This window comes from Alteromonas sp. ABE4_545, from assembly GCF_056161325.1.
Window position 1 is genome coordinate 1 of the sequence record NZ_JBSWYY010000019.1, and the last position, 57,671, is coordinate 57,671.

A 57,671-nucleotide genomic window follows, 5' to 3' on the forward strand; every position below is an offset into this window, starting at 1 on the left:
ATCTGCGTTTCTGTGTATCGAGACTTTTTCATCAGGAGTTCTCCTTTCTTGGCTCAGTTTACGCCGAAGAACTCTAAAAAGGTATGTCGCTATTTTAGGGGAGGTTTACAAATTCAACTAAGCGGTCAAAATATTTTTGTTCAGTATTAGCCATTTATTTTCTTTCGCTGGACAATTGACATTGTTAACAGAGAATAATCTTGTTAGTCAATTAAAATGTGTAACATTCTGTTTTTAAAAGGAATGTTTTCTTCCCTAATAATTCCTAAATAACCCTAATTCCAATTGTTCACCCCCTTAATTAGCATCGAAATTGCTGAAGGAGCAGCAAAGGAAAACGGCCAAAATTTTAACGGCTAGGTGCACATAGCCTCTTCACCAACTGTTCGTAGTTGGGTTGGAGTGGCAGATGTTTTTAAACAGAAATAAAGCGTTTCACGCCATTGCAGTAATTACGTCTTTGGCGTTGTTGTTGGCAGATTTTTACTTTCCATCCTTTATAGCCCTATGTATCGCAATGTGGGCTGTCATCGTCAGTGCAATGCTGGCGCATGAGGAAAGAATTGGAGGGCAAAAATGACCTCCAACATAAGCAATAGCGGCGCGAATAAGCGCCGCAACTTAAAAATTGTGTTACCGAAAAGAGAGCAAGTCTCAAGCGAAAGCTTTCAAATGTCTTTGCAGGGATCAATTGCTGATTACTACAAGACGACTGCACGTTCGAGTAGTCGCAAATTTCAAAACCACATCGCAGATGTGCTGTATGACTTTTCGGGGGAGCTTTACATGCAACGTGATAATGGAATTGCTCGTTTGGCAAATTTACCTGATGTTCATGATGTCCTTGGGGAAGATGCAAGGTGGCTGCGGTGTTTCCTTACGCGCCATCGACCACGAAGGGAGCTCTTCAAGCTTGTTCTGCTCAGCGCATTTCTCGCAATAGAAAAGCCTGAAACCTACGCACAACTCGTTACTTTCTAGCGTCGTTGCTGTTTCCCAACATTGCTGCCCGTATGGGGCAATGTTGGGACAGCTCAACAAAGCACACCCACATGTCTATTTCCCAATTTATCTGAATTGGGAATGCAAAATAGAAAAAATTGGAACAGGAGTATTTGAGATGAAAGCAAAAGCGAATGACATGGCGCTGAAATCATCAGCGCCCCCGACAAGTACCTTGAGGGAGCGGCTCATCGCATTAAAAGACAGCGCTAAATCCTTCATTAAAACGGCCGTTTTTCGGGGTGAAAAAGTCGGTCGTGAAATAGTAGAGGCGCATGCAGAAAACCTCTATCACTTAGAGTGTGGGGATGGTAGCCGCGAGGAAATAGCGCTGAAAGAAGCTGAGCGCGCGACTGCGGTGAGTGAGCAGAATCTATTGGACGCACAGCGCGCCTTGGACGAAACACCAGAATATGTTCCGAGCGTGTCATCAGGTGAGCCTGATGGACAAGAAGGCTTGCGTAAAAACTTTAGCCAATGGCGTGTGCAAGACAAAATTCTAGCGCCGATTTTGAGTGTTGGATTGGTTTTCTTGACTGCCATTAGCGTCATTAGTGTGCAAGTCAACATTGTGGCCAGTGGCTCCGCTGCTTTGGTGGGAGAGAACGAATGGAAGAGTTGGTTGATGGCGGGTATGGCCTCAACAATTCCGCTCATTTTCAAAATGCTGCCATCACTATTCTCGCGTCCATCTTATGTTGAATACGCTCAAAAAAGCTTAATTGGTATAAGCATAGTCTCATCGCTTTGGTGGATTTACCAGTTTGCTGAGCGCTTTCAAGGTGTCGGCGCGCAAATCACGTATGGATCTCTGTTAGATGGCGGTGGGAGTAACACCTTTGTTTTAGCGCAACTGATTACTGAAATGTTCATCGCAGCCAGTTTATTCGTCGCCTTGAATAATATCTGGGATCGATATTCACCCTTTCATTTACTCCCAAATCCGTCAATTCGCGTCGTCAAAGAGCGGCTGGAGCGCGCGAAACGACAACATATGCAAAGCATTGAGAAGCAAAAGGACGCGCATGATGCGCAAGCTCGTTATCTGTCGCTTAAGCAGTGGTTCATTGATTTGATGAACAGCGAGTTCGATAAGCAGTTACTTCAACATCATTCTATTCACGATTAAGGAAACTTACCGATGAGAATTATTGACTTAGTTTTATTGGCTTGCAGCCTGAGTAGCGCGTTAGCGCTGGCAGACACCGTTGTTGTCGTGTCCCCCCATGTCGATGAGAGTGCAGCAAAAGCGCAATTTGCTGTTGCTATGGAGATATTTCAAGAGGCGCCTCTCAATGACACGCTGACAATTATCGATGGGCAATCAGGCGATACGGTCGCGTCTTTGCATGTTCCCGATGCTCCCGTTCTTGCGAGCGGTCAAGGACGTATCAACAATAACCGCGCAGAAATAGGCAATTTCATTCGGTTCACTAAAGCAGCGAGCCAAGGAGCGCATGCCAATGGGGCGTTGAATTTACCACTGGTGATGACGAAGTTGTCTCGGTATTTCCGAAAGGCCGATGATGTTGTGATTTTAGGCTCCGTCTCTTTTGATGTTCCTGAACTCTCTGCGGATATCGTCAGTGGTCAATCTGTTTTACTCGATGAGAATTTACTCCGAAGTTCACGGGAATCTGTGTTTGGCACAGCTGATATCTCTGAACGCTTGAAAGGGTTTCGTATTCATTGGCTGTACACGCAAGCATTGATGCCACTGCACTATCAAGAAAGCGCTGAGCGTTTCTGGCATTTGTGGCTATACCGTCAAAGCGCCGATGTTATCTCACTTTCAACTGATGCTAAGCAAGTTAAAAAGCGCCTCAATAAGCATGCTGCGCCATTAGAAATGCCTTATTCGCTTAATGAGTCTCAATCCAGCGCGGTAACACTTGGAGGGGATTTATTTCAGCGCGGATTGAGTAAAACGCCATTTAAGCAGCAATTACTTGCGCACAAACATCAATTACGCGTTGGTATTCGCTGGTTGGGTGATGCCGTAGATATGGATATTTATGCTTCTTTGGCGGGGAATAAAGATCATGTGTATTTCGGCAATACGACGACGGCATTTGCTCAGCATCAAAAAGACGTTCTGCACGGGGCATCACTGGAGCAAGATGCCTATTTCGAGACAATTGTTTTTACCCAGCCTGTCAAGCTGTGTGATGTTCGCCTCGGCGTTAATCATTATAGCGGTAAAGCGTCTGGTGCAATTCAGGGGGCGATACGAATTCAGGTCGGCGAAGCCGTCTATGAACGCCGTTTTTCATTTCCCAATAACGATGGCAATAACGGCGATGATATGAACAGGTATCTTCGCTCAGGCGGGGAGTCGGTGTACTCCCGCTCCTATGACTTGTCAGATTTCACAAACGAAAAGGTGTGCCAAGTATGAATCAACCCAATAATCAACAAAACAACCCGTTACATAGTCTTGCTGTAACAACGGGATTTTTAGTCGCCGTGTTATCTGTCATGCGGGTAAAAATACTCCTAACGCCATATTTCGATGAATGGGTGCTACGTTATAGCGCCTATGGTTATGAGGATCTGTTAACTGGCGTGTGGGTCATTGCCTTGTTCTTTTTCATTATGTTTCTCACTCTCAATACGTTTAACGCCGTTGTGAAGCTCGTGAATATCATCTTCACCTTTATCATGATCAAGTTGACCTTGCGTAAATTTAAATAAGGGGGGGGAATACGTGTCAGCTAGCGAGCGGTTTGGCACCGCTGATTTCGCCAATATTGATGATCTCATCAACGCTAATCTTATCGACAACAACCACTTATTTTTAGGCTACACAAAAGAAAACAGTCCGCGCCGTATCGGCTTTGATAGCGATACAGGCATTCTGGTGATTGGCTCAGCAGGTTCTGGCAAGCTCACAACCTTGCTGGCCTACCAGCTTCTTGCGGATGAGACACAAATCATACTCGATCCTAAAGGGGAACTGGCGTGCAGCGTTGCCATGTTGCTGACCAATTGTGACTGCTACTTTTTTAATCCATATCAAATAGGCGCAGATGAGCCGTGGTTTTTACCTCAGCACCATCGATTCAATCTTTTGGCTTTTGCTGATAAAGACAGCCCCACATTCTTTGAAGACATGATGCTTATTGCCCAAAGCCTGATCAATAAACCAAAAGGTGGCAATGGTAATAGTGAGCATTTCTATGGCAAAGCGGTGCAAGTGACGGCCAATTTGCTGATGTACATTAAGGAGTTTAACCCTGACGCGACATTGCCTGATTTATACCACCTCGTGAATGATGTCAGGAGCGGCGGTGCACAAGATTATTTTGCGCAGTTTCACTATCCGCGCATGCAAAGTTCGATGTTTGCTGCGGTTCAATATGTGGCAGAAGAACTGATAGCCAAGCGTGAAATGGCGCCTTCCGAATTCGAAAGCATCATGTCGACTATAAGCAACAGCCTTCAGGTCTTAGGCTCACCGCAAGTCCAACTGGCATTGTCAAATCCTGCTACCGTGTCCACGCGGGCGTTGTGTGAAGTCGGTTTTAGGCATAAGAAGCTCTTTATCATGATCCCTTCACAATATTTGGCGACCTGTTCGCCAGTATTGCGTTGCTTTTTTACGGTCATGGAAATCGAGCAGCAACGCTGTTTGCAACAACGAATCCATTTCATCATTGATGAAGCAGGGCAACTCGGCAGCTTTGGGCTCGTGACGCGAATATACAGTTACGGCAGAGGCAGTAAAAACAAGATCTCAACTTACTACCAAAATTACGGACAGATCGTCCATTTCTTTGGTCAAGACGATGCTGACACCATGATTGGCAATGCGCAGGTGAAGCTTTTCATTGGTTTGTCCTCTGAGCATTCTGCCAATTTCATTAGTAAACATCTTGGCAAAGCAACATATCAGTATTTGTCTAAACGCACGCAACAAGAAGCCGCCTTTAAGCAAGGGCAAGCCTTTATCAATGCCATCAAATCAGGGGATTTCTCAACGAATATGATGGAAATCATTGCGCAGGAAGTGGCGATGCACAGACCTGAGAATGTCTCTCGGAATTTGATGAACCCTGATGAACTGATGCATTTACCCAATGATACGGGAATATTAGATATTCATGGCATCGGCATTAAGCCGTATCAATATCTTAAAGTGCCGTATTTTGAAAATCCAGCACTGGCACACAGATTTTTGCCCAATCCGCATCACCCGCCTTATGACCGCATAAGCGTGCCTTTTATGGGGCGCTGGTCAAGGCAAATAAAAATCCGTAGTGAAGCGGTGCCAGATGCATTGTCATCCATTCCGCAATACAGCCAAGGAAAGTGGTCATACCCCAAAGGCTTTCGACCACCCATGCCCAAACTTACGGGCGAACCTATAAGGCATTAGTTTATGCAACAGCACTTTAATGATACCGCAAAGGGGATATCCGCGGCGCAATCGCGCGCGGCCTATCAAGATATTAAACAGGAAAAGAAAACCATGATTGAAGAAGAAAAGCTGATGCCCATTCTGACGCCTTCTACTTTGGAAGCGTATCTCGTTCATCGCGCGCATTTTGCTGAACGGCTTCAAGCGGAGCAAAAAGCTCACGCGATTGCAGAGCCTATCAAGCCGAGCAGGCAAGTTCATTTTAATGAGCGTGCACATGGGCAAGAAAAACGCCATCAACACACCCAATCATATTAAATAAGGAGACATCATGACTGGCAGAGAGAACGCATTCAGCGAAGAAAAACAGCGCTACATCGCGTTGCGCGCCCACAACAAACAGCTCTATAAAACACACAATATCGTCAATGAAACGCAAGATAAGCTGCTCAGTATGAAAGATACACCAGCGCTTTATCCCATTGTTCAACAGTTAAACGAGGCTTCACGTCTTTTGATGGACACGGCCAGTAAAAGTTACTTCCAGCAAAAACAAATTGAAAAAGCGCATCCTGAATTCGCACAAGAGGCTTTGGAATATGCGAAGCGCCACCAGCAAGCACATCGTCAAGAGCAGCAACACTAAGCGAAATTTTGCCAAGGAAGGCGATTTTCTTTGTTTTGTTTCCCAATATTGCAGGTGAGATGACGTAATTTATAGCCTGACAAAGACATGCCAATGCATGCATTCATGAAAAATTAATCTACAGCACAGCCATAAGGCTGTGAGAAGTCAAGGGTTTGATAATTAATGATTTATTCACAATTTAAGGTTTTAACTGAATACAGAAAAACACAACCAATACGAGAGGAAAACATACCAATGCAATCTCATCACCACGCTAACCCTTATCGGTTTACCCCGCAAGGGAAAGCAACCTATCAAGTCTTTGAAATCATCGAACATGAAGGCAAGTCCAGTGAACTGCCCGTCGGCTATGGCTGGCCTGTTGGCTCAACCAATGACCATGAGCGCAGCGTTGCTGAATTTTTCTTTGTGACAGCCGATGCGCAATATCGTGCGATTAAGCTCAATCAGGGCGATGCAATGCATCAGGCTATCGTCCCGCGTTATCCCAGAACGCCGAGCCTTACCGATGACGAAATCGACTTTGATGAAGACTATATCCGTGAGGAATTTCATTAACCTCACTTGAAATACCCGCCTATCGAGCCAGTGTATTGTTATCACGCTGGCTCGCCAATTCTCAGATGAAAGGTCAGCAGTCCGACATGAAAACTCTAAGTCCCAAAAACATTCGTAAACAACGTACCATTCGCTTTTCTGATAATGAATGGGCAAAAATATCCGCTGGTGCAGTTTCTGTAAATCTTCCCCCAGCGACTTTCATTAGAACGATAGCGTTAGCTACAAACTCCAAAGATTTAGAAAAAATTTATACAACAACAGAAAGTCGGAAAAAAGAAGTCGCTCATGTCTTATCAAGACTTGCGGCTACGAATATTCCTCTTTATCTCACTCAAATTCTGGAACATATGAGGTTAGGTTGTTTCACATTTTCGAATGAAACTGAACAAAACTTAAATGAAACTTGTGAAGAGATTAAAGCATTTACGGAAGACCTTATTTATTTATTAGGTTTGCGCAAATGATCATAAAAGCCTCGCTAAGAAGTGGCGCTAAATCACTCGCTACACATCTATTAAATCGGCAGGATAATGATCACGTTGAGGTGCACTCGCTGCGAGGCTTTATCACTCAAGAGTTAACGGGAGCGTTGCGTGAAATAGAAGCCGTTTCCAAGGCAACAAGAGCCAGTAAATATTTGTTTTCCATCAGTGTGAATGCGCCAAAAGATAAAGATGTGAGCGATGAAGATTACCTCGCTGTAGCAGGTAAAATTGAAGCTGCTCTGCATTTGAAAAACCAGCCAAGAGCCGTTGTCTTTCATGACAAGGCGGCTAGACGCCATATGCATTTAGTGTATTCACGCATTGACCAAATTGAAATAAAAGCGATTAAACTCGACTTTTTTAAACGAAAACTAAACCAGATCAGCCGTGAGATTTTTATCGAGCAAGGCTGGGATTTGCCGAAAGGGTTTGTGAACCAATATTCAGCAGATCCGCGCAGTTACAATCTCGGAGAATACCAGCAAGGCCTTCGCCATAATGTAGATCCAAAGCAAATCAAAGCCAAACTTGCGCATTGTTGGCACCGTTCAGATAACAAAGCATCTTTTATCAATGCGATTAAACACGAGGGATTTTTTGCACTGGCGAAGGGTAATCGCAGAAATTTTGTGGTCGTGGATTGGTTTGGTGAAGTGCATTCTCTCTCTCGTGCCACAGGCGCAAAAGCAAAAGATTTAAAATCCCGCTTAGGGGATAGCAGTGACCTTCAAAGTGTCGATGAGGTAAAGGCATCAATCACACAAGAGCAACATGCAATACACAAGCGCCTACGTCTTCAGCAAGCGCGTAAACATGCGGCTGAGCGCGCGCCACTCAATACGAAAAAAGATGCTCTGGTAAAGGCGCAGCGACAAGAGCGCGAAGCGCAAAGAATATTTCATGAAAAGCGCCAACGTGATGAGTTGATTCAACGTCAATCACATTATCAACGCGGTATTCGGGCGATTTGGAGTTTTATCAGCGGTGCGACTCATAAGCTCAAGAAGAAGCATGAAGCCGAATATCAAGCCAACCTCGCACGCGACAACATTGAGCGCCACCAGCTTTATGTTGAACAACGAAAAGTGCGTACAGAGTTGCAGGCCTCGCTTGATGTGATGAAACAACGTCAGCAACAAGACATCATGGCGTTAAATACTCAAATTTCACGGCAATTTTTCGGTATGAATCCTGTTCATCAGCCGCCTCAACAAAGCAGAGTGCACCAGCAATCTAAAAACCAAGATATAGAAATTGGATTGTCATGATGGGAATAACTAACTCGATATAGCAAATGGCAATGAACCAATGAATTCACAAAGAAAATGGAGGATTAATTCATGTTGATGACATCAGAGCAAAGAGAAGAATTAATTGACCTGACCCAAGGTTGGGACATGTCAGAGTGCGAGCGCACTGAATATGTAGAGCAACTTTGGACAATTATGCTTATCGGAATGGATCGGTATTTCGATGAATTGCTTGAACGGCGTACAGCGCGAAATTTAAACCTTGCGAGTGAGCACAATAAGATCGTAAGGGTTAATAAAGGCAATTTACTTGAAGAATTTGAAAGCACGACCAAGCATTAATAAAAATTTCTTGTGGTGCCTGTGACTCGGAGTCACTCTTACAGCGCGTCAACTAATTCTAAAGGAGTGTTTAATGATTAAAAATGTACCTGATAGAGCGGTAATTTATGCAAGGGTAAGTTCAATTAAACAGGTGAAGGAAGGCTCAGGCGTTTCTTCACAGGCTTCGCGTTGTGAAATGTACGCTAAAACCCTCGGATTAGAGGTTATAAAAACGTTTACTGATAACGGTATTTCTGGCTCACTCGTTGAACGCCCCGGAATGAGAGCAATGCTCGATTTTGTTACCAATGAGCAAGATGGTTGCGTGATTTTAATTGATGACATTAGCCGTTTAGCGCGGGGTATTTCTGCGCATGTTGAGCTGCGCGCCATGATCGAGGCTGCTGGCGGTACACTTATGTCGCCTTCCGTTGAATTTGGCTCTACGTCTGATGAAATACTTGTTGAGAATATGTTGGCAACGGTGGCGCAGCATTTTCGTGATAAGAACAGGGAAACGGTGATAAACCGCACGATGGCACGACTCAAACGCGGCTATAGTACAGCTTCCATACCTGCCATTGGCTATAAATACGAGCAAACAGTGGAGCACGGAAAATTACTGGTTAGGGATGAACCTTTGGCTTCAGTTGTTAAAAACGCACTGGAATCTTTTGCGTGTGGGAGATTTGACACGCAAAGTGAAGTGAAACGCTATCTTGAAACGCAAGATGCATTCCCTAAATCTAAAAAGGGTCATGTATATCTTCAGAAGGTAAATCATATACTCACCAATATTATCTATGCGGGATATTTGCACTTTCCGCATCGGGATATCCACATGGTGCCAGCAAAACATGAAGCGCTCATTGATTATGGAACATATCTCAAAATCCAAAAGAGAATTGCTGGCGATGCAAAAGTTCCACAACGAGCAGACTTAGATCAGAGTTTTCCGCTAAGGGGATTTATTACCTGTTCATGCTGTGACAGCGTAATGACCTCATCAAAGCCCAAGGGAAGAAAAAAATATTACGCTTATTATCACTGCTTTAATAAAGATTGTGAGCGCTACGGTAAATCCATTTCAGCTGAAAAAGTAGAAAGTGAATTCGAGGAAATTTTGCTGAAGCTTCAACCCTCACAAGAATTGTTTCACTTGGCAAAGCGCACTTGTCAAATGCAGTGGGACAACAGGGGCGTATTGGACAGTGAAAATATTGAGGCTCTAAAATTAGAGAAAGAGGCGATTGACGAAAAAATTAAAGTACTTGTTAATCGAATTATAGAGACGCATACGGAATCTTTAATCAACGTGTATGAAAATAAAGTGCGTGAATTAGAGCGTCAAAAACTGGAAATAGATGAGAAATTAACGCATTCGGATGCGGAACTACCAGATTTTGAAAAATGTTTTGGAACCAGTTTTGAATTCCTCGCAAACCCTTATCAGCGTTGGTCTGAGAGCTATATTGATAAGCGCGCTGTGCTCAAAATGGCCTTCACAGAGCGTATGCAATATGACTTAGTCAACGGGTTTGTTGGAACCGCCCCAATTGCTCAGCCATTTAGACTTTTAGAGCAATTGGGCGATGCCAATTATGATGTGGTGGAGCTGGCGGGATTTGAACCCTAGTTTAAGTTTGTTCTGTAAGGCTTTATATTACAAAAGGTTAGCAGGAAGAGCAAATGTGAAAAGTGTCACGATTCGTGACACTGCGACGTGACATATTTCAATCATTGTCTCGCTTTAGAATTTTCACTACTCAGGGTATTGCTCAGAATTTCTTATGGGGATTACATTGATATTTTAGTTCTATCTTGATTTAACAAATTACCAAAGGTAAAACTATCTCAACTATTGCATTAATTATTTTTGGACAAGCAAAATTTGCCGGAAGCTGCCAACGACTCTCTTATGCCGCCACTTAGAGCTCCCCCGGACTTTGCCACATCCAGCGACTATATCATTCAACACGACTTTGGTTTTGCTGGGTCGATCACCGACGCATGAAGCACAAAAACATACCATCACTTGAACATGCAAAATGTTGAGGTCAGGGCTTTCACATATCTCATTGCGGATTTCAGTACCAAAGACCAGTTCAATTGCCTATCTTGACGACAACAACTTCACCGACTTTTGAAAACTACCCATTTGACACACGTGCAACTAGCCTTAAATGCAGCTGACACAGTGGGTAGTACATAGCGTTAATTTTTCTTATACTCTTGTTCTAGTATGTTTTTGGCGAAATGAATTAGATCAGATCGCACCACGTGTGTCTATATTATTGAATTTGCTTTAAATTATCAGGTGATTCGTTAGAATAAATCGTTAGAGCACCGATGGAGGTTTAGTTTTAAAATGGACAAAATGCGATTTAACCCTTGGTATATCATTGGTTTGTTTTTTGGTGTACTCCTATGGGTTGGTAATGATTATGCGGCAAGTAACGAGACTAAATATTGGAATGACAAAAGCTTTTGGTATTTTTTATTTAACAGTATTGGCAGTGGTTTTATATCAGTCTCTATTGTAGCGTTATTTTTCCAAAATATTGCTAACTCTGAGCTAAAAAAATGCATTGAAACAACATTTAAATCGATTATTGATGATTCTTTTAAGAAATTATATTTCACTAAATCAGATGATGAAATTACTCGCTATGAGTATGAATGTTTCTTACTTAAACCTCTTCATGATGAAAAAAACCTAAGACAATTGGTTAATATAAATTATAAAATAAAAACGCTACCGAAAAAATTTTATATTGTAGCTATTTCTACCAATAATCATTCGGAGGAGTTTCTGCCTTATATTAATGACCCTGCGTGTATATTTAGGTGGTGGGTTCCTGAAGATAGCGATGTTTTTTCAGATGAGGTTTTTACATTTAATTTTTTTAAGATCAATGGGATAATAAGCGATCCAATTGTAAAGGATATACTTGATGAAGGAGTTCGTAAATTTTACTTCGAAACGAATAGTAATGAGAACTTAGATATAGATTTTTCGTTTGAATCAATTCACTGTATGTCAGGAAATGTTCCTGTACCTATAAACCCTTTCCTTAACAAAAATGCAGGGGCTGGTGAGTTCAGATTGAACGTATCTTCAATTGATAATATTGAACAAATACATGTTAGCCCAGCAATCACAGCATTTAATGGCGTATCAGAGGAAAAGGTGTCATACATAAAGTGTAAAAACAATAAAACTCATAGCATTAAAGTTTCATTGGATAAACCTTTTATCAAAGGTAGCTCAGTACACTTCTCTTTTGTGTAATGGTGCTCTAACAAACTTTTGAATAGTGGATAAAATTCAGTTGGCTATTAACAGGGCGTTAGGCGCAGGACTTACCCAAACTTAGTGGACATCTCCTATAGTTAGATAAGAGGTGACTTATGGCTAATAAAAAGAAGGTTCATGCCTACACTGAAGAGTTTCGTAAAGAGGCTGTTCGTCGAGCAGATCAAAGGCGCGAATTCAACTCCGAAGTGCACCACTCGCTCAATTAGGCTGCCTTGCGTAATTCGTCGAATACTGCTTAGAGCCTACAAGATGGGGGCTGCTGCGTACGTAAAGCCGCCGTTTTCTCATTGATTCTTTAATGACAACAATTAGCGAATAGCAGAAGCAATTGATAAAAAATCAATGTCTCCTACGCAAGAAGGCTTTGGTTAATAGCTTTACTTATCAATAGAAGTTAGCATGTCATTGTACTACTTGAAGCGTATAAGGTTTTGGTAAGATTTTGATGAATACGACGAGGATGGTTTGGTGGAATGTGGCATTTTCACCTGCGTCAAATAAGGCAAAGCCAAAAGGTAGCAGCGATTCATATAAAGCGATTTGTGCCCATCTCAAAAAGTTGTTTATCGATTATTCGTGCGATTTAGTAGCTCTATGTGAAGTCTCTTCCTTAGATATTACAGCTATTACTTCTCAATTAAATTTGACTGGTATCAGTAATTTAGACCTAACAAATCAGGTTGGAAAAACTAGATTCGATATCGCAGTTCTTTATAATAATTTAAAATTAGAAGTATCGCATGTTCGCTCGCTTTCGGGAGTAAAGTCTGGGAATATAATTAAAGCAGCTCAATTAATTGAGGTCAGGCCTACTGATTCGGAAAAGTTGATGCAGGTCTATCTATGCCATTGGGCAAGTCGACTGAATAGCGGTTCAGAAATTAAACGAAAACTGGCAGCTGATATCGTCTACTCATCCGCTCAAGAGTTTATGATGGATGGCAATGATGTAATTGTTATGGGAGATTTTAACGATAACCCATATGACGAAAGTGTACACTTTAATTTAAATTCGAGTCGTTGTCATGATTCCGTTATAGCTTACCCCAAAGAATATTTTTACAATCCTTTCTGGAGAAGTATTGTTTCGGAAGATAAATACAGTCATCTATTAGTCGATAAAACTTCATTTAGATCTGGTACAACTAAATATAAGCAGCTCAATGGTACGTTGTGGCATTCCTATGATCAGATGTTGTTTTCTGGGAGCTTCTTAGGGAATGGCGACTGGCATTTAAACGAGAACGCGACAAAGGTTTTGGACGATTATGATTTTTTAAACGACTTTGAAAGTAAAGATAGTCCCATAGATCATTTACCAGTGCTTTGCGAACTAACAAATCTTGAGAGGTAATAATATGTCTTTTAACTTTGACAACATCCTACAGCAGGGCAAAGCTGCTGCTGAAAATGTTAAGAAAAATAAAGCTGAAATTAAAGCGGTTTTAAGTGATTTAAAAGAATCCCTGAATCGATTTCTTGAAATGGAGCTCGAGCATGAACAACGAATTGAATATGTACAAAATCAAGATCCGATGTTAGCTCTCACGAACATGTTGAAGCCGAAAGAATTAACAGGGTATAAACTCCTTTACATAAAAAATAAAAAGTCAGATGAAGACTTGTTTTTGTTTAAGATAAAATTCTCAGAAGATATTTACCCGGTTACCATAGTAAGAGAAAAAAATCATATCGTCGCAGATGATCAAAGTGCATTTGCGGATGCTGTTGGTCAAATAATGTCTAATTCCCAAGTTCACCTAAAGCTGGGCTCTTTTAGGAGACGTGTTGATGAAAAAATTGCACAGCTTCCCAAGCCAGTACCTAAAGATGATGAAGAAACTGACTAAATTATATCGCTAAGATTGTCATTCAAAGCCATTTATAGTGGGTTAGTTGCTTTGACCAGAGCTTTATAATCAACCCATGTCCGCTTTTGACCAATAGCTGAAAATAGCAAAACACATTGCTCAAAGTCCGCTCCTTGTCTAAAGCGGCGGGTCAATCATCAGTTGAAGACTGCCAGCTCGATACGAGCGATTACAAATAACATGAGACCTAAAATGGATAATAAATTAGGGTATTTCTTTTTCTGTTCAACGAAGGTTAGATTCGGACTATATAATTTCTAACACTACTAGCCCAAAACTTCCCACCATTCGCTGTCTCAATACCCATAGCATTAAGACGGCGAGCAATTTCTGCTAGAGGTAAAGCGCTATCAACCATTGGCTGAATGAGAGGCCAAATACTTTTGGCAAAATCATCCGCTTTTTTCTTTTTGGCTTCATTTCTTGCTCGGGTAGTGTCTCTTAGGCCTCCTAACTGCTTTCCTTTCGATTTTGCTTCTTTTAGTGCGGCTTTTGTTCTTTTGCTTATGAACTCTCGCTCTTGCTCGGCTAGCGCTGCGTATATGTGTAATTGAAATGGATCGGCATGGGGCATCGTCGCCACTTTAAAGTTTAGCTTGCGGTCTTCCATAAGGCTGGCTATGAATGAAACTTTGCGACTCAGCCTGTCTAGTTTGGAGACTAAGAGTGTAGCGCTGGTGGATTTAGCTAATTGGATCGCTTCTTGTAATATTGGACGGCGCGAATTAGCTCCTGTATCGATCTCTGTGAAGCTTTTAGTTATTCTATGGGTATTGGGTGCGTAATTTTCCAAATAAAGCGTTATATCGCGATTCTGGGCTTCTAAACCCAATCCAGACTTTCCTTGCTCTTTGGTACTTACTCTACGATAGACAACAAAATCCATGATTTTTCATTCCTTACAAAATAACAACGCTGGTTGTGATTTGTATATCGTAGGATAGATGATTTGAAAAAGCGGGTGAAAAAATGTAAAACTCGGCACAAATTTGTCAAAGTAGAAATTATAAGAATGGCCGGAAAGGATAGAATTGCTGCGGCTTTGAGGAATGCGAGGTCAAAGTTTTCAACGCGACTAACAGTACCGTTTGATAATGGTTATAGGAAGTACTATGACTCAAAGTATCTAAAAGAGATTTGTGACAAAAGACACTTCTATAAAACATACCCAATTGAAGAGGGGGCCCCTTCTCAAAAAATCAATTATGCATTAAGAGCACATACTGACACACTCTGTACAATAGCAGAAACTAAATCTACTTTCCGGCTGGGGATGCTAACCTTTCATCTAGATCAAAATTACATCGAAAAACTAGAGGAATTAGATCTGAAAGGTTCTGCTCATGACCCTATTACCGCAATTAGAAAGAAATTAACAAAACAGTTATTAAATAAATTTGGGTTAAGCCACTACTATTTTGTTGTAGAAAAAGGTGAAACTGGTTTGCATGTTCACCTCGTCTGTTTGTTCGATATTCCTGAATTGGCTATAGGTAATTTGATCGACGTAGGTTCGACTAAAACTATTTCTGAAATTAAGGATGCATTAATTTCAAACAGTATGGTTTCGAAGAAAGACAGAGCTGTGAACTTCACGGATCGATATTCTAATTGGGTTAGTTGCAAGCAACTAGGAAAAAGTGAATCAGAACTGATAGCACATGAAATTGAGACGGATAGTGATCAAACCGAATGGAAAGTTAGAAGTTCTCTCGAACTGACTTGTGGAAAGTTAATCACTATTTCATACAAAGAAAAAGTAAAACGTATAATCAATATTGGTTTAGCTGACTATCTATCAAAAGGTTTACCTGACGTGGATGGTGGTGGTGAAAAGCTGTTCGAGAGTAGTAAGTATAATTTTTCTATAAGCTCCCAACTCAGAAAAGATACGCAGAGCTTTGTAGATGATGTTCTAAGTGAAAATAAACTACGTAAAAAAGCAAAGTCCTATAAGGTTTAGTGTGTAGAGGTAGGTATCGTTATAAAAAAAATCGATTCTCCCGTGTTAATCCTTACATACCCAATCAGTTAATAAATGACAACGGAGGTTATTATGTTTGGTCGTCAAAAAGTAGATCCTTTGGGCGTACATCTAAGCAGATGGGATATTTACTCAAATCCATCCAGTTTAAAAGATACATTCAACGATGTTGAGTTTAGTTATTCTGAGCTTTTCGCTGGATTTAAAGACGGCGAAGTTACGTTTTGGTATCAAAATCATTACCTAACCACATTATCGATGAGTGAAAGGGCATATAAATCACTTGTTAGAGACTTTGGATTAAACACTACCGCAGATGTAGTTGAATTAGAAATCTCAAATGTAATGAAAGCTCGCAATGGGACTGATTTCTTTTTCATCGGCGGGTCATTGCAAACAATTCAACATGCTTTCTCAGCGGAGCAAATTAATACAATCGATGATGATGAAGGCCTACAGATATTGCATGACGGAAAGAAAATAGCTGTCTTCAAAGACGAGGTGGCGGAGCAATTTAAACAGGCTCTCACATCGGCTAATCAAATAGCTAAAATTAAAGTTTCTGAACAAACGCGGGTTGAGTGGCAAAAGATAAAAGAACAACAACAGTTAGCCGCAGATATAGCTGCTAAAGAAGTTGCTGAAAAGGAACGTTATGAATCTCAAGAAAGGGCTGGTTTTCCAGAAATTATTCTCACAACAGAATCACCATCGCCTTTTCCTGTTAGTGAAAGGCTCGGTATTATTTCTGCAGAGTATGCCCATAGAACTAAACTTTTGGCGGGTGCGTTTGCTGAAATATCAAGCATAGGTAAGGACAGAAATCGCTCTACAGAAAATGCTTTAAAAAAAGCAAAAGAGTTCGCGCTACTTGATTTGAAGCGTCAAGCCTATGAGCTAGAAGCTGATGCAGTAGTCGCTGTTGATTTTGACTACAGTGAGATAGGAGGGGCGGGAGACCCAATGTTATTCTTAGTTGTTAATGGGACCGCAATTAAGATCCAAAAGTAGCTAGACTAATTCAACTATATTTTGATAGTCCTCAATTGATCAATTGCCGAAATGAGCGAATAATGGAAATAAGCGATGGTAAAAATACTGCGTTCTCATTGCTTTTAGCCGGCGTTATCAATTTTTACTCAAATCCCATCGCATTAGTTGAAACTTCGTTAGTTTATTTCTACTGGAACACTCTATAATAAGATGTTTGCACTATAGCCAAACTACGGAGTAAATTTAAATTATGATTTTCCAAACTTCAGATTTTAATGAACAGTCTGAATTATGTGAAGCATTAAAATCACTCATTGAAGATAATATCGATGAATTAGAAAAAGAAATTATTGCGGACTTATCCCATATAGATCAACGAGCGACAAATAATACGGGGTTAAGAATTGACTATATTTCACATATTCAGGGAAATGAATACCAATTAGATTATAGTTATGACTACAATATTTATAATGGTTGCGCTGATATGGATGTAAATAATGAAGTTACAGATAGCTTACTGTTTACTATCGGTGATGACGGAGAGTTAGAATTCGATTACCCCGTCTATGAAGAAAGAAGCACTGCAGACGAATTTTAATGCTAACAAGTTGCTTAAAATTACAAAAAATAGTTGGCTTTTGCTTCTTCGTCGCTAATTTTAGTCAACTATTTTTTGCCTCTTAGCAAGGCGTTATGCATCAATGGAGAATCCATGAGTATATTTGACTATGAAGGGGATGGATCTGAAGATGAGGCAACTTTCTATTCGCTCTCGGGAGAATACTTTGAAGCCGCTGAAACCTTAAATAGAGTTCCACCAACAAAAATTAACTACTGGGTGGTCACATATTATTTGTTAGGGCACTCGGCAGAGCTTACGCTCAAAAGTTATCTATTTAAAAATAATACCAAGTTGAGAGAGCTGAAAAATATAGGACATGATCTAGCGGTCTTAATTGATAAGGCTAATGAATTTGGGCTTCAGGATTTCTCCTTGATAAGAAAACTGGCACCCATCTATAAGGCAAAAAAATTGGAGTACCGGAAAAGGAGCATAGAGGAATTTCCATCAATTGATAATTTAATTCAAGAAGTTAGGGAATTAAGATCTATTGTATTCAATAACCTAATCGAGTACTAATGAATAAATAATTGCACAATTTGACGTTTTGGTAGTTTAAATCGAGAAGGAATTTGTGAATGGTTTTTTTTGAGACGCTTGGTGTTATTGCTTTCTTGGTAATTGTTGTATGGCTACTAAACGTGTTTTTTGACGAATACGGTAGGGTGAATTCTGAAGCTGATGAAAAACGCCGTCAATTAGAAAAGTTTGTTAGGCAAGAAGAAGCTCGAAAAAAGGAGTATTCTGAATGGGCAAAGAATAATCCCGAAGAGGCTGCAAGGCGAGAAAATGAAGAGCAGGAAAGGATAGAAAAAAACAGAATATTTACCGAAAAAGCAGATGATTTATATGATTTGATGCAAGAGATAAATTATCTAGAGCATTCTGGAAGAACAGAGCATTTTGCATACCTACTTTCACTCAAAGACGAAGACCCTTCAAAATACTGGCGTAATGAAGGGGTCTGTTTCCCCGAAGAGACAGGTGGTAGTAACGACTTTTCTTTAATAGATTTGCCATGGGATCGGTCCTATGAAGCTCCTAGCAAGATTCATATGTTAACTACTGGCAAAATTTCTGACAGATACAAAATTCCTCTTAGTGAGATCGCTTCGCTATACAGATTCGAACAATCAAAAATCGAACCCGAAAAATGCCTCGGGGAGATGAAAGAGCTAGCTAACTGGCATCAATTTATACTTGGTCAGATACAGAATAGGCTGATTGAGTTAAAAGGTATTGCATCTCGGAGAAATACCACTCCAATTTATAATCGGAGAGCATAGATGCATAACAAATTGCTGTACGCAGCATGTGCCGGTGAGCTAGGGGTTTATGTCCACTATTAGTTCTAGAGTGAGCTAGGTCGTTTTTTCAGAATGACAGCTTTTGACCAATAGCCGAAGTTTAAGGACTGATTGGGTTCTAATTCAGCTAATTTGATTTTTCCAGTTCGAGTTAGAACTCATTCAACTAATTTCAACTAATCAACAATTAATAGCTGAGATAGACGGTCTACGCTTCTGAGAGCTGTTTCAAAATGGTTGCTTGCTTGGCTTTAAATTTCCCCTTTTTTACTCTTTTTTACCCCGAAATATTACGCTTTTGCATTTCTTACACTCTTTAATGGTCTGATTCTGTTCAGGAATTTTTCGTAACTTAACTGAGACAAGTCAATTCCAAAATCCATAGCATCCATAAAAGTTTTGCAATATTCCATAGATACCGAATGTGTGTAAACCGTGTCTCTCACTTCAGAAGACGTATGCCCAGTAAGTGCAAACGCATCAGTTTTATCGATCTTACCTATTGAAAGAACAGTTTCATTTAAGCAAGAGATAAAAGTATGGCGGAATGAATGAAATACTAGCTTGTGGCCTTTCGAATTGTACTTAGATAATTTTCCGTATTCACAAAAACTTTCGTTGAACCACTTAGATATTTCATTTCCCAATCCCTTGCTCTTGCTTAAAGTCAGGTCTGGAAAAAGCAATCCAGACTTTCTCTTTCCGATTAAAAATTTCAGCCCCGCTGCCCAGAGAACATCTGGTATTGGGATGATACGAACTGATGACTTATTCTTTTTACTTTTGGATAAGTTGGATTCTTTAAGTGCTTTCGACTTCCACTTTTCATTTAAATCGAAGCACCTAATTTCTTTGTGCACAACGATATCTTCTACTTCTAATGCGGCTATTTCGGAGATACGCATACCGGTAGTGAGGGCAATTATTGGAGCCCAGAAATGATAGGATTTCGGCGAAGACTCTCGGGGTCTCAAATAGTCGGAATAGATATAGCTATTAAAGATATCGGCTAACTGTTCCGGCTCATATTGTCCTCGTTGTACACTATCCCGATTCTTTTTAACGTGCTTGATAAAAACAGATAAATCTTTATCTAAGCTACCTTGTTTGTACAACCATTTTAGAAAGGTAGCTACAACAGTGAGGTGCTTTGAAGGAATCAGACAAGCCCCTGAGTTTTCATCGGCTAGCTTAGTCCATGCTTGCTTTTTTTCTACTGCACTTTGATTTGATAAATTTGCCAATATCCTCCCAGCATTACGAGGAAGCCTTTGTAAGATTGATTGGTAGTGTCTAATCACGTCTCCATTTAAATCACTAACGGAAAGCTCTGTTCCTATGATTTCAGTAAACCTTTTTAAATTAGCGCTATTTTGAGAGAGTGACCGGCCATTCCATTCATTAGATATCTCTTTTTCGGAAATATATTGCTCAAGCTCAGTAGACACGAGCTGATGAGGTTTTCTTAGCTCAATAATGGGTTGTATAGACTGTATATTGTTGGTGAGTACCTCAATGGTCCTATCTTTGGTTTCAATGCGTTCGGCTAACGTTTGTGATTGTTTTTTATGTTGAATGACTCTTTGTCGGAGCTCTAAATTTTCCTTGTTTCGTTCGCAATGTTGTTGGTCAACTTCTTCGAAGTGGCGCATTCCCTTCCTAGCAAGGATGTTGTGCATCCATCTGGGCTTATTTGGGTCATTCGACACTTTGGACAGTTGATGTAGGGTGTTTCTGAGGTTCTCAAATGCGATTGGTTTTTCTTGGTTGTCTATCAAATCGATATTCTCTTTATACTCTTCTACCAATGACAGCGCAGAATAAATAATATCTGCGTATATGCGCTTAGCCACTGAGGGCTCTCTGGTGCGTAGAGAAATTACTACTTGGCGGTAGCTTATTGATTTGGTTTGGGAATTTCTACGAATAAAAAATTCGTATTTTATAGATCTGACTGGTGGTGAATATGGGATGTTAAATCGGAGAACGTAAATGCCTAAGCGATTTTGGCGGAGATATGTATATGGCAACATTCGTGACACCCATTCGTGACACCCGCTGCAACTCTTACAAACGAAAAAGGCGTAACTAGCTGATTTAAAACTAGTTACGCCTTGAATTTGGTGGAGCTGGCGGGATTTGAACCCGCGTCCAGAAAGTGTCCACTCTTGGTACTACATGCTTAGTTTGTCTTTTGTTTAACTACTTTAGACCCCGACAAACAGGGTTCCTGGTAGCTGTCCTGATACTGTTTCGCGGTTCAACCTCAGGAGAGTTTCCCTCGCTAGTTTGCTTATATGACCTTTCGAATCCACGCTAGCAAACAAAGCAGCGGTGAAAGGGCCTATGCCGGTTATTAAGCGGCTAGTGCGTAAGTTTCGTCGTTTGCGACTACTTTAAATGCGGCTTTTTTAAGAGGCCAACCGCTCCTCTGCATGCACCTCAAGCTTCCTAAGTCCTGTCGAATCCTAATCAGCCCCAAGGTATTCCTATTGCTAGGAATATTCAAAACCTGTTACTTCTTGGCCTTGAATTTAGGCGGATTGTACAGCTATTACGAGCTAACCACAAGAATGATCATCGCCTTGTACACTTAGTGCGCGTTATTGGTATTTATTGCTTAGTTAATGAACTTGTCTTTGTTATCAACTAAATATGTAGCCAATGAACGAGGCGCTGTGCCTGTGAGCGTGGCAACATCATTGGTTACTGCAGAGGTCCAATTTTCGCGTACGGGGTAAAATATCGAGGCGAGAAACCCAGCGTAGTCTTGTGGTACGCCAGCATCAACCAATCCCGCAATAAATACGTCATCAGATACCGCTTGATATTGCACCGGTTTGCCTAATTGCGCACTGATCAATTCAGCCGCTTGTGTATAGGTAAGGGCGGCAGGGCCAGTGAGGTTAAATGCCTGATTGTCGAATTCTGAACTTGTTAATGCTGCTGCGGCACTAGCGGCTATATCACGTGCATCAATAAAGCTCGATGCGCCTTCGCCTGCGGGTAATGCTATTACACCTGATTGTACGCCTGGTAACCAGAATGTATGAAAGTTATCGGCAAACCAGTTGGGGCGTAAAATCACATAAGGCGTGCCACTGTTTTCTAGGGCTATTTCTACTTTGCGGTAAGGAATATTGTCGTCGGCATCTACGCCAAATACACTTTGCATTACTACCTTGATTTTTTTCTCTGCTGCTACCTTCACTAATGGAAGCAGTATCTCTTCAATTTGTATTTGGCCAGACGGTAGCATCATGAACACACTGTCTACGCCGTTTAGGGCGTTTTCAAAGCTTGTAGGGGTAGCGAGACTAATCTCTACGGTTGATAAGTTAGGGTTGTTGGGTAATTGCTGTCCACTGCGCGTTGCTGCAATAACGGTATGGTCGTTTGCTAATAGCTGTGAAACAAGATGTTGGCCAACGGTGCCGGTTGCGCCCATTACTAAAATTGTACTCATGTTCGTTCCTCGTTCTGATAGTCAGAATATTGATTGGTGTTAAAAGTAAAGTAAGTATCTTTTGGAAACTGCGGTAAGTATAATGGGTTCAATTCGCCGATGTAAGAAGGCACTTTTTTGAAACATAGTTACCTTTGGGTAACCAATGGAGAGACCAATGCAATACGATGTGTATGAAAATCGTTGTCCAACCAGAGCGGTGCTAGATCGCATTGCTGATAAGTGGGCCTTGCTGATTCTCGACTCACTACGCTCAGAAAATAAACGTTTTAATCAGCTTAAGCGCGAGATAAAGGGCGTTTCGCAGAAAGTGTTATCGCAGACATTAAAAAAGTTGGAGCGTGATGGCTTGTTGTCTCGCACTGTGTTTCCAACTGTACCGGTAACGGTTGAATATGCGTTAACGCCCTTAGGTACAACCTTGAACAAGGCGGTGGAGGCGCTAGCACATTGGGCAGAGAGTAATATGGATGACGTGCTGGCGGCGCAAGTTGCTTATGATGAGGCGCATTAATTTGATCGTATAGTGTTGTTATTTTGTTAATTAAAAATATCGAAATAACAAAAGTTTACACATTAGCTCTTAAAGGTTTACATAAAGTAGAATGATAGATGCATTCTTGTGCAAACTCGATTAAAGTACGCAGCGTTTTGAGTTTTGAACAGGCATTTAGCATGAGTAATGTTGCAGATTTATTTTCACCGTTTGTCTTTCCGTGTGGGAAAGAGGCGAGCAATCGTTTAGTGAAATCTGCAATGGAAGAGAACATGGCAAACAGCCAGCAATTGCCGGGTTCTCGTTTACTTAATTTGTATCGTCATTGGGCCGATGGCCAGCTAGGTACCATTGTAACTGGTAACGTAATGGTGGATAAGCTAGCAATGACAGGGCCAGGCAGCGTAGTACTTGAAGCTAACACAGCTCTGGAGCCTTTTAAGCAATGGGCGAAAGTGATCAAATCGCAAGGAGCGCTTGCGGTTATGCAAATTAATCACCCTGGTCGCCAAGCACTGAAAAAATTAGGCGGAAAAGTGTTAGCTCCTTCTGCAATACAAGTGGATGTGGGGCGGTTTTCTCGCTTATTCGATATGCCGGTTGAAATGTCTCAGCAAGACATTGACGATGTAACCGCCCGGTTTGTCACTACGGCTGTTAAAGCCAAAGAAGCGGGCTTTGATGGGGTGCAAATACACAGTGCCCATGGCTATTTACTTAGCCAGTTTCTGTCGCCATTAACTAATCAGCGCAATGACCAATGGGGCGGTAGCCTCACAAATCGGTCTCGATTATTGGTGAACATTGTGAGCCAAATTCGTGCTAATTGCGGCAGTCATTTTTTGGTGATGGTAAAACTGAACTCAGCCGATTTTCAGCGTGGAGGTTTTGATATTGGTGAAGCAGTTGAAGTGGTTAAGCTGCTTCAGGGCTTAAATGTTGATGGCGTTGAATTGTCTGGCGGTAATTATGAAGCGCCAGCTATGCAGGGGAATGGGGCAGATGAACGTCGCTTAGCTCGTGAAGCGTATTTTCTTGAATTTGCTAGCCACATTAAAGAACACACCTGTATTCCGGTCATGACAACCGGCGGTATCATGCGTCGTAAAATTGCTGAACAAGTGTTAGAAAAAGGCTGCGACTTAGTTGGTATGGCAAGTGCGTTAGCCATTACTCCAGACCTAGTTAACAAATGGCTCAGCAAACCGGATTTTAAAGGGGTGATCCCTCATTGTACTTGGTCACACAAGGCGTTGTCGGCGTTAGCTAATATGGCTGCCGTTCGCAGGCAGTTGCGGCGTTTAGGAGATAATCACCGTACTCAGCGCCACGCGTCGTTTGCGTGGTCGTTAATACTCGACGAGATCAATAAGCGCCGTCTTACACGGCGCTATCAGCGTTGGATTAAGCAAAACAGCTAAGGTAATTAGACGTTTTTCTTCATGACGCGGGCTTTCTGACGTTCCCAGTCGCGATCTTTCACCGTGTCGCGCTTATCGTGGCTTTGCTTACCTTTGGCGAGGTAAATTTCTAGCTTCACCCAACATTTCTTCCAATACATCGCAGTGGCGACAATTGAATAACCTTGGCGATCACGCGCCCCAATAAGGCGATCTATTTCACGTTTATTTAATAGCAGTTTGCGCGCGCGCTCAGGCGCACAAATTACGTGGGTAGATGCTTGGTTTAACGGCGTGATTCGGCTACCTACTAAATAGGCCTCACCGTTTTGTATAATCACGTAGTTGTCTGTGATGTTAACTTTACCGGCACGAATACTTTTAATTTCCCAACCTTGAAGCTCAAGTCCGGCTTCGAGTTTGTCACTTAAATGGTATTCATGACGCGCTTTTTTGTTTAGCGCGATGGTTCCCGTAGTATTTGATTTGGCTTTATTCTTTTTCATGGGCGCTATTATACTGATTGCCGTGCACTTGTCTTCATTTTCCGCGACGGCAGGATTAAAATTTCTGCCGAGTGTTACAGGCGTATGACGCCTAAGCGGTTCATGGTACACTGGCGTTTTTAGTCAGGATAAAGTTGTTACAATGCCGAGTGTTCATCGCAGTGCGTTAGTTGCACATAGCGCGCAATCAATGTTTGATTTGGTTAACGATGTAGAAGCGTATTCTGAGTTTTTGCCGGGTTGTACGGAAAGCCGAATCATCAGTCAGAGCGACAATACGATGAAAGCCTCTTTGCTTGTTGCAAAGGCAGGGGTGAAACAATGGTTTACAACAGAGAACGTCTTGGAGCCGGCTACCCGTATCAATATGCAGTTGGTTGATGGGCCGTTTAAGCGCTTATCTGGAGGTTGGACGTTTTCTGCGTTGTCAGAGTCTGCGTGTAAAATTGAACTCGATCTCGAATTTGAATTTAGCAATAAACTCATCGAAATGGCCTTTGGCAAAATTTTTAATTCATTAACCGCAAGTATGGTAACGGCGTTTACTGAACGAGCGAAAGTGGTGTATCGATGAGTGAATTAAATAAGTTATCAATAGAGGTGGCGTATGCATTGCCACACACGCAAACCTTGCTGAGTTTTGAAGTCGATGCCGGCACTAGTATTCAAGATGCCATTGCACAGTCTGGAATATTCGACAGACACCCTGAGTTGAAGGAGCAAAAACTCAGCACTGGAATTTGGAGTCGTGTCGTTAAGCCCAATTATGAACTACAAGATGGCGATAGAATCGAGATTTATCGTCCGTTAATCGCAGACCCTAAAGAAGTGCGCAAGCGCCGGGCAGAAAAGGCGATAGAAGAAGGGCGCGCGGATAAAGTCACTGGCGGTAGAGTTAATAAACAACGCGCAAGTAATTAACAACGACTTGATACCTAGTACATAAAATAAAGGGAGCGGATGTTTTACACATACGCTCCCTTTTTGCATCTATACACTAGACAGTGGGCGGTTTATTTTTCTGCAATGCTGCCTACTTCTAACACTGGCGATGCGTCGATATTCTGCGCATTCATCATACTCGCAATGCGCTGCATAGTGGCAACCATCTGACTTTGCTCCCACTCTTCAAGGCTATTAAAGCGCTCTATAAAGTGTTCTTGTAAGGGGCGAGGGGCGTTTTCTAGCGCGGCTTTACCTGCGTCAGTAAGGTACACGCCCACTTTGCGTTTGTCTTGATTGCTGCGAATACGCGAGGCCAGTTCACGATTTTCCAAGCGGTCTAATATATTGGTGATGGTTGCGGGGCTTAAATTTAAGCTGTCAGCAATTTCACGCACCATGATTCCGGGTTTTGCTTCAATATTTTGCAGCACCAACAGTTGTGGCCCGGTTAAACCTACGTCTTTGCTTAGCTGTTTACTGCGCATATCAATAGCGCGAATAACACGGCGTAAAGCCACCAACAATTCTTCTTCTTTATTCATAATCTTTTCACCAATACTTCGCCAACATTATCGCATCAAATAGATGAAGTGCTGATGCTTCTGATAGTGGTCGATGACATCGTTGATCACCGCAACCTTAGACCACCCCATAATGTCGTAATCTTGGCCACCTTCACTTAAATGCACTTCGGCGCGATAGTACTTTTGCTCATCATGCGTGTCCACTGTTTCCTGCTCTGTAGGCAATATTTCTGGTTGGGCACTGGATGTTAGGTAAACAGCGTAGATAAAATCGGGTTCATTACCCTGCGAAACCGTTAGTCGAATCCACTTATTCGATTTCTCAATTTGTGTTTCAAACGAGCGCTGTTCAAATTCTTCGGCTACATCATGCAGTGCCGGTGACACAACTTTGGTTAAAAATTGGCTTACTGTGTTTCGGTTAGGGAATGAGGCTATATTGTCTAACCGTTGTTTCCAAGACTGAGTAAGGTCGCCACTTGCTAATTGGGTAGCCGACATTTGCAAACTTTCTTGCTTTATTTTCTCTACCCGTAGCGCTTTGACCAGCCCCCACATGGCAACCAATAACACAATTGCAAAGGGCAGGGCAGCTGCAATAGTCATGGTTTGCAGTGCATTTAAGCCGCCAGCGTAAAGTAGTATTGCGGCAACAATACCTACCGCAACAGCCCAATAGATACGCTGCCACAACGGGGTGTCGTTGCGTCCATGAGAGCAGAGCATGTCGACCACCATAGCACCTGAATCACAAGACGTGACAAAAAATACGATCACCATGAGCACGGCAATAAAGCTCAGCACATTGGCGTAGGGGAACTGTTCTAAAAACACAAACAAGGCCACAGATGTGTCTTCTTGTACCATATTCGAGAGCATCTCATTGCCATGATTCATAATGCTGTCGATGGCGGTATTGCCGAAGAAGGTCATCCATAGCAAGGTGAATGCAGAAGGGATCAATAACACACCAAGTACAAATTCACGCAGTGTACGGCCGTAGGAAATACGCGCGATGAACAAGCCCACGAAAGGTGCCCAAGCAAGCCACCATCCCCAGTAGAAGATTGTCCAGCCACCAATCCAATCGGTTTTTTCATAGGTAAACAGGTTAAATGTGTTGCGTACAATATCTGACAAATACGCCCCTGTGTTCTGCACATAAGCTTGCAGTAAAAATACGGTTGGCCCTAAGGCGAGCACTAGCACCATCAAAGCGACGGCTAAAATCATATTGGTTTCGGATAACCGTCGAATACCTTTATCAAGGCCCGTAGTGACAGAAATAATAGCAATCCCCACAACACCAGCCATGAGCAACATTTGTGTAACCGTAGTATTAGGAATGCCAAAAAGATAACTTAGCCCAGCATTTACCTGACTCGCCCCAAAACCCAGAGAGGTAGACACGCCGAATATGGTTGAAGTAACGGCAAAAATATCAACGATGTGACCGGGCCAGCCATAAATTTTATCGCCGATAAGCGGGTAAAGCGCAGAGCGCAGCGTTAATGGTAAATGCAAACGATATGCGAAATATCCCAGCACTAGTGCCACTACGGCATATATGGCCCATGCGTGTAGCCCCCAATGAAAAAACGTGGTTTTCATGGCTTCCCGCACGGCATCAATACTTCCCGGTTCTGCTGTTGGTGGTGCGAGATAGTGCATCACCGGCTCAGCGACACCAAAAAACATCAAACCAATGCCCATGCCCGCTGCAAACAGCATCGACAACCAAGTTACTAATGAAAATTGAGGTTTGGCGTGGTCGGGGCCTAAACGGATATCGCCATACTGGGAAAAGCCTAAAATGACTACGAAGATCAGAATAATGGCCACTGTTAACACGTAAAACCAGCTGCCATTAGTCACGATAATGTCTTGCAAATGACCGAAAAAGCGATTGGCAACGTCTGGTGTTATTGCGGCGAAACACAGCAGCAAAAATATGCTGGCCGATGAAAACAAAAACACAGGTTTGTTCAGAGTGTGTTTATTTGGTGTGGGGGACTGACTATTCAAACAATAACGCTCCGCATTCTAATTATTTTAGCAGGATGTAAGAAGGTGAAATATACCGTATTTATCGCATTCAATAAACTTGTGTAGTAATTATTAGTTTTAGATGTAATAAATAGTCAAATTTTGATTAATTTGAGGTTTTATGATGGTGTAAATAGTTAGAATACAAATGGATTTGAGATTATTTCAAAATGCATTATGATCTAAATGGTAAAGTAATAGTAAAAGTTAATTCTTGTTTCGGCGTGTGTTCGCGTCGTCAATATCATTTCAATAAGAACCAACACAGGATCACACTATGCAAAAAACCAAGCTGAGTTGCGCAATTATTGCCGCACTCGCTACCGTACCCGTCTATGCGCAGGAGACCAGTAGCAAAGCCAAAGCCTCTATTGAAACTATAGAAGTCACAGCAACTAAGCGCTCTGAGTCAATTCAAGATGTTCCGGTAGCGGTAACGGCACTCGATGGCGATGCACTAGAAAACCTAGGTGTTGAAAATTTTTCTGATTACGTAGAGTTTCTGCCTAATGTGACGTTCCAAGGAACTGGCCCTGGGCAAAATGAAATCTACATTCGTGGTGCAGCGACAACCCAATCAAATATCATGTTGTCTTCTGTGCAAGCACTTCAACCATCGGTGGCTTTTTATCTCGACGAAATGCCGGTTTCTATGGCGGGCCGTAACCTTGATGTTTGGGCGGCAGATATCCAACGGGTAGAAGTACTTCCCGGGCCACAAGGCACATTATTTGGTGCGAGTTCTCAGGCCGGCACAGTGCGTATGATCACCAACAAGCCTGACCATAGCGGGTTTTCAGCGGGTGTTGATATGTCAGTATCCTCTACGCGCGGCGGTGAAATGAGCAATTCGGTTGAAGCCTTTATGAACTTCGCAATTAACGAAGATTTGGCCGTGCGAGTGACCGCCTATAACGACAACCAAGGTGGTTGGATTGACAACATTGCCAACGACCCCGGTAATGGCGGATATATTGGTAGTGCAGAAGTTATTAGTCGTATATCGGGTGGTGTGTTAACCGACCCAGAAAATACACCAATTGTATCGCCAAACAACGATAGTTTGGTTGAAGACGACTTCAACGACGCAACCTACGCTGGTGTGCGCTTTGGCTTGTCGTATATTCTGAATGAAGATTGGGATTTATTGATCCAACATACTCAGCAAACGTTAGACACGGAAGGGGTGTTTGCTTACGACCCTAATCTCGCCGGCGACAGCTCAGTAAATCGCTTCCAGCCAGAGGAAAACTCTGATGAGTTTGGGTTAACAACCTGGACGTTAGAAGGGCGTTTAGACAAACTAGACCTAGTGTACACAGGTGGGTATTTAAATCGTGATATTGAAACCTTGGCTGATTACACCGGATATACCAATGGCGGTTTGTTTTCTGCTTATTACGTGTGTATTTACGGCACGGGTAACGCCGCTGATGAGCGTTGTTTAGACCCTACCAAATTCTACAAAGAAGATACCGACACCACGCGTGAAACACACGAATTCCGTGTTAATACCAATTTAAATACACCATGGCAGCTTACTGCAGGGGTATTTTATGATGATCAAGAAGTGGCAACCGTGGGGCAGTTTAAAATTGCCAGCACAGAGAAATTCCCTGATTTAGCGCGCACGCTAGTGGGGAATGAAGGTATTAACAGTAACGGCGGGCCGTTTTCCTCAGAAGTGAGTTTTGTTAACGACATTACTCACACAATTGAACAAATCGCTGCGTTTGGGCAACTTGAGTACAATATTACCGATACATTTACCGTAAGTTTTGGTGCGCGTTGGTATCAGATTGAAGATACTTATCGTGGGTCGACTACTACAGTAGACGTGACTCGTCGAGTACAAGCATTTGGCTCGATGGACCCTGACGAATTGGCTGCCGTAGGTCTCGACCCTGACGCGGTGCAAGCTGCCGTAGACAGTGGGCAACTAGAGGTAGATAAGCTGGGTTCAGACGGCACACTAACGGTTGATGATGTAATCTTTAAGTTTGGCGTAGACTGGAAAGTGACCCCAGACGTATTGTTGTTTGCTAACTACTCTGAAGGCTTCCGTCCACCGGTGACCAACCGAGTTGGTGGTGGTTTAGCGAGTAATCAGTCTGGTACATTCGAAAACTTCCGTATTCCGGTGTATTCCACAACCGATGAATTAGACAACTATGAAATTGGTATGAAAGGTGATTTTCTCGACGGTTCGGTGCGTATTAACGCCACAGCTTACTATTCAGAAATTACCGATTTACAAACCTCTCGTTTCGACCCAACTAACATCAGTTTCTTAGTGTTCACTGATAACGTGGGCGATGCCGAAATTCGTGGTTTAGATGCAGATATTACTTGGTTGGCAACTGACGATTTAGTGATCAGCGCCGCGTTTAGTGTATTGGATACAGAACTCACACGTGTTAACGCTGAGCTAGAAGGAATTGCCGCTGGTGTAGGCTCTGCACTACCTTACAGTGCAGACTTCTCTGGCAACATTAATGCGCGTTATTACTATGAGTTACCAGATGGTCTAACCGGTTATGTCAACGGCTCGGTGAGCTACACAGGCGACCGTTTAGCGGGCATGGTGATGGACGCATACGTAATGGAAGATGCGACTAACCTGATTTACGGCACCGGTTCTGGTTTGTCGATTAAGGAAGAAGCTGCGGTATACGAAGGCGTAACTTATGCTGATGCCAATGGCGAAACGTTCAAAGGTGGCCGATACGTACAAGACAGTTACGTGTTGACTAATATCGCCTTTGGGGTAACCAACGATACCTGGAAAGCGGAATTGTTCATCGATAACTTGTTCGATGAAAGTGCGATTTTAAATATTGATACACAACAGTTCACGCCAAAAGTGGTCACGAATCGTCCTCGTACCATTGGGTTGCGATTCTCCTACGATTACTATTGATCGTCCCCGAGCGTTTACGTTCGGTCAAGTCTAATGATAGTGTAACGGCAAGCGATGGGCTTGCCGTTTTCTTTTACTTTTTGTGATCTGAATGACAACGATAAAAACAACACTGAACGACATCAAAAAAAGTTTGCAACAGGGAGGATTGCCGGATGCCTTGTCTCAACTGCAAGCGTTTGATGTATCCACTCTGTCATTGGGTGAATTAAAAGAGGTTTTGTATCTGAAGGCGGTTACACAGCGCCTGCTCGCACAAACAGATAAAGCCTTAGTGACGTTAAACGAGCTGATTCAACAAGTACCTGATTATGGCAGGGCTTATCAGGAAAAGGGTTATTGTCTGAAAGTTCAAGGCAATAGCAAAGGTGCCGCTGAAGCGTTTTATCGCGCAACGCAATACAATCCTGCGCTAATGACGAGCTGGCAGCAATTAGTTCCTATTTACCAGCAACAACACCAAGAGGCTGCGCTGGCGATTGCGAATGAGCAATTGCGTTACCTACAATCATTACCACGCCCCATCCTTGGTGGGTATGACCTGATGTACGAAGGGGAATTGACGACAGCAGAGCAGGTTTGTCGGCAGTTTTTACAGCAGAATAAGCACCAGCCAGATGCCATGATGCTACTGGCTGAAATTGGCATGCAATTGAAGGTGTATCACGATGCTGAGTTTTTACTTGAAAGCTGTGTTGAGCTTTATCCAGATCATTATCGGGCGGCCACGCTATATCTCGATTTATTGATGAAGGTGGGGCAGTTCGATAAAGCCTGTGCTCATGCCAAGAAGATGGGAGCCGAAGCACTCACTAATATCGCCGTATCTGTTAATTACGCTAATGCTTTGGTAGGCATTGGTGACATAGAACAAGCCATTACATTATTTACTGCTATTTTAGCAAAAGAGCCTCAGCGCGTCGGTGCGTGGCTTGCCAAAGGCCATGCGTTAAAAGCAAAAGGCGACATTGAATCTGCGATTTCAGCATATCGGCAAGCGGCCAAACTGCAACGGGATTTTGGTGATGCCTACTGGAGCTTGGCTAACACCAAGACCTATCGTTTCAGTGACGATGAAATTGCCAGCATGAAGCAGATTGAGCAAGATAGCAGCCAAGGTATTGACGACAAAATCCATCTGCAATTTGCCCTTGGTAAAGCGCTAGAAGATGCCAAGGCGTACGATGAGGCATTTGCCTATTACCACAAAGGTAATCAGCTCAAGCTTGTGACATCGGGTTACGATATCGGGCGTACTGAACAAGCCATGAAAGCGCAAAAAGAGGCGTGCCCTCAGTCGATTTTTGGTCATTTAACATCGGGTTATGACGCACCCGACCCTATCTTTATCGTGGGCTTGCCACGTGCCGGTTCTACTTTGTTAGAGCAAATATTAGCTTCTCACCCCGATGTTGACGGCATAATGGAGCTGCACAATATTATGGGGTTAGCGTCTCGCTTGTCTTCAGTTGGCAAGGGATATCCTCTAAACCTTGGTGAATTGTCTGACGAGCAATGCCGAGCTTTGGGCCAGCAGTACATTGAGCAAACACGAGTCTATCGTCAAGATGCGCCTTATTTTATTGATAAAATGCCGAATAACTTCATTCACATTGGGCTGATTAAACGCATTTTGCCTAACGCGAAAATCATCGATGCTCGTCGTGAAGTTATGGCCTGTTGTTTTAGTGGTTTTAAACAACTCTTTGGAGAAGGCCAAGAGTTCACTTATGGACTAGAGGAAATTGGCCGTTATTATCGGGCCTATCTTGATTTGATGGCACATTGGCATCAAGTGTTGCCCAAACAAATACTGACAGTGCAGCACGAAGATGTGATTGACGATTTAGAAGGGCAGGTTAGACGTATGCTCGATTTTTGTGGTTTACCCTTTAACCGCCAATGCGTTAATTACCACCAAACCGAGCGTTTAATTAAAACACCCAGTTCGGAACAAGTACGCCAACCTATCTTTCGCACTTCGATGGCTCAGTGGCAACATTTCGATACACACTTGGAGCCATTAAAATCAGCGTTAGTACTTCCGACGCTTTAATCCGGTTTGTGCGAGGATCTTGGCCGATATTTCTTCAATCGAATATTTGGTGCTGTTGAGGTAGTGAATTTTCTCTCGGCGATATAAATTCTCTACCTCTCGCAGTTCCATTCTGCACTGTTGCAGCGAAGCATAGCGGCTGTTTGCTCGACGCTCAGAACGAATTTGATGCAACCGATTAGCATCAATAGTCAGGCCAAATAACTTGTTTTTAAAGCGGCGTAATACCGGCGGCATTTTTAGCATGTCGCCAATGTCATCTTCGGTGAAGGGGTAGTTCGCAGCCTTTATACCGTATTGCAGAGCGAGATATAGGCTGGTGGGCGTTTTACCAGAACGAGACACGCCTACGAGGATAATATCGGCTTCTTCATAGTCTTTTACATTGGAGCCGTCGTCATTGGCCAGCGCATAGTTCACCGCTTCAATTCGAATATCATACGTCGTTTCATGAATACTGTGGGTGCGATGCTTTTCTGGTTTAGACGGCACCCCTAGTACTTTTTCTAAAGGCGCGACAAATTGGTCGAGAAAATTGTAATTGATCCCCACTGAACGAGCGATAATATTGCGAATATCTACGTTTACAACTGTGTAAAAAACAAGCGGTCGTTCTCCGGTATCTTGAAAACTTTCAGATATTTGTTCTAACACGGCATACGCTTGTTCTTCAGTTTCAACAAATGGGATGGTGATATGATTGAATTCAACCGGGAAGTTAGACAGCAGTGCGTGGCCAAACACCTCGGAAGTGATGGCTGTGCCATCTGAAATATAGTAAGCCGCTCGCATTTTCTCTCCTTGCGAATTTGTTGTAAATTTATTACAAAAAGAAATAAAATTTTACTTTCTTATTCCGCACATTCTAAAATTTCCTAGTCGAAAAGCTAGTCTGATAGGGCTTCCCTGTCAAAATCAGTACTCGGCAATACCCTACAACCCAACTATTGGGTACTGAAAAATAAACAAGCTGGAGGCTTTGGAAAGTGCAAGAATACGTGCTTTGGTATCAAGAATTGGGCATGCATGATGTCGGGCGAGTTGGCGGCAAAAATGCATCTTTGGGAGAAATGATCTCCAACCTTGCAAACGCGGGTGTGCAAGTCCCTGGTGGCTTTGCAACCACCGCTTATGCCTTCAACGAGTTCCTCGAGCAAAGTGGCCTTGAAGCGCGTATCCACGATTTATTGGATACGCTAGATGTAGACGACGTAGGCGCGTTAGCGCAAGCGGGTAAAACTATCCGCGATTGGATCATTGATACACCGTTCCAGCCTACCCTTGAAAACGAAATTAAAACTGCTTTTGCCACCTTACAAGGTGACGCCGGCGACGAAGCGTCTTTTGCAGTGCGGTCTTCAGCGACAGCTGAAGATATGCCTGATGCATCGTTTGCGGGTCAGCAAGAGACCTTCCTTAACGTTAAAGGTTACGATGCAGTATTAGTCGCTATCAAACACGTTTTTGCGTCTTTGTTTAACGACCGTGCTATTTCGTATCGCGTGCACCAAGGCTATGACCACAAAGGTGTTGCCCTTTCTGCGGGTATTCAGCGTATGGTGCGCAGTGACATTGCGTCTTCGGGTGTTATGTTTACCATTGATACTGAGTCTGGATTTGAAGATGTGGTGTTTATCACCAGTTCTTACGGCTTGGGTGAAATGGTAGTACAAGGCGCCGTGAACCCTGATGAGTACTACGTACATAAACCAACGTTAAACAAAGGTTTGCCAGCGATTGTGCGCCGTAACCTTGGCAGCAAACTCACCAAGATGATTTATTCTGATGATCTCACCCATGGTAAACAGGTCGAGATTGTCGATATTGATGCAGCCGACAGCCGCACTTTCTCGTTAACCGACGACGAAGTGATGGAATTGGCGAAGCAAGCGCAAATCATCGAAAAGCATTATCAGCGTCCTATGGACATTGAATGGGCCAAAGACGGCACTGACGGTAAGTTGTATATCGTTCAGGCGCGTCCCGAAACTGTTCGCAGCCGTGAAGATGCACAAACCATTGAGCGTTTCTCTTTGAAAGGCCAAGCTAAAGTGGTGTGCGAAGGCCGTGCAATTGGTCACAAAATTGGCGCAGGCGAAGCCAAAGTGTTGGGTTCAATTGACGAAATGGACCGCATTCAGCCGGGCGATGTATTGGTAACCGACATGACCGACCCAGATTGGGAGCCGATCATGAAGAAAGCCTCTGCAATTGTGACTAATCGCGGCGGTCGTACGTGTCACGCCGCAATTATTGCGCGTGAGTTGGGTATTCCCGCAGTCGTGGGTTGTGGTAATGCCACAGACTCAATCAATACGGGCGACAAGGTAACGGTGTCGTGTGCCGAAGGTGACACAGGTTTCATCTATGGTGACGAACTGGAGTTTGACGTAACCACCTCTCGTGTTGACTCTATGCCGGATGTACCGCTAAAAGTCATGATGAATGTGGGTAACCCAGACCGTGCTTTCGATTTTGCTCGCTTGCCGAACAAAGGGGTGGGCTTGGCACGCCTTGAGTTCATTATTAACCGCATGATTGGTGTTCACCCTAAAGCTTTGTTGAACTTCGACGAACAGTCTGACGACTTGAAAGAAGAAATTAGCGACATCATTGCTGGTTACGAGTCGCCAAAAGAGTTCTATATCGAAAAGTTAGTTGAAGGTATTGCTACTATTGCTGCAGCGTTCTCCTCTGAGAAGGTGATTGTGCGTATGTCTGACTTTAAGTCGAACGAGTACTACAACCTTGTTGGTGGTAACCAGTACGAACCTCATGAAGAAAACCCGATGCTGGGCTTCCGTGGTGCGAGCCGTTACATTTCAGAAGATTTCCGCGATTGTTTTGCGTTGGAATGTGAGGCTATTAAGCGCGTGCGCAACAATATGGGCTTGACCAATGTTGAGATCATGATCCCATTCGTGCGTACGCTGGACGAAGGGCGTCAGGTAATTGAATTGCTGAGAGAGCAGGGCCTTGTACAAGGCGAGAACGGTTTACGCGTTATCATGATGTGTGAGCTACCGTCTAATGCTGTGCTTGCTGACCAGTTCTTGGATATCTTTGACGGCTTCTCTATTGGTTCAAACGACTTAACTCAGTTAACCCTAGGTCTAGACCGTGATTCAGGTTTAATCGCTCACTTGTTTGATGAACGTAACGAAGCAGTAAAAGTGTTGCTTTCTATGGCTATTCAAGCGGCGAAGAAACGCGGTAAATATGTAGGTATTTGTGGTCAGGGCCCTTCTGATCACGAAGATCTTGCTGCATGGTTGGTCGAGCAGGGTATTGACTCAGTGTCGCTTAATCCAGATACCGTGGTAGAGACATGGTTATACCTCGCTGAAAAGCACGGTTAAGCTAAACTTAGCCACACACTAAAAAGAAAAAACCGGCCAGTATTAACTTGGCCGGTTTTTTTAACTGTATCGCCGCTGTTTATGTTGGCGACTAGGTGCGCTTACGCAACTTGCGCGACAGTAATATGGCATCTAATTTCCTGGCACTTCGGCTCATGCCTTTCTGGCAATGGGCGAGTAGGGTACGTGCACGAGGCCAGTCATAACTGAGCAGCAGTAATCCACCAATTAAAAATAAAATAGAACCCGGCAAGATAAAGAAGATCACCCCAGCCGCGGTAAGTAAACCACCAATCGTTAAACGCAACGCTTTTAGCATGGGTTTGCTCCTTATCACTAAAACAACTAATTCCAATAGCTTCATTATAATGCCGAATTCGCGAAAAGGTACTGACAAATGTTACAATTCGTGACCAGAAAAGCGTGAATTTTTATCCAACCTTGCGCCCCTCAAGCGTGATGTTTGGTGTATAGTGCTTGCCGTTAATGGTAAGTACCCTTGTTTTAACCCCGTTTCTGAGAAGTTAAATGGCTGAACAATCTAATACTCAACATTTGATCCAACAATTACGTCAAGTCGTCGGTGACAGTTATTTATTGACCGACAGCGCGAAGAAGCAACCGTATTGTAAAGGCTTTCGTTTTGGCTCGGGTGATGCCCTCGCCGTAGTGCGCCCAGCTTCATTAGTTGAGATTTGGAAAGCACTGGAACTGTGCGTGGAAGCCGATGTTGCGGTGATTATGCAAGCAGCGAATACGGGGTTAACTGGCGGCTCGACACCAGATGGCAAAGACTACGACCGTCCTATTGTCATCATCAGTACTATGCGTATTGATCAAATCCAAATTATTGATAGCGGTAAGCAAATTGTTGGCTTAGCGGGTAGCACGCTATTTGGGCTAGAAGAAACCCTCGCCCCCTATGGCCGTGAGCCCCATTCTGTGATTGGTTCGTCGTGTATTGGCGCGTCTATTGTTGGCGGTATTTGCAATAACTCAGGGGGCGCTTTGGTCAAACGCGGCCCTGCGTATACCGAGTTAGCCATATTTGCGCAAATTGATGAAAGCGGACAGCTGAGCTTGGTGAATAATTTAGGCATTGACCTGGGTGACACACCGGAAGAAATGCTGGAAAACTTGCAACATCAACGCTATTCAGACGCTGATGTGACGTTTCCTGAGCGCCGCGCATCTGATAATGAATACAATGATCGCGTTCGTGATGTTGACGCTGACACGCCGTCTCGGTTTAACAACGACGGTCGACGCTTGTATGAAGCATCAGGCAGTGCCGGTAAACTCGCCGTATTTGCCGTGCGTTTAGATACATTCCCGATCCCAGAAAAGAAACAAGTGTTTTATGTAGGTACTAACGATGCCAAGGTACTAACACAAATTCGTCGCGATGTGCTGTCTACGTTTAAACACTTACCTGATTCAGGTGAATACTTACACCGAGATTGTTACGACGTATCAAAAAAGTACGGCAAAGACATGTTTGTGGTTATCGACAAGCTTGGCGCTAAATTCATCCCCAAGTTGTTCGCCTTTAAACGCAAGTTTGATGCCTTCGCTGACAAGCTGGGCTTTTTACCGAACAAAATGTCTGACCGCGTGATGCAATATATGAGCTATTTATTGCCTAGCCATTTGCCAAAGCGTATGGAAGCGTTTCGCGACCAGTATCAGCATCATTGGATTGTTGAAACGAGTAATGAAGGGGTAGAAGAAACCCGCGCCTATTTGAATGAATTTTTTAACCACCAAAAAGGTGGCTTCTTTGAGTGTACCGAAGAAGAAGCAGACAAAGCCATTTTGCATCGCTTTGTGGCGGGGGGAGCGATTGGGCGTTACCACATTATGAACAGCAAAAATGTGGGCGCGATGATGACCATCGACGTAGCATTACGCCGCAATGACCTACAATGGTTTGAAGAGCTACCAGAAGAGATCAACAGCCAAATTGATACTAAGTTGTACTACGGGCACTTGTTTTGCCACGTCATGCATCAAAACTATGTATTGAAAAAAGGCGTTGATGCCAAAGCGTTGAAGGCCAAAATATTACAAACCTTCGATGAAAGACACGCTGAATACCCCGCTGAACACAATGTCGGCCATGAGTATTTTGCTAAAGATGCGTTGAAGTCGTTTTACAAACAACTCGACCCAACGAACAGCTTTAACCCAGGTATTGGCAAAACCTCTAAATTAAAGCATTGGGCTGAAGCAACCGGCCATGAATGCGGTTGTGGTAAACCTCATTAGTAATAAAAAACAACAAGTAGTAAGTGATGACAGATAAAAAAATAGATGATCAAGAAAAGCTTGGCGATTGGGTTCGAGAGCAATTTCAAAAGGCGAACAAGTATTTAGCCGAAAATGGCGTACTGTTTCAAAGTGTGGTAATGGAAGACAGTCGCTATCTGGCACCCTATTTGGCGGTGTGGAAGATTCAAGCTAACGACGGTAAATACTATTGGGTGATCAGCGGAGATTTGCCCACCGACTTCGCACTACAAAAGCACGCCAACGACGCGCGAGAAGCGATCCGTCATTTCTCGTTGAATTGGCAAATGAAGGCGGAAAATATTCGTCAAAGTGGTACGAAAGAAAACACGCAACTTGCGTTTGCAGACTTGTTGCAAACCCGCGCTGAAGATTTATATGCCATGTTTAGCGACGAAAAACTGTGGCAAAGCGCTTGAGCGATTATAGATAATCAATAGGTTTACGAACAAAGGCACCTTTCACTAGGTGCTTTTTTTTGTTTGCTAATGCACGGCGTCGTGCTGTGGCATTTTAAACCGCGAAGTGGGGCATTCCATGGGTTGTCGAGGAATACCGGCCTCCATAAACACTTGCCCACAGGGCGTAAACCCTAATGCGGTGTGGTGTTCTACAGTGTGAAGTTCACAGTGTACTTGTACTTTGTCTACATGCCTTTGCTGAGCTTGTTTCAATAGCTCAACGTAGAGTTGTTGGTAAAGCGCCTGTTTTCTGTAACGGGGTAAAATAGCTAAACGGCCGATAATGCCGTCGGCTGTAAGTCGTGCCGTCGCCACCGGTTTATTTTTGGTTGTGCTGATCAAAATGTGGCTTGCGCTTGGGTCTGCGTCATCGAACTCCGTTTCTTCTGGCAACCGCCATTCAAGCACAAACACCTTCTTTCGCAGTTGTTTGAGTCGATTTTTACTTCTAGACCAATCGACGTTTTCAATTTTAAACGTCATATCGCTGTCTCACTTCGTTATACCAAAAGTGAGGGCGGCTATCTTTTCCGTTAGTCGCCTAAAAATCGGCGTCATCCTCATCGGCAAGCAGCAAATACCCTCTATTTTTTAGTATAGACAATAGTTGTAACAATTCGAATTTGTTGTCGGCAGATTGCACAAATTCGCCATCAATGGCAGTGCCCTGGGCGATATCATTGATATCTTCAGTAATATCAGTATGAACAACGAAAGCCTCGCCATTCACATAAAGCACGGTGTTGTGTTGATGTTGGAACAATAAGGGGCGGCATCCCAAAGGAAGCATAAACACGTCGCCTTGCTCTAGGCTAGCTTCAACCATGTCGGGTTGCCACAATTGCTCATCTATCTCTGGTTGCAAACCTTGATCACTCAACTGACATAGCATTTGATGCTCCCACTCGTTAGAGTGCATGACTGCTTGCATCATCGCTCTGAGCTTATCGAGCTCTTTGGCCGTCACCTCGGCGGTGTTGTCACGAGTGGTTAATTCAGGGTCGGTGTAACGCTCGGCCGTAAAGTCTGCTGCGTATACAGTGTCGGTGAGTGCTTGGGTTAACGCTTCTTGATTTGGCGCGCGAAAGCCAACCGAGTAGGTAAGACAATCGGTGAGCGCAATGCCATCGTGAGGCCAGCCCGGTGGAATGTAAAGTATATCGCCGGGCGCTAATTCAACATCGATTACTGCGTCAAAACCAGTAATTTGCTGCAAACTTGGGTGAGGGCAAACCGTATCATAATTACTTGGCTCGCCCACACGCCAATGGCGGCGGCCTTTACCCTGAATGAGAAATACATCGTACTGGTCTAAGTGTGGCCCAACACCGGCTCCCTCAACGGCAAAACTGACCATTAAATCGTCCATACGCCACTGTGGAATAAAGTTAAAGCACTGCATGAGATCACTGGCTTCTGGTAAATAGCGGTCAATACCTTGCACAAGCAAAGTCCACTGGCCTTGGCACGCTGATTCAAAATCTTCAATTGGACCTTGTTGTAGCTCCCAGTTGTCGTTGTGAAAACGAATCACCCGACTGTCTATGTCTGGTTCCATGGCTAAGCCCGCTAACTCGTGTTCGTCTAGAAAGTCTTGAAAATCGGGGAGTGCATTTTTCAGTACCACGGCTTTCTTTTGCCAGTAATGTGCTAAAAAGTCGGCGGGATTAAACTTGTCTAAATAATACATGAGTGATGAAGCCAGTAATTGCGTGTGGCGCGATTATGCGCAAGTGTGGTGTGAGGGTCAAATTCACGTATCCGCTGCACGGTTAACTGGTGGCGTATTCGCCAACATTGAGTAAATAGGGAACGGCTGAGTGATGCTTTTTCAGTGAGGTAGGCATGCTACGGGTAGTAAATGGCGCTGGTATTGTTTTGGCTGTTTGCTCACACACCAGAATACGACGGGTCGGACAAGTTTGCTCTAACTCAGCGGCCAGGTTTACGGTATTGCCCCAGATGTCAAAACTGGGTCTCATCTTGCCGATGATACCCGCCACCACGGGGCCTGATGCAATACCAATACGCAAGGTAAAAACGGTATCGTGACTTTGATTAAACTGTTCGGTGAGTCGGTGCAATTGATGGGCAAAGTGACAAATTGAAACGGCAGGGCAAGGCGTTGTGGAGCGCGAGTGGTCTTTTGTGAGGCCCGCAACGGCAATGTATTGGTCGCCGTTGGTTTTAATTTTTTCAATGCCAAACTGTTTCGCTAATTGATCTACGCGTTGATAATAAAAGTTAAGGGTGTTAACGGTATCAATATCGCCTTTGTGGGCGCTCAATTGGGTATAGCCATTCATATCGGCAAAAAGTACGGTACACGCGGGAATATGTTTAGTGGGTTGAGGGGAGAATACTGACAGTTTGCCATCGTCCCATTTGGGAAATACTTGATGAACGAGATGGTTGATTTTTTGGTGTTGGTTTTTCCAATGTCGCCAATATTGCCGCGATACTTGCACAACACTGAAGTAGGTCATAAAAGCTGCAACGGCAAAAGTCATGTTATTACTTAACAGCACATGGTGTTGCCAAGTGTTGCCGTAATACTTGAGCAGACTTAATACAATGAATATCAACAAGAACGCCATTGCCCAAGCGTGTTGAACCAGAGATTCTCTCGGTTTAAACAGACAACCACAGCCAATTAATCCAAGAAGTAAAAAATGCTGAATAAGCAGGTTACCTGCCCACAATAGACAGGCAAGAGTGACATAGCTGAGATACCCCGTTAACAGTAACCATCGCCCTCGTTGAAATTGCCCGTGGCTCGCGAGCCAATATGAAAAGATAAATAGGGTTAATGACACCGACCAGTTAGCGAAGATAGCGAATGTGACGTATTTAGAACACAGCACCATAATTGGAATTTGCGCACACATAGATAACACCACGAGTAAACAAATACGGGTTAATAAAGGTGTAAGAATAGATGGAGCGGAATGCGCCAAGCTAACCTCCTGATATCCGGTGCGTCATCCTGACGCTATTGGTGGGTGCGGAGATTAGCTTAGCGAAAAGGTTACATTAGATTAACTGATCCACAAGACGGATTGCGTCACCAATGTACGTGGCAGGAGAAAGCGCTTTGAGCTGAGCTTTGGCTTCTTCAGGCATATCTAAGTTGTCGATGAATTCAGCGATTACTTCTGCATTCACCTTTTTACCACGCGTTAACTCTTTGAGTTTCTCGTAAGGCTTTTCAATACCGTAACGACGCATAACTGTTTGAATTGGCTCTGCAAGCAATTCCCAGTTATTGTCGAGTTCGGCAAGTAAGCTCGCTTCGTTCACTTCAAGCTTGCTAATGCCTTTAAGCGTTGCTTGGTAAGCGATAACAGCATAACCCACACCCACACCTAGGTTGCGCAATACCGTTGAGTCGGTTAGATCACGTTGCCAACGAGATACAGGTAACTTGGCGGCCAAGTGATCAAAAATCGCGTTGGCTAAACCTAAGTTGCCTTCTGAGTTTTCGAAGTCAATTGGGTTCACTTTATGCGGCATGGTTGATGAACCAATTTCGCCAGCGATGGTTTTTTGCTTGAAATGACCTAGGGCGATATAACCCCAAACGTCACGGTCAAAGTCGAGCACTATGGTGTTGAAACGCGCAACGGCATCAAACAACTCAGCGATGTAATCGTGAGGTTCGATTTGAGTAGTAAAGCTGTTCCAAGTTAGGCCCAAGCTAGTCACAAATTCTTCTGAGAACTGGTGCCAATCTACTTCAGGGTAAGCTGAAAGGTGAGCATTGTAGTTACCTACAGCACCGTTGATTTTACCCAATAGGCCAACAGCAGCAATTTGGTCGCGCTGGCGCTGAAGACGAACAGCCACGTTGGCCATTTCTTTACCCATAGTGGTAGGAGATGCTGGCTGACCGTGAGTACGCGCCATCATGGGCACTGTGCGGTATTCTTTGGCTAAACGCTTGAGTTCACTGACAAGTTTATCGCAGTAAGGGAGAATAACCTCGTTGCGCGCTTCAGTTAGCATTAAACCATGAGACAAATTATTGATGTCTTCAGAAGTACAGGCAAAGTGAATGAACTCGCTGATCGCGTTTAATTCGCTGTTGCTCGCCACTTTCTCTTTTAAGAAATATTCCACCGCTTTCACATCGTGGTTGGTGGTACGTTCAATTTCTTTGATTCGCATTGCATCGTCTACTGAGAATTCAGCGACGATGGCATCAAGTAAATCATGAGAAGCAGGGCTGAACGCCGGAACTTCACTAATTGCATCTGTTGCAGAAAGTTTTTGTAACCATCTTACTTCAACCTGTACACGGTATTTGAGTAGGCCGTACTCACTAAAAATACCTCTGAGTTCAGTAGTTTTCGAGGCATAACGACCATCGACAGGGGAAATTGCGGTTAACTGGGAAAGTTCCACCTTTAGCTCCTCACTTAATTAATCAATCTAAGCGCCTGTTTGGCACTGCTTAGTATAGCTTTGCGTTTAAATAAAATATGTCTGCGTCGTCCACCCATTTGGCGCCACATTACAGCAGCGCGAACACCTGCGAGTAGTAATGCTCGTACACGATGTTGATTGACCTGTTGGCCGAGATGGGTAGGGTTACCTGCAACCTGAATTTTAGGTGCAAGCGGGCTGACGATGTCGGTGTAAATCGCCGCCAACGACGACAAAATTTGTGGGTTTTCGAAATCGACGTGGGCTAATTGGCGCTGTACATGAGAAATGCGTTTGCCTAGCTCATCCATGGCTTTGGGATGGCGCGCGAGCTTGCGTTCAAGCCCTAGAATACTGGCTATATAGCGCGAGAGTTCAGTGTCTTTGGCTTTTTGATGATCACTGAGTTGTGCCACAATTGAACCGAAACCAATAGCGAGGTTTTCCAATTGCCCAAATACCTGTTGAGGGGTGTCAGATTCGGTGACAAGGATACTTGATAAACTCGCTTCAAAACCTTGTTTATCACATTGCCCTCGTCTGGCAATTTGTTGTACTAGGGCGGCCGACTGGGCCACCCCTGCCAGACCTAAATGAGTTTCTATGTCTGGACTTAACATTAGCGTATATAGCTCTCTATGATACCGCCACCAAGACAAACCTCGTTTTGGTAGAACACCGCTGACTGACCGGGCGTTACCGCTTTTTGCGGCTCATCGAACTTCACCTCTATATGATCATCGTCGATGGGTGTAATAGTGCAAGGTATGTCAGCTTGACGGTAGCGTGTTTTTACCACCGCTCTTGTGACTTCGGTGATAGGTGTGCGATCAACCCAGTGTAATTGCTTGGCAATAAGCCCGTCGGAATAGAGACGAGGGTGGTTAGCACCTTGACCAACAATTAACACATTGCGGGCCACGTCTTTATCTACTACATACCAAGGGTCGTCGCCATAGTCGCTCAAACCACCGATGTGCAGACCTTTACGTTGGCCTAAAGTGTGATACATCAAGCCTTCGTGCTTGCCAATCACTTCACCTTCTGCGGTTTCGATTTCTCCCGGCTGAGCGGGGAGGTAACGACTCAAGAAGTCTTTAAATTTGCGCTCACCAATAAAACAAATACCTGTACTGTCTTTTTTGTCGTGAGTGATCAGGCCTTGTTCCTCGGCAATACGGCGTACTTCTGGTTTTTCGATGTCGCCCACAGGGAATAGGGTTTTACTCACGTGTTCTTCACCCAAGGTGTAAAGAAAATAGCTTTGGTCTTTGTTTTCGTCTAAACCGCGTAAAAGCTGCCATTTTCCATCAACACAGCGACGACGTACATAATGGCCAGTGGCAATATAGTCGGCACCTAAATCTTCAGCGGCGAATTCAAGAAACGCTTTGAACTTGATTTCTTTATTACACATGATGTCTGGGTTTGGCGTACGGCCTGCTTTGTATTCCTCTAAGAAATACTCAAAAACATTGTCCCAGTATTCTGCTGCAAAATTAATGGTGTGCAGATAGATACCCAATTTGTCCGCTACGGCTTGCGCATCAGCGAGGTCTTCTGCCGCTGCACAATATTCGTCGTTGTCATCTTCTTCCCAGTTTTTCATGAAAAGGCCCTCTACTTCATAGCCTTGCTGCTGAAGCAAATAAGCAGAAACGGAAGAATCGACCCCGCCGGACATACCGACGATGACTTTTTTGGTGGTAGTGGTTGGCGTGGTATCTGAACTCATCTGTGTGTGTTGATTCTCAGTGGTGATGAAAGGTCGCGGATTTTACCAGAACCTCAGACTAATATCACGAACAAGAATGGGCTTTTATCGCTTTTTATAGAACCGTTTTTTATGGTTAATATGCGGTGCTGGTTTTTCTGCCTTTACTGGCATTTCAAAGGCTTGATATTGGCCATTATCGATACCGTCGATGGTCCAGCTGCCCACGCGGTAGCGGATCAGGCGCAATGTTGGAAAGCCAATATGGGCCGTCATTCTGCGCACTTGGCGATTGCGCCCTTCACTGATGGTAATCGCAAGCCATGTGGTGGGGATAGACTGGCGAAAACGGACTGGGGGATTGCGATCCCACACATCGGGTGGGGCCATGCGTTCCACTTTGGCCGGTTGTGTCATGCCGTCTTTGAGTTCGACGCCACCTCTGAGTGCATCCAATGCCGTTTCATCTGGATCGCCTTCTACCTGAACCCAATACGTCTTACTGGTTTTGGCTTTGGAGTTGGCCAGTTTATGTTGTAAAGGACCGTGATCCGTTAGCACCAATAAACCTTCAGAATCTCTGTCAAGCCGACCCGCAGCGTATACCTCTGGAATATCGATGTAATCTTTTAGCGTTTCACGGCCATCAGCATCGGTAAACTGGGAAAGAACTTGGAAAGGTTTGTTGAACAGCACCACTTTGGCTGTTGAGGTTGGTTTTGACATGATCGACTTCGCAATTGTTTTATAAAGAATAACAAAATTGTCTGAGCATCCCAATGTAAGTTGGGGTTATTTGCGGATGTTGTTGTTAATTTTCAATCGAAACCTTGTATAGTGTATGACCGTCGGAATTAGGACGAAATATGCGTAATTATTCTAATTTTCGGCCTTAAAAATGAAATTGTGCTTATTTTATGAATTTTTATGTGATTCGTTGTTCGTAAGACAAAGGTATGACTTGTAACTGCGACACTTGACCCTATACTAATGAACGCGGCAAATTTCGCTTTATTTTTAGCATAAACGGGTCGACGCAGGTGTTGGTTAGAGTAGGGCACGTTCTCTGGCGCTAGGGTTGATTTGAATCCCGTCTTATACCGTTGATGAGTGCATAAAAGCCCTTCGCATTTGTACGGGGTGCCGCAACTAATCATTTAAAAAAATCGTGTCCACGTTGAAGGACGATTATCGGTACAGTGCTACCGCAAACATTGAGGTAAATAATGACCAAAGCTAAGTCGACGATTATCTATACCAAAACTGACGAAGCGCCAATGCTGGCGACATATTCATTGTTGCCAATTATTCGCCGCTTTGCATCAGCGGCAGATATCGACGTTGAAGTTAGTGATATTTCACTTGCCGCTCGTATTCTGGCGACTTTCCCAGACTATTTGAGTGAAGACCAAAAGGTTGTAGATGCATTGGCAGAGTTGGGTGCAATGACCCAAGATGAAAATGCTAACATCATTAAGTTGCCAAATATCAGTGCATCAATCCCTCAGTTGCGAGCTGCAATTAAAGAGTTGAATGCCTTGGGTTACAACGTACCGGCTTTCCCTGAAGAAGCTAACACTGACGAAGAAAAAGACATTCGTGAGCGTTACGGTAAAGTACTTGGTAGTGCAGTAAACCCAGTGTTACGTGAAGGTAACTCTGACCGTCGTGCTCCTACTGCGGTTAAGAACTACGCGCGTAAACACCCTCATTCAATGGGCGAGTGGAGCCAAGCATCGCGTTCTCACGTTGCACACATGCGCGGTGGCGATTTCTATTCAAGTGAAAAGTCTACCACCGTAGAGAAAGAAGGTTACGTAAGCATTGAGTTTACTGGCACCGATGGCACCAAAAAGACATTAAAGCCACGTGTTGATTTACTTGCAGGTGAAGTGATCGACGGCATGTTCATGAGCAAGAAGGCGCTATGCAAATTCTTCGAAGAACAAATTGAAGATGCGAAGCAAACAGGCGTTTTGTTCTCGCTACACGTTAAAGCGACCATGATGAAGGTTTCTCACCCAATCGTGTTCGGTCACTGTGTAAAAGTATTCTACAAAGAGTTGTTTGAAAAGTACGGTGAGCTATTTAAAGAGCTTGGCGTTAATCCAAACAATGGTTTGGGCAGTGTTTACGATAAAATTGCTAGCCTGCCAGAGTCTCAGCGTTCTGAAATTCAGCGCGACATCAACGCGTGTTACGCTGATCGCCCGCCAATGGCGATGGTTAACTCAGACAAAGGTATTTCAAACCTTCACGTACCCAGTGACGTAATTGTTGATGCATCTATGCCAGCAATGATCCGTAACTCTGGTCAAATGTGGGGGCCAGATGGAAAGGCTCACGACACTAAAGCGGTAATTCCAGAAAGTACCTACGCAACAATTTACCAAGAAGTGATCAACTTCTGTAAAACTCACGGTGCATTCGATCCGACTACGATGGGTACAGTGCCAAACGTAGGTTTGATGGCTCAAAAAGCCGAAGAATACGGTTCACACGACAAAACATTTGAGATTGACGCTGATGGTACCGTACAAATCGTTGATCAAGACGGCACCGTATTGATTGAACACCAAGTAGAAGAAGGCGATATCTGGCGTATGTGTCAGGCGAAAGACGCGCCTATCCAAGACTGGGTGAAACTTGCAGTGACTCGTGCACGTCAATCAGGCATGCCAGCAGTTTTCTGGTTAGATGATGAACGTGCGCACGACGCACAGTTGATCAAGAAAGTGAACAAGTACCTAGAAGACCACGATACTAACGGCTTAGACATTCAAATTATGTCACCAGTACGTGCGATTCGTTACAGCATGGAGCGCGCTATCCGCGGCCTAGACACCATTTCAGTAACAGGTAACGTATTGCGTGATTACCTGACTGACTTGTTCCCAATCCTTGAGTTGGGTACGAGTGCGAAAATGCTGTCAATCGTGCCGCTTATGGCTGGTGGCGGCCTATATGAAACAGGCGCGGGTGGTTCTGCACCTAAGCACGTACAGCAGTTTGTTGAAGAGGGTCACTTGCGTTGGGATTCACTGGGTGAGTTCCTAGCGTTGGCGGTATCTCTTGAAGACGTTGCGATTAAGCACGACAACCCTAAGTCTAAGCTATTGGCATCTGCCCTTGATAAAGCCACTGAGAAGCTATTGAACAATGGTAAATCTCCATTGCGTAAGGCTGGCCAGTTAGATAACCGTGGTAGCCACGTATTCCTAACACTCTACTGGGCAGAAGAATTGGCAAATCAAACTGAAGACGCTGATCTAGCGGCTGAGTTTGGCCCAATTTATGACAAGTTGGCAGCGAACATCGACAAGGTTGTAGAAGAAATTCTAGCGACCGAAGGTGAAGCAAAAGACATCGGTGGTTACTACTACCCAGACGAGGACAAAACAGCGGCAGCAATGCGCCCAAGCGCAACGTTTAATGAGATTCTTGCTTAATTAAGCAAAAGAATATCGAGTTGTTCCAAGCCCAGGTTTTTACCTGGGCTTTTTAGTTTTGAACTTGTTTAATATTTGTATTACTGCTTACTTTCATACAGTTTGTCTAAAAAGTTGTCCAATACGCTTTCTAGTTTTATACGATCCAGCTGTTCTTGCTCAGCGGCATATTGACTATCATATGTGGCGCTCATTGTAATATCGAGAACACCGAGTGTGTTGTCATAAGCCTGTTTATCAATTTTTATGCTAGAAAATTCCGTGGTTGCTGTCATAACTACGGTATCGTCGGCCAGCATAAAATTTTTCATTTTCGACGTTGAAGTCAACTCAACGCCGGTTTTTTCTCCGAGTTCACGAATCGCTTGTACTTTTGCAAGCTGAAGACATTTTTGTTTACTGTTTCCCTCACATTCGTATCGGATAGACTGGCTGACAGTTTTTCCTGATACTTTTTTATCTTGAATAAGGTACTCGATTAGTTTCTCTTTTGCGGTATTTACATCATGGTTACTTGTTTTTTGTAGTCTTGCTAGTTGCTCCAATTGAGGAGGGGTGTTTTTAATTACGGCTTCACAATGGGCAATAGCTTCTCGTTGACGTGTTAATTTCTGCTCGATTGCCAATCGCTTCAGCTCCTCAAATTCATCCTGCTGTGTGCCGTTGTTAACATTGGTAACTTCCCGTTCTTTTAGTAACGATTGATACTGGCTATTCATCACATCAACCTCTAACTGACAGGTTTTAAGCTGTGTTTCTAAGTGGTGCACTTGTGATGTGGCGGATAAAACTTTTTGGCTGGCTTGCTTTAATTGTGTGAGTAGTTGTTCGTAAGTTTGGTCTTTACTATTTGCGCTTGGTGAAAAGCTCATGAGAGTACAAAACAGTAAAGCAGATAGGCATGTAGAATAAGTATAGGTAGTGTTGTGCATTGATAGCGTTCCATTGCTCATTGATATCTTAAATGTTACAGCGATGGCTGACAGCTAACATGGTCTAAGATAGCAATGTTCTTTACATTTGGTAAAGATAATTATTGTTCAATATCTGTTCAGTGCGTATTATTGATAACAACGCCTTAAGATTTAAAAGGAACGAAGCAGTTTAGCGGTCCTGACCCGATGACATAAAAACAAGGAAACAATGGATATGAAACCTTCTAGACTGATTGGAATCTCGGTTGGTATTACTCTCACTGCGGCTTGCAGCTCCACACCTCCAGCACCAAGTGGCCCTGACTATTCTAACATTCCTTCTTGGGTAACTAGCCCTAAAATCGAAGGAGGAATAGCCGCAGCCGACTGTGTTAAGTTCTCTGGCAATATGTCTATTGACCAAAAAATGTCTGCAGCAAATGCGCGGGTGGCATTAGCGCAACAAATTAATACAAGAGTGGAGGCACTCGAAAAGAGTTACCAAAGCCGGAATGATATTGATAATGCTACTGAGGTAGGTACGAGTTTTACTAGCGTTTCTACACAGGTTACTAACGAAAGTCTCAGTGGTGCGCGTGTAGAGCGTGCAGAGATTGTGAATATTGCTGGTACCGATAATTTTTGTACCTTAATGGCGCTTACTCCATCTGCAACAGATGATTTACTCAACCAAATTGTCGACAGTAGTGGACGCAAATTAAGTACGAAGGAACAGCGTAAACTGGAGCAAGCATTCAAGGTAGAGCAGGCTGAAGTTGATTTGGAAGAGGCGATTAAAAGAATTACCCAATAGTCGTTAGCGTTGTTTAAATTGGCCGACTAGGGAGTGGTCGAGTTTATGTGTTTAAGTTTTTATTCATGGTTTACGAAATCAGCGCGAGTTTTTTCTTTTGCGTTGTTATTCGCTTTTAGCTCGTTCAGTGCAGTGAGTGCAGGCTTACCTGATTGGGTGAAGAAACCCAAAGCTGATACTGAGGAAGCCATGTACGGTATTGGGAGCGGAGCGAGTTTTAAAGCTGCACAAAATGAAGCGCTAAGTGATATTGCAGGAAAGATTAATACGCAGGTGCAGCAGCGATACCAATCTCAAATAACTCAAACCAATCGCAATACCCATAGCTATACCAAAATTGATACTAACACTGAAGTCGCAAAGACCTCTCTGTCACATTTTCAGCTTATCGAAACACAAGAAACCAGTGGTACATTTTGGGTATTACTCAAATTAGAGAAATCCTTGTTGGCATCGAGTTTATATAATCAATGGCAAGCCGCTGATCGCAGTATTAACACGAACATGACCTCTTATGGGCTTAGTGCTCCCATTGAACAGTTAATAATGGGCGCTCATCTTCGCGAACAGCTTATCTCAATTCGGTTTCTCCTTGTTCAACTACACTTTTTCGACCATGAGGTTGAGGTAAATCGTAATGACCAGCGTTACGTGGCCTTTATCGACCAAATTAATGAAGTAGAAGATAAGTTTAATTTAGTGATTGCTAGTCATGAGGCACAAGAGGAGGTGGTGGCTGTAGTGATAAAAAAGGTGACCGAATTGGGAATTAATACTGAAGGAGGCGATAGTAAGGAGTTAAAAAACAAGTTAGTGATCGATACCGAGCAAGCCCGCTTTCAAGATGCGAGGCAGGCGTTCAATGTAACACTAACTGTAACGCTTTCTCTTTATGGAAATGACGTCGGCGAGAAGATTGCACAAACTCAATATATTGTGAAAGGCAGAGATTATAGTGATGAAGAAAAAGCTATGCAGAAAGCTGTTGCGGCGTTTGGAATCAAGATATCTCGTTTGACGTTACCTCAATTTCTCAATATTGCGATTTAGTTAAAAACGACTAGTGCAGATAGGTTGAAAGGTGACCTGTATTCAGATAGCAAGGCCACTGCAGAAGTGCTCGGCCTTGCATGAAATTGGGGTAAATTACCATCCACCCATGGTATTGAATACTTGAGTGGCGTCACTATCCAATTCAAGGTCTTGTGAATTGGCAAAGTCCATCAGATACTGGCCGGTCTCATAGAGGTTTTCGCCGTGGCTGGGTAGGCCAGAGACAACTTTTTTGACCACTAAGCTGGCCTTTCCAGTATCAAAGCCAGCCTTGATCCCGCTGCTAAGATTACTCAGTCCAAATCCCCCGCTGGTTGCTTTTTTGCCAGTGTCTTTTAAGTTACTGAGTAGTTGTTCGCCACTTTCTCCAATTTCATAGGTATTGTAAGTACCAAAAAGAAAAGTCGAGATGCCGACCACCAGTTTTAAATTTTGCTCTGGAGTTATACTTTCTACTTCTTGGCTCGCCGTCATGATCTTTTCACTAGCACTGGCTGAATACTTGCGGTGCATCTCAACTTCTTTTTCACTCATACTTGTTCCGCTCATTAAGATCGCTTTTTCTTCGAGCAACGATTCTTTTGTTTCTTTTAAATCCAAGGCATCGGCCATGCAAATATTAGCGCGGTTAATAGACAATGCTGAGAGCATGTAAGTTGCCATTAAATTATCCGCAGATACGCCTAAATCTTTACTGTCCTTGGGGACTGCGTATTTTGAAATAACGGTTATGACATCGGCGGCGGTAAACCCAGAACATGAATCGCTGCTTAGTAACGTATCATTCGCCCAGGTGGCTGCTATTTTGTCGTCGTCGCTATCAAAAAAGCCTGCTTGCGAAGGTGCTGATACGGCCGCCAATAAAAACAGTGTGCTAGTTAAGGGTGAAAAGCGAAGTGTAGTCATTGTTTTAATTCCATTTAGTGATAAAAATTTAAATTGATTTGGCACTAAGTTGTGCGATCAGTGCTTGTGCGGCTTCTTCAGCAGCTTGTTTTAACGCATTATTCTTTGCAACAATGGGCGTTGGGCCCAAACCAAAATATTGAACTGGACCTATTTTAGCCACTGCAGCCCCACGCTTTTGAATAGCTAACACTTGTGCAGTCACAACAACCGGAACTTTAACTAAGCCACTCGTTTCATCTTGTAAATATTCATCAATATCCAAAGTTCCCATAGCCAGAAATTGAACTGGGTCGAGTAAGCTTCGTAACCCTCTTATCGCACCAATTTTGGTAGAAGGAGTAACATCATTGCCGTGTTGGTAGTCGAAAATAAAATTATTAACGTCCAATTGCCCCATGGTTTCTTCTTCTAACAGCGCTGCGTCGACGACCAAATAATTGGCATTTGAAAAAGCTGCACCTATGGCAACGTCAATTTCATTTGTCGTAGACGCTTGCCAAATTAGTTGGTCTTTAAAGGTTGTTTGGCTGTTTGTTTGCGCTACGGTTTGAATTTGTGACTTTCCTTGCGTGGCGTTGTTGTCTGTCAAATCTTTCGATATCGTTTGTTGCTGGGATTTTTCTTGAGATGCAATCTGTTGGTTTTTTGTCGTTTTGGCAACTAACTCTCTAGCAACAAAAACAAAAGTAATATATTGCTCTTCTGCTGAACTGTTAGCGCTATCACGTCCAGATTGGGTGAGAAAGTTGAGCAGTTTAACATCGTTAATATCCGCTCTTATCACAACTTGGTATGTGCTATTGTCGCTGTTCTTCTTGTCACTTATTTTAGTTGTCGAAAATAGGTAGGCATCTGGATCATTTTCTAAGGCTGGTTTAACTTTTTCATAGGTCGGAGCATGGTACTTTTGTTCTTTATAAACCCAGCTTTCAAGCGCATTGAGTTTTGCCGCAATCAAGGCTTGTGTTTTTTCTTCATCGTCTAGAAAACCACTATACTTAACTGCGCCGACCCCTTTAAATTCGGCTGATAGTGTTAAAGGGCTTATACAAGTAACAAACAACAATAGACCTAGCTTTATTTTATATTTCATTGAATAAATCCCTTTTTCGTTTAATTTTTTTGAAGTTTTCGGTACTCGATGAATGTAGCGAAAACCACTTTTTATTAGGTTTTTGCAACTGTTGAGAAAACTCGGTCAATAAGGCCTCTATTGCGTCTTCATAAGCGGACCAAGCATCAATAGAATGCTGTTCCCGCCCAACTAATTTAGCTACTGCATAGTGAAAATAGTCGTTAACGATGATGTCGTCAGACAAAGGTTCGCGAAGAGCTAGTTTTAGACGCGAGGCAAAAAGCTGGCTATTGTCTTGGTGTAAGTTCTTAAAATTACTGACTTCGACATCAAAGACGTAATCAGGAGCAGGTAATGCGAGTGTGTAAACGTCGCCGTTGGCCATTCGAGCCGACATTTTGTTGCCAATAGCATAACCTTTGATATAAGGCAGTACTGCAATATCTGCATGGCGATCTAATTGCGCGGTAAAATATTGGCCAATAATCTGAGCGTAACTCGGCGCCTTATCGGGTTGGGGCAAGTGTGATATTGCTTGATCACTGAAATTCACAGTATCGACTTTAAATCGCAAAGCGTTGTCTTGCTTTAGGCGAATTTGTGGAAGGCGGTCTCTCGCTAAAGTCATGAGGTTTTTGTCGGCCCCCATGTAGAGATCGGCAAAGTTTTGCGCCAGTTTTTTCCGTAGTGCTTGAGGGTTACCGCGGTCACCCGACATAACATCATTACTTGCGATACTTATTGGATAGCTAGCAACCAGTTGCATCGATTGAAAATCGAAAAAGAGTAGCTGGGCAGAAACTTCAGTAATAATTTTGTCGTAATCGCTAAATTTTTCCAAACTATAGTGTTCTTTTTCTATAGCCAAAGACATGACAATGGCAGGACCTTTTTTATAGTTTGCTAACTCAAGCGCTAAGTTGAATGAAGGGTTGGGTTCTTTCTCTATCAATGCCTTAAAATGTTTATCTAACTGTCCAACCGTTTGCCCTGCGAGTGGTTGGGAAAGTTGATAAGCGAAAGGGTAGTTAGTTTGTATGTATTGGTAGTCGCCTAAACATGCAACCCCTGCGTAGTAAACAGTGGGTTTAGGATCAGCAGAAACAGTGCAATGGAATAAGAAAGTGGAAATGATAAGAAGTAATGCGGATTGGCGACGAGTCGAACCAAGTTTGTGCAACATTACAACAACCTCCTTGTTATAAGTTGATCCTGTTAATTTGATACTACCGTGACTCAGAGTACTTACTCTGACGAATCATCTTGATCATAAATTGTACAATATTAATCATACTCTTTATATTGTGAAGTACAATATTTGTTCACAACTTTATGGATGAAGGCAATGGTTAAGCGTTATTCTTTGACCGGTGGGTTAATACTATTTGTGTCCTGTTTGTGTATGGGAGAAGAATTTGGGCCAATTCCTTTTGACCAAGAGAAAACGCTCAGTTTGCACAGTCAACAAATAGTATCTGCACTACTTCAAGAGATGGGGTTGGATTATCCTGATGATGACAAGCAGATCCCTAAACCGTCTCCTGAGCCAGCACCGATACCAAGCATCGATGATTCTGAGTTTTTTGATGACGATTTTTTCGACCAGGACTTAAGTTTTGATGACACAAAAAAAGCAATGGAGTCATCGTTTAATAACACCGTAGACAGTTGGAATACTGAATATCAAAAAACGCTTGAACGTTGGGAAAAAGCAAGAGTTGAATTTCTCCAAGTAGAGCAGAAATATCGAGACACTACGCCTTCAGTTAATACATTTAGATTAGGTAGTGGTGTTGAGACAAAATCCTATGCAGATCAGCATGGCCTTACATTTTTCTCACAGATGGAGGCAGGTGATTTTCATGTTATTCCGCGAGTGATGGATATCCCCACTCGTAATCAGATGTTTAGGGGAACATGTAACGCATTTGCGTCGGTTAGGGCCATTGAGGCCATTCTTATTCAAAATGAAGTGCAGGCTGATTTTTCTGAGCAGTTTTATTATTGGATGGCTAAACCTGAGTGTGCTTCAAACCCTTGTACCGACAAGTCATCAGGTTCGTCGATTTATATGGGGTTACTAGCAGCGCTATCGCCAAAAGATAAGCGAAAAAAACGGGAATTGTTTCGTCTCGCGAATCAATATAGCTTCACATTAACAGACGATTATTGGGCTAGAATTAATCAAACGGGGTTAATGTCAGAACCAGAATGTCCTTATGTTGCTGAAGGCAATAAAAATAATGAAACCATGACGCCGTTACGTCACTGTCGGGCTACGAAAGGTGGTTTATTTGTTAATGCGTTTTCAATATTACAGTCGGACACTGATATTGTTCCGGCGTTACTGGCCAATAAACCTGTGATAAGTGGATTTAAACTCTCGTCTAATTTTAACAAGGGGCAAGGTTTAGTCACGTATCAAGATCGAAATAAATATTACGATTCGTCAAAACATGATGGTGGCCATGCTGTTTTATTAGTTGGGCTGATTAAGTTACCTGCGTCACTCCGTCAAGAAGGGGAATATTGCGCAATAGTGTCTAATAGTTGGGGAGATGGATGGGGTAAAGGTGGTTACGGATGTTTAACCGAAAAATGGATTAAGCAATACCAAATGCATCATATTGCCTTGGAAGCGGTTATTCAGTAATCCAAATACGACCTACATCGATTGCATTAAAGAGGGGCTGGGGAGAGCAAACAAAACCGCATCCGACCGTAAAATGAATTAAGTATATCTAATTCTAAGAAAAAAAAGTCGGATGCATTTTTAGACTAAAATCGAATAACGATAGTCACGCCAAATCCAGCGTGACTACGCTGAGAGATAAAACAGTCTCTCTTTATAGAGAGACTGTTTTATAAATTATGTTTTACGTATTAACGCTCAGGTTCGTCAACAACGCCGATGTTCTCAGCGTGCAAGCCCTTAGGCCCTTGTTGAACTTCGAAAGTCACTTCTTGACCTGCTTTCAGCGACCGATAACCTTCCATTTGTATGGTAGAGTAATGTGCGAATATATCTTCCCCGCCGTCCTCAGGTACGATAAATCCAAAACCCTTTGCGTTGTTAAACCATTTAACTTTGCCAACCGCCATACTTCCACTTCCTCTTAATCCTTGAACTCACTGAAAACTGCCCCCACAATAAGAAACATGGGGCAGTATGAGCATGTAATTACAATACGTGCCCATAAATTAAACTGTAGATATTTTAACCACGAGATGTCAAGGTTAATTTGCTATTTTAATTAAATAGTAAAATTAGTCGGACATCAGCGTAAACACGCACTATCATTGAATTATGAGCAAAGACAACACCGTAAGTATCGACAAGGAAAAGCAACTGGACTCGGTGAGGAGAAAAGCCGAGCCACCGCCAATGTATAAAGTGCTGTTGAACAATGACGACTACACGCCCATGGATTTTGTGGTAGATGTACTGATGCGCTTTTTCAACATGGATGGGGAAAAAGCCAATCAATTGATGTTGACTGTTCATTATCGTGGAAAAGCGGTATGTGGCATATTTACTGCAGAGATTGCTGAGACGAAAGTCATGCAAGTCAATCAATACGCACGTAAAAATCAGCACCCGTTAATGTGTACGATGGAACAGGCATAGTAATAGTAGAGAGGGCGAACGTATGTTAAACAAAGACTTAGAGCAAACATTAAATGAAGCCTTCGTTTTCGCGAGAGAACATCGCCACGAGTTTATGACCGTGGAACATTTATTGTTAGCGTTGTTAGATAACCCGGCAGCCCAAGAAGCGCTCAAAGCCTGTGGTGCAAACATTGACGCAATTCGGGGCGAATTGTTTGAATTTGTGAAAGACACCACGCCACTCATTCTGGAAGATCAGGCCAATGAACGTGAAACCCAGCCAACATTGGGTTTCCAACGCGTACTTCAACGTGCGGTATTCCACGTACAGTCATCGGGCAAAGAAGAAGTTACCGGTGCAAACGTACTTGTTGCCATTTTCAGCGAGCAAGAATCGCAAGCGGTATATATTCTTAAGAAAGCCGATGTGACGCGTTTAGACGTAGTGAACTTTATTAGTCACGGCGTCAGTAAGGCTGAGGATGAGAGTACTCCCGACTCAGAGGTGGA

At 43.2% G+C, this 57,671-nt stretch carries 56 protein-coding genes and 1 other RNA gene (1 of these 57 running past the window's edge); 36 read left to right on the forward strand and 21 right to left on the reverse strand.

Features of this window, described 5'->3' with window-relative positions; all coding sequences use genetic code 11:
* Window positions 1-409: 409 nt before the first annotated feature.
* The 16 genes from ACXAH6_RS15200 (at window position 410) to ACXAH6_RS15275 (ending at window position 13,800) form a co-directional block, all read left to right on the forward strand.
* Window positions 410-580 carry a hypothetical protein gene (locus tag ACXAH6_RS15200; protein WP_474878164.1) on the forward strand — a complete coding sequence of 57 codons (171 nt, stop codon included), beginning with the start codon at window positions 410-412 and terminating at the stop codon, window positions 578-580.
* Entirely contained in the window at window positions 577-981 is a 405-nt protein-coding gene (locus tag ACXAH6_RS15205) for a hypothetical protein (RefSeq protein ID WP_474878166.1), read from the forward strand. Before ACXAH6_RS15200 ends, ACXAH6_RS15205 begins: the two co-directional genes overlap by 4 nt.
* 40 nt (window positions 982-1,021) lie before the next feature.
* Entirely contained in the window at window positions 1,022-2,131 is a 1,110-nt protein-coding gene (locus ACXAH6_RS15210) for a hypothetical protein (protein ID WP_474878167.1), read from the forward strand.
* A 12-nt stretch (window positions 2,132-2,143) separates the two neighbouring features.
* Complete coding sequence (locus tag ACXAH6_RS15215; protein ID WP_474878168.1) at window positions 2,144-3,400, forward strand: hypothetical protein; 1,257 nt, start codon at window positions 2,144-2,146, stop codon at window positions 3,398-3,400.
* Window positions 3,397-3,696, forward strand: coding sequence for a hypothetical protein (locus ACXAH6_RS15220; protein ID WP_474878170.1), 300 nt, complete (start codon window positions 3,397-3,399; stop codon window positions 3,694-3,696). Before ACXAH6_RS15215 ends, ACXAH6_RS15220 begins: the two co-directional genes overlap by 4 nt.
* A 13-nt stretch (window positions 3,697-3,709) precedes the next feature.
* Window positions 3,710-5,380 carry a type IV secretory system conjugative DNA transfer family protein gene (locus ACXAH6_RS15225; protein WP_474878171.1) on the forward strand — a complete coding sequence of 557 codons (1,671 nt, stop codon included), beginning with the start codon at window positions 3,710-3,712 and terminating at the stop codon, window positions 5,378-5,380.
* Between the two features lie 3 nt (window positions 5,381-5,383).
* Entirely contained in the window at window positions 5,384-5,680 is a 297-nt protein-coding gene (locus ACXAH6_RS15230; RefSeq protein WP_474878173.1) for a hypothetical protein, read from the forward strand.
* Window positions 5,681-5,693: 13 nt separating this feature from the next.
* Window positions 5,694-6,008 carry a hypothetical protein gene (locus tag ACXAH6_RS15235; RefSeq protein WP_474878175.1) on the forward strand — a complete coding sequence of 105 codons (315 nt, stop codon included), beginning with the start codon at window positions 5,694-5,696 and terminating at the stop codon, window positions 6,006-6,008.
* 237 nt (window positions 6,009-6,245) lie between these two features.
* Complete coding sequence (locus ACXAH6_RS15240) at window positions 6,246-6,569, forward strand: hypothetical protein (RefSeq protein ID WP_474878176.1); 324 nt, start codon at window positions 6,246-6,248, stop codon at window positions 6,567-6,569.
* Between the two features lie 86 nt (window positions 6,570-6,655).
* Window positions 6,656-7,036: a hypothetical protein gene (locus tag ACXAH6_RS15245; protein WP_474878178.1), complete on the forward strand. Its 381-nt coding sequence runs from the start codon at window positions 6,656-6,658 to the stop codon at window positions 7,034-7,036.
* A complete protein-coding gene (locus ACXAH6_RS15250) occupies window positions 7,033-8,325 on the forward strand; it encodes a relaxase/mobilization nuclease domain-containing protein (RefSeq protein ID WP_474878180.1) in 1,293 nt (430 codons plus the stop codon). The genes ACXAH6_RS15245 and ACXAH6_RS15250 overlap by 4 nt, the downstream gene beginning before the upstream one ends.
* A 72-nt stretch (window positions 8,326-8,397) precedes the next feature.
* Window positions 8,398-8,649, forward strand: a complete 252-nt coding sequence (locus ACXAH6_RS15255) for a hypothetical protein (protein WP_474878182.1) — start codon at window positions 8,398-8,400, stop codon at window positions 8,647-8,649.
* A gap of 73 nt (window positions 8,650-8,722) precedes the next feature.
* Window positions 8,723-10,267, forward strand: a complete 1,545-nt coding sequence (locus ACXAH6_RS15260; protein WP_474878184.1) for a recombinase family protein — start codon at window positions 8,723-8,725, stop codon at window positions 10,265-10,267.
* 732 nt (window positions 10,268-10,999) lie between these two features.
* Window positions 11,000-11,923, forward strand: coding sequence for a hypothetical protein (locus tag ACXAH6_RS15265; protein ID WP_474878186.1), 924 nt, complete (start codon window positions 11,000-11,002; stop codon window positions 11,921-11,923).
* Window positions 11,924-12,425: 502 nt separating this feature from the next.
* Complete coding sequence (locus tag ACXAH6_RS15270; protein ID WP_474878188.1) at window positions 12,426-13,304, forward strand: endonuclease/exonuclease/phosphatase family protein; 879 nt, start codon at window positions 12,426-12,428, stop codon at window positions 13,302-13,304.
* 4 nt (window positions 13,305-13,308) lie between these two features.
* Window positions 13,309-13,800 carry a hypothetical protein gene (locus ACXAH6_RS15275; protein ID WP_474878190.1) on the forward strand — a complete coding sequence of 164 codons (492 nt, stop codon included), beginning with the start codon at window positions 13,309-13,311 and terminating at the stop codon, window positions 13,798-13,800.
* 256 nt (window positions 13,801-14,056) lie between these two features.
* Here the strand turns inward: ACXAH6_RS15275 and ACXAH6_RS15280 are convergent, their stop codons facing one another.
* On the reverse strand, window positions 14,057-14,707 hold the full coding sequence (locus tag ACXAH6_RS15280) for a recombinase family protein (protein ID WP_474878191.1): 651 nt from the start codon (window positions 14,705-14,707) through the stop codon (window positions 14,057-14,059).
* Window positions 14,708-14,770: 63 nt separating this feature from the next.
* Between ACXAH6_RS15280 and ACXAH6_RS15285 the strand changes: the two genes are divergently transcribed.
* The 5 genes from ACXAH6_RS15285 (at window position 14,771) to ACXAH6_RS15305 (ending at window position 18,709) form a co-directional block, all read left to right on the forward strand.
* On the forward strand, window positions 14,771-15,784 hold the full coding sequence (locus tag ACXAH6_RS15285; protein ID WP_474878193.1) for a hypothetical protein: 1,014 nt from the start codon (window positions 14,771-14,773) through the stop codon (window positions 15,782-15,784).
* Between the two features lie 93 nt (window positions 15,785-15,877).
* Window positions 15,878-16,816, forward strand: coding sequence for a YbjQ family protein (locus ACXAH6_RS15290; protein ID WP_474878195.1), 939 nt, complete (start codon window positions 15,878-15,880; stop codon window positions 16,814-16,816).
* Between the two features lie 232 nt (window positions 16,817-17,048).
* Window positions 17,049-17,399, forward strand: a complete 351-nt coding sequence (locus tag ACXAH6_RS15295) for a hypothetical protein (protein WP_474878196.1) — start codon at window positions 17,049-17,051, stop codon at window positions 17,397-17,399.
* Between the two features lie 114 nt (window positions 17,400-17,513).
* On the forward strand, window positions 17,514-17,942 hold the full coding sequence (locus ACXAH6_RS15300; RefSeq protein WP_474878198.1) for a hypothetical protein: 429 nt from the start codon (window positions 17,514-17,516) through the stop codon (window positions 17,940-17,942).
* 59 nt (window positions 17,943-18,001) lie between these two features.
* Window positions 18,002-18,709, forward strand: coding sequence for a hypothetical protein (locus tag ACXAH6_RS15305; protein WP_474878199.1), 708 nt, complete (start codon window positions 18,002-18,004; stop codon window positions 18,707-18,709).
* A gap of 311 nt (window positions 18,710-19,020) precedes the next feature.
* On the opposite strand, the gene ACXAH6_RS15310 is transcribed toward ACXAH6_RS15305, so the two are convergent.
* The 3 genes from ACXAH6_RS15310 to ACXAH6_RS15320 all read right to left on the reverse strand — a co-directional run bounded on the left by ACXAH6_RS15310 (window position 19,021) and on the right by ACXAH6_RS15320 (window position 22,196).
* A complete protein-coding gene (locus ACXAH6_RS15310) occupies window positions 19,021-20,583 on the reverse strand; it encodes a tyrosine-type recombinase/integrase (RefSeq protein WP_474878201.1) in 1,563 nt (520 codons plus the stop codon).
* A 268-nt stretch (window positions 20,584-20,851) separates the two neighbouring features.
* Window positions 20,852-21,210, reverse strand: a transfer-messenger RNA (tmRNA) gene (ssrA, locus tag ACXAH6_RS15315).
* A 140-nt stretch (window positions 21,211-21,350) separates the two neighbouring features.
* Window positions 21,351-22,196, reverse strand: a complete 846-nt coding sequence (locus ACXAH6_RS15320; protein WP_474878203.1) for an SDR family oxidoreductase — start codon at window positions 22,194-22,196, stop codon at window positions 21,351-21,353.
* A 157-nt stretch (window positions 22,197-22,353) separates the two neighbouring features.
* On the opposite strand from ACXAH6_RS15320, the gene ACXAH6_RS15325 reads away from it, so the two are divergent.
* On the forward strand, window positions 22,354-22,710 hold the full coding sequence (locus ACXAH6_RS15325; protein WP_474878205.1) for a winged helix-turn-helix transcriptional regulator: 357 nt from the start codon (window positions 22,354-22,356) through the stop codon (window positions 22,708-22,710).
* Between the two features lie 161 nt (window positions 22,711-22,871).
* Window positions 22,872-24,113, forward strand: coding sequence for an NADH:flavin oxidoreductase/NADH oxidase family protein (locus tag ACXAH6_RS15330; protein WP_474878206.1), 1,242 nt, complete (start codon window positions 22,872-22,874; stop codon window positions 24,111-24,113).
* 5 nt (window positions 24,114-24,118) lie between these two features.
* Here ACXAH6_RS15330 and smpB read toward each other — a convergent pair whose 3' ends face one another.
* Window positions 24,119-24,598 carry an SsrA-binding protein SmpB gene (gene smpB, locus ACXAH6_RS15335; protein WP_474878208.1) on the reverse strand — a complete coding sequence of 160 codons (480 nt, stop codon included), beginning with the start codon at window positions 24,596-24,598 and terminating at the stop codon, window positions 24,119-24,121.
* Between the two features lie 142 nt (window positions 24,599-24,740).
* On the opposite strand from smpB, the gene ACXAH6_RS15340 reads away from it, so the two are divergent.
* Together ACXAH6_RS15340 and ACXAH6_RS15345 are read left to right on the forward strand one after the other, a co-directional pair.
* Entirely contained in the window at window positions 24,741-25,172 is a 432-nt protein-coding gene (locus ACXAH6_RS15340; RefSeq protein WP_474878210.1) for a type II toxin-antitoxin system RatA family toxin, read from the forward strand.
* On the forward strand, window positions 25,169-25,519 hold the full coding sequence (locus tag ACXAH6_RS15345) for an RnfH family protein (RefSeq protein WP_474878211.1): 351 nt from the start codon (window positions 25,169-25,171) through the stop codon (window positions 25,517-25,519). Before ACXAH6_RS15340 ends, ACXAH6_RS15345 begins: the two co-directional genes overlap by 4 nt.
* 92 nt (window positions 25,520-25,611) lie before the next feature.
* On the opposite strand, the gene ACXAH6_RS15350 is transcribed toward ACXAH6_RS15345, so the two are convergent.
* Both ACXAH6_RS15350 and ACXAH6_RS15355 read right to left on the reverse strand, forming a co-directional pair.
* On the reverse strand, window positions 25,612-26,085 hold the full coding sequence (locus tag ACXAH6_RS15350; protein WP_474878213.1) for a MarR family winged helix-turn-helix transcriptional regulator: 474 nt from the start codon (window positions 26,083-26,085) through the stop codon (window positions 25,612-25,614).
* A gap of 27 nt (window positions 26,086-26,112) precedes the next feature.
* Window positions 26,113-28,092: a BCCT family transporter gene (locus tag ACXAH6_RS15355; protein ID WP_474878215.1), complete on the reverse strand. Its 1,980-nt coding sequence runs from the start codon at window positions 28,090-28,092 to the stop codon at window positions 26,113-26,115.
* A gap of 298 nt (window positions 28,093-28,390) precedes the next feature.
* Here ACXAH6_RS15355 and ACXAH6_RS15360 point away from each other — a divergent pair, with 298 nt between their 5' ends.
* Window positions 28,391-31,033, forward strand: a complete 2,643-nt coding sequence (locus tag ACXAH6_RS15360; protein WP_474878216.1) for a TonB-dependent receptor — start codon at window positions 28,391-28,393, stop codon at window positions 31,031-31,033.
* Between the two features lie 91 nt (window positions 31,034-31,124).
* Complete coding sequence (locus tag ACXAH6_RS15365; RefSeq protein ID WP_474878218.1) at window positions 31,125-33,089, forward strand: tetratricopeptide repeat-containing sulfotransferase family protein; 1,965 nt, start codon at window positions 31,125-31,127, stop codon at window positions 33,087-33,089.
* Here the strand turns inward: ACXAH6_RS15365 and ppsR are convergent.
* Window positions 33,069-33,881, reverse strand: coding sequence for a posphoenolpyruvate synthetase regulatory kinase/phosphorylase PpsR (ppsR, locus tag ACXAH6_RS15370; RefSeq protein WP_474878219.1), 813 nt, complete (start codon window positions 33,879-33,881; stop codon window positions 33,069-33,071). The two genes, ACXAH6_RS15365 and ppsR, sit on opposite strands and share 21 nt — an antisense overlap.
* A 194-nt stretch (window positions 33,882-34,075) precedes the next feature.
* Here ppsR and ppsA point away from each other — a divergent pair, with 194 nt between their 5' ends.
* Entirely contained in the window at window positions 34,076-36,448 is a 2,373-nt protein-coding gene (ppsA, locus tag ACXAH6_RS15375; protein WP_474878221.1) for a phosphoenolpyruvate synthase, read from the forward strand.
* Between the two features lie 91 nt (window positions 36,449-36,539).
* Here the strand turns inward: ppsA and ACXAH6_RS15380 are convergent, their stop codons facing one another.
* The gene (locus tag ACXAH6_RS15380; protein ID WP_474878222.1) at window positions 36,540-36,767 is read right to left on the reverse strand and encodes a tellurium resistance protein TerC; all 228 of its coding nucleotides are present in this window, start codon (window positions 36,765-36,767) and stop codon (window positions 36,540-36,542) included.
* 209 nt (window positions 36,768-36,976) lie between these two features.
* On the opposite strand from ACXAH6_RS15380, the gene dld reads away from it, so the two are divergent.
* The gene (dld, locus tag ACXAH6_RS15385) at window positions 36,977-38,716 is read left to right on the forward strand and encodes a D-lactate dehydrogenase (RefSeq protein ID WP_474878224.1); all 1,740 of its coding nucleotides are present in this window, start codon (window positions 36,977-36,979) and stop codon (window positions 38,714-38,716) included.
* Window positions 38,717-38,742: 26 nt separating this feature from the next.
* Complete coding sequence (locus ACXAH6_RS15390) at window positions 38,743-39,156, forward strand: DUF4826 family protein (RefSeq protein WP_474878225.1); 414 nt, start codon at window positions 38,743-38,745, stop codon at window positions 39,154-39,156.
* 66 nt (window positions 39,157-39,222) lie between these two features.
* Here the strand turns inward: ACXAH6_RS15390 and ACXAH6_RS15395 are convergent, their stop codons facing one another.
* The 7 genes from ACXAH6_RS15395 to ACXAH6_RS15425 all read right to left on the reverse strand — a co-directional run bounded on the left by ACXAH6_RS15395 (window position 39,223) and on the right by ACXAH6_RS15425 (window position 46,063).
* Window positions 39,223-39,681 carry a GNAT family N-acetyltransferase gene (locus ACXAH6_RS15395; protein WP_474878227.1) on the reverse strand — a complete coding sequence of 153 codons (459 nt, stop codon included), beginning with the start codon at window positions 39,679-39,681 and terminating at the stop codon, window positions 39,223-39,225.
* Between the two features lie 58 nt (window positions 39,682-39,739).
* Entirely contained in the window at window positions 39,740-40,888 is a 1,149-nt protein-coding gene (locus ACXAH6_RS15400; protein ID WP_474878228.1) for a cupin domain-containing protein, read from the reverse strand.
* Window positions 40,889-40,970: 82 nt separating this feature from the next.
* Window positions 40,971-42,155, reverse strand: a complete 1,185-nt coding sequence (locus ACXAH6_RS15405; protein WP_474878230.1) for an adenylate/guanylate cyclase domain-containing protein — start codon at window positions 42,153-42,155, stop codon at window positions 40,971-40,973.
* A gap of 76 nt (window positions 42,156-42,231) precedes the next feature.
* The gene (gene purB / locus ACXAH6_RS15410) at window positions 42,232-43,602 is read right to left on the reverse strand and encodes an adenylosuccinate lyase (RefSeq protein WP_474878232.1); all 1,371 of its coding nucleotides are present in this window, start codon (window positions 43,600-43,602) and stop codon (window positions 42,232-42,234) included.
* Window positions 43,603-43,616: 14 nt separating this feature from the next.
* Window positions 43,617-44,243 carry a high frequency lysogenization protein HflD gene (hflD, locus tag ACXAH6_RS15415; protein WP_474878233.1) on the reverse strand — a complete coding sequence of 209 codons (627 nt, stop codon included), beginning with the start codon at window positions 44,241-44,243 and terminating at the stop codon, window positions 43,617-43,619.
* Window positions 44,243-45,358 (reverse strand): tRNA 2-thiouridine(34) synthase MnmA, encoded by a 1,116-nt coding sequence (gene mnmA / locus ACXAH6_RS15420; RefSeq protein WP_474878235.1) that lies wholly within the window; start codon window positions 45,356-45,358, stop codon window positions 44,243-44,245. Before mnmA ends, hflD begins: the two co-directional genes overlap by 1 nt.
* An 84-nt stretch (window positions 45,359-45,442) precedes the next feature.
* Window positions 45,443-46,063, reverse strand: coding sequence for a pseudouridine synthase (locus ACXAH6_RS15425; protein WP_474878237.1), 621 nt, complete (start codon window positions 46,061-46,063; stop codon window positions 45,443-45,445).
* 500 nt (window positions 46,064-46,563) lie between these two features.
* Between ACXAH6_RS15425 and ACXAH6_RS15430 the strand changes: the two genes are divergently transcribed.
* On the forward strand, window positions 46,564-48,786 hold the full coding sequence (locus ACXAH6_RS15430; protein ID WP_474878239.1) for an NADP-dependent isocitrate dehydrogenase: 2,223 nt from the start codon (window positions 46,564-46,566) through the stop codon (window positions 48,784-48,786).
* A gap of 80 nt (window positions 48,787-48,866) precedes the next feature.
* Here the strand turns inward: ACXAH6_RS15430 and ACXAH6_RS15435 are convergent, their stop codons facing one another.
* Window positions 48,867-49,658, reverse strand: a complete 792-nt coding sequence (locus ACXAH6_RS15435) for a hypothetical protein (RefSeq protein WP_474878241.1) — start codon at window positions 49,656-49,658, stop codon at window positions 48,867-48,869.
* Window positions 49,659-49,935: 277 nt separating this feature from the next.
* Between ACXAH6_RS15435 and ACXAH6_RS15440 the strand changes: the two genes are divergently transcribed.
* Together ACXAH6_RS15440 and ACXAH6_RS15445 are read left to right on the forward strand one after the other, a co-directional pair.
* A complete protein-coding gene (locus ACXAH6_RS15440; protein WP_474878243.1) occupies window positions 49,936-50,514 on the forward strand; it encodes a hypothetical protein in 579 nt (192 codons plus the stop codon).
* Between the two features lie 45 nt (window positions 50,515-50,559).
* Window positions 50,560-51,564, forward strand: a complete 1,005-nt coding sequence (locus ACXAH6_RS15445) for an LPP20 family lipoprotein (RefSeq protein ID WP_474878244.1) — start codon at window positions 50,560-50,562, stop codon at window positions 51,562-51,564.
* A 96-nt stretch (window positions 51,565-51,660) separates the two neighbouring features.
* Here the strand turns inward: ACXAH6_RS15445 and ACXAH6_RS15450 are convergent, their stop codons facing one another.
* Genes ACXAH6_RS15450 through ACXAH6_RS15460 form a run of 3 tightly spaced genes read right to left on the reverse strand, consistent with a single transcriptional unit; the run spans window position 51,661 to window position 54,734 of the window.
* Entirely contained in the window at window positions 51,661-52,473 is an 813-nt protein-coding gene (locus ACXAH6_RS15450) for a hypothetical protein (RefSeq protein ID WP_474878246.1), read from the reverse strand.
* A gap of 28 nt (window positions 52,474-52,501) precedes the next feature.
* Window positions 52,502-53,569 (reverse strand): hypothetical protein, encoded by a 1,068-nt coding sequence (locus ACXAH6_RS15455; RefSeq protein WP_474878248.1) that lies wholly within the window; start codon window positions 53,567-53,569, stop codon window positions 52,502-52,504.
* On the reverse strand, window positions 53,559-54,734 hold the full coding sequence (locus ACXAH6_RS15460) for a hypothetical protein (protein WP_474878249.1): 1,176 nt from the start codon (window positions 54,732-54,734) through the stop codon (window positions 53,559-53,561). The genes ACXAH6_RS15455 and ACXAH6_RS15460 overlap by 11 nt, the downstream gene beginning before the upstream one ends.
* Window positions 54,735-54,896: 162 nt before the next feature.
* Here ACXAH6_RS15460 and ACXAH6_RS15465 point away from each other — a divergent pair, with 162 nt between their 5' ends.
* Complete coding sequence (locus ACXAH6_RS15465; protein ID WP_474878251.1) at window positions 54,897-56,204, forward strand: C1 family peptidase; 1,308 nt, start codon at window positions 54,897-54,899, stop codon at window positions 56,202-56,204.
* Window positions 56,205-56,434: 230 nt separating this feature from the next.
* Here the strand turns inward: ACXAH6_RS15465 and cspD are convergent, their stop codons facing one another.
* Window positions 56,435-56,653, reverse strand: coding sequence for a cold shock domain-containing protein CspD (gene cspD, locus ACXAH6_RS15470; protein ID WP_474878253.1), 219 nt, complete (start codon window positions 56,651-56,653; stop codon window positions 56,435-56,437).
* A 205-nt stretch (window positions 56,654-56,858) separates the two neighbouring features.
* Here cspD and clpS point away from each other — a divergent pair, with 205 nt between their 5' ends.
* Entirely contained in the window at window positions 56,859-57,179 is a 321-nt protein-coding gene (gene clpS, locus ACXAH6_RS15475) for an ATP-dependent Clp protease adapter ClpS (protein WP_474878255.1), read from the forward strand.
* Between the two features lie 22 nt (window positions 57,180-57,201).
* Window positions 57,202-57,671, forward strand: partial view of an ATP-dependent Clp protease ATP-binding subunit ClpA gene (gene clpA, locus ACXAH6_RS15480; RefSeq protein ID WP_474878256.1) — the start only. 1,810 nt of this gene lie beyond the right edge of the window; 470 of the gene's 2,280 nt are visible here — the first part of the coding sequence; the start codon lies at window positions 57,202-57,204; the stop codon falls past the right edge of the window.

What these genes read in the sequence shown, in the direction of transcription:
- ACXAH6_RS15250 (WP_474878180.1), top strand. Translation starts at nt 7,033, where the DNA reads ATGATCATAAAAGCCTCGCTAAGAAGTGGCGCTAAATCACTCGCTACA.
- ACXAH6_RS15245 (WP_474878178.1), top strand. Translation starts at nt 6,656, where the DNA reads ATGAAAACTCTAAGTCCCAAAAACATTCGTAAACAACGTACCATTCGC.
- ACXAH6_RS15465 (WP_474878251.1), top strand. Translation starts at nt 54,897, where the DNA reads ATGGTTAAGCGTTATTCTTTGACCGGTGGGTTAATACTATTTGTGTCC.
- ACXAH6_RS15435 (WP_474878241.1), bottom strand. Translation starts at nt 49,658, where the DNA reads ATGAGCTTTTCACCAAGCGCAAATAGTAAAGACCAAACTTACGAACAA.
- ACXAH6_RS15235 (WP_474878175.1), top strand. Translation starts at nt 5,694, where the DNA reads ATGACTGGCAGAGAGAACGCATTCAGCGAAGAAAAACAGCGCTACATC.
- ACXAH6_RS15210 (WP_474878167.1), top strand. Translation starts at nt 1,022, where the DNA reads ATGTTGGGACAGCTCAACAAAGCACACCCACATGTCTATTTCCCAATT.
- ACXAH6_RS15430 (WP_474878239.1), top strand. Translation starts at nt 46,564, where the DNA reads ATGACCAAAGCTAAGTCGACGATTATCTATACCAAAACTGACGAAGCG.
- ACXAH6_RS15340 (WP_474878210.1), top strand. Translation starts at nt 24,741, where the DNA reads ATGCCGAGTGTTCATCGCAGTGCGTTAGTTGCACATAGCGCGCAATCA.
- ACXAH6_RS15380 (WP_474878222.1), bottom strand. Translation starts at nt 36,767, where the DNA reads ATGCTAAAAGCGTTGCGTTTAACGATTGGTGGTTTACTTACCGCGGCT.
- ACXAH6_RS15360 (WP_474878216.1), top strand. Translation starts at nt 28,391, where the DNA reads ATGCAAAAAACCAAGCTGAGTTGCGCAATTATTGCCGCACTCGCTACC.
- ACXAH6_RS15300 (WP_474878198.1), top strand. Translation starts at nt 17,514, where the DNA reads ATGAGTATATTTGACTATGAAGGGGATGGATCTGAAGATGAGGCAACT.
- clpS (WP_474878255.1), top strand. Translation starts at nt 56,859, where the DNA reads ATGAGCAAAGACAACACCGTAAGTATCGACAAGGAAAAGCAACTGGAC.
- ACXAH6_RS15260 (WP_474878184.1), top strand. Translation starts at nt 8,723, where the DNA reads ATGATTAAAAATGTACCTGATAGAGCGGTAATTTATGCAAGGGTAAGT.
- ACXAH6_RS15455 (WP_474878248.1), bottom strand. Translation starts at nt 53,569, where the DNA reads ATGAAATATAAAATAAAGCTAGGTCTATTGTTGTTTGTTACTTGTATA.
- ACXAH6_RS15450 (WP_474878246.1), bottom strand. Translation starts at nt 52,473, where the DNA reads ATGACTACACTTCGCTTTTCACCCTTAACTAGCACACTGTTTTTATTG.
- dld (WP_474878224.1), top strand. Translation starts at nt 36,977, where the DNA reads ATGGCTGAACAATCTAATACTCAACATTTGATCCAACAATTACGTCAA.
- ACXAH6_RS15330 (WP_474878206.1), top strand. Translation starts at nt 22,872, where the DNA reads ATGAGTAATGTTGCAGATTTATTTTCACCGTTTGTCTTTCCGTGTGGG.
- ACXAH6_RS15280 (WP_474878191.1), bottom strand. Translation starts at nt 14,707, where the DNA reads ATGGATTTTGTTGTCTATCGTAGAGTAAGTACCAAAGAGCAAGGAAAG.
- ACXAH6_RS15220 (WP_474878170.1), top strand. Translation starts at nt 3,397, where the DNA reads ATGAATCAACCCAATAATCAACAAAACAACCCGTTACATAGTCTTGCT.
- ACXAH6_RS15395 (WP_474878227.1), bottom strand. Translation starts at nt 39,681, where the DNA reads ATGACGTTTAAAATTGAAAACGTCGATTGGTCTAGAAGTAAAAATCGA.
- ACXAH6_RS15200 (WP_474878164.1), top strand. Translation starts at nt 410, where the DNA reads ATGTTTTTAAACAGAAATAAAGCGTTTCACGCCATTGCAGTAATTACG.
- ACXAH6_RS15255 (WP_474878182.1), top strand. Translation starts at nt 8,398, where the DNA reads ATGTTGATGACATCAGAGCAAAGAGAAGAATTAATTGACCTGACCCAA.
- ACXAH6_RS15215 (WP_474878168.1), top strand. Translation starts at nt 2,144, where the DNA reads ATGAGAATTATTGACTTAGTTTTATTGGCTTGCAGCCTGAGTAGCGCG.
- hflD (WP_474878233.1), bottom strand. Translation starts at nt 44,243, where the DNA reads ATGTTAAGTCCAGACATAGAAACTCATTTAGGTCTGGCAGGGGTGGCC.
- ppsR (WP_474878219.1), bottom strand. Translation starts at nt 33,881, where the DNA reads ATGCGAGCGGCTTACTATATTTCAGATGGCACAGCCATCACTTCCGAG.
- smpB (WP_474878208.1), bottom strand. Translation starts at nt 24,598, where the DNA reads ATGAAAAAGAATAAAGCCAAATCAAATACTACGGGAACCATCGCGCTA.
- ACXAH6_RS15320 (WP_474878203.1), bottom strand. Translation starts at nt 22,196, where the DNA reads ATGAGTACAATTTTAGTAATGGGCGCAACCGGCACCGTTGGCCAACAT.
- cspD (WP_474878253.1), bottom strand. Translation starts at nt 56,653, where the DNA reads ATGGCGGTTGGCAAAGTTAAATGGTTTAACAACGCAAAGGGTTTTGGA.
- ACXAH6_RS15400 (WP_474878228.1), bottom strand. Translation starts at nt 40,888, where the DNA reads ATGTATTATTTAGACAAGTTTAATCCCGCCGACTTTTTAGCACATTAC.
- ACXAH6_RS15230 (WP_474878173.1), top strand. Translation starts at nt 5,384, where the DNA reads ATGCAACAGCACTTTAATGATACCGCAAAGGGGATATCCGCGGCGCAA.
- ACXAH6_RS15265 (WP_474878186.1), top strand. Translation starts at nt 11,000, where the DNA reads ATGGACAAAATGCGATTTAACCCTTGGTATATCATTGGTTTGTTTTTT.
- ACXAH6_RS15325 (WP_474878205.1), top strand. Translation starts at nt 22,354, where the DNA reads ATGCAATACGATGTGTATGAAAATCGTTGTCCAACCAGAGCGGTGCTA.
- ACXAH6_RS15460 (WP_474878249.1), bottom strand. Translation starts at nt 54,734, where the DNA reads ATGTTGCACAAACTTGGTTCGACTCGTCGCCAATCCGCATTACTTCTT.
- ACXAH6_RS15365 (WP_474878218.1), top strand. Translation starts at nt 31,125, where the DNA reads ATGACAACGATAAAAACAACACTGAACGACATCAAAAAAAGTTTGCAA.
- mnmA (WP_474878235.1), bottom strand. Translation starts at nt 45,358, where the DNA reads ATGAGTTCAGATACCACGCCAACCACTACCACCAAAAAAGTCATCGTC.
- ACXAH6_RS15205 (WP_474878166.1), top strand. Translation starts at nt 577, where the DNA reads ATGACCTCCAACATAAGCAATAGCGGCGCGAATAAGCGCCGCAACTTA.
- ACXAH6_RS15240 (WP_474878176.1), top strand. Translation starts at nt 6,246, where the DNA reads ATGCAATCTCATCACCACGCTAACCCTTATCGGTTTACCCCGCAAGGG.
- ACXAH6_RS15425 (WP_474878237.1), bottom strand. Translation starts at nt 46,063, where the DNA reads ATGTCAAAACCAACCTCAACAGCCAAAGTGGTGCTGTTCAACAAACCT.
- ACXAH6_RS15350 (WP_474878213.1), bottom strand. Translation starts at nt 26,085, where the DNA reads ATGAATAAAGAAGAAGAATTGTTGGTGGCTTTACGCCGTGTTATTCGC.
- ACXAH6_RS15290 (WP_474878195.1), top strand. Translation starts at nt 15,878, where the DNA reads ATGTTTGGTCGTCAAAAAGTAGATCCTTTGGGCGTACATCTAAGCAGA.
- ACXAH6_RS15440 (WP_474878243.1), top strand. Translation starts at nt 49,936, where the DNA reads ATGAAACCTTCTAGACTGATTGGAATCTCGGTTGGTATTACTCTCACT.
- ACXAH6_RS15275 (WP_474878190.1), top strand. Translation starts at nt 13,309, where the DNA reads ATGTCTTTTAACTTTGACAACATCCTACAGCAGGGCAAAGCTGCTGCT.
- ACXAH6_RS15295 (WP_474878196.1), top strand. Translation starts at nt 17,049, where the DNA reads ATGATTTTCCAAACTTCAGATTTTAATGAACAGTCTGAATTATGTGAA.
- ACXAH6_RS15390 (WP_474878225.1), top strand. Translation starts at nt 38,743, where the DNA reads ATGACAGATAAAAAAATAGATGATCAAGAAAAGCTTGGCGATTGGGTT.
- ACXAH6_RS15445 (WP_474878244.1), top strand. Translation starts at nt 50,560, where the DNA reads ATGTGTTTAAGTTTTTATTCATGGTTTACGAAATCAGCGCGAGTTTTT.
- ACXAH6_RS15305 (WP_474878199.1), top strand. Translation starts at nt 18,002, where the DNA reads ATGGTTTTTTTTGAGACGCTTGGTGTTATTGCTTTCTTGGTAATTGTT.
- ACXAH6_RS15345 (WP_474878211.1), top strand. Translation starts at nt 25,169, where the DNA reads ATGAGTGAATTAAATAAGTTATCAATAGAGGTGGCGTATGCATTGCCA.